52 protein-coding genes, 1 tRNA gene and 5 pseudogenes (2 of these 58 cut by a window edge) are annotated in these 57,671 nt (G+C 38.9%); 33 read left to right on the forward strand and 25 right to left on the reverse strand.

Annotation, left to right across the window (positions count from 1 at the left end):
* Together DX522_RS10615 and qseC are read left to right on the forward strand one after the other, a co-directional pair.
* Positions 1–495, forward strand: the 3' portion of a protein-coding gene (locus DX522_RS10615) for a response regulator (RefSeq protein WP_115180769.1). The gene continues 174 nt to the left of window position 1, outside the view; the window shows 495 of its 669 coding nt (coding positions 175–669); the start codon falls outside the window, past its left edge; its stop codon occupies positions 493–495.
* Positions 485–1,843: a quorum sensing histidine kinase QseC gene (gene qseC, locus DX522_RS10620; protein WP_115180770.1), complete on the forward strand. Its 1,359-nt coding sequence runs from the start codon at positions 485–487 to the stop codon at positions 1,841–1,843. The genes DX522_RS10615 and qseC overlap by 11 nt, the downstream gene beginning before the upstream one ends.
* 26 nt (positions 1,844–1,869) lie before the next feature.
* Here qseC and DX522_RS10625 read toward each other — a convergent pair whose 3' ends face one another.
* Complete coding sequence (locus DX522_RS10625; RefSeq protein ID WP_115180771.1) at positions 1,870–2,430, reverse strand: DUF1439 domain-containing protein; 561 nt, start codon at positions 2,428–2,430, stop codon at positions 1,870–1,872.
* A gap of 162 nt (positions 2,431–2,592) precedes the next feature.
* On the opposite strand from DX522_RS10625, the pseudogene DX522_RS12085 reads away from it, so the two are divergent.
* The 9 genes and pseudogenes from DX522_RS12085 to tyrA form a co-directional block, all read left to right on the forward strand.
* Positions 2,593–2,697 (forward strand): annotated as a pseudogene (locus DX522_RS12085) (protein kinase family protein); the annotation flags it as partial.
* On the forward strand, positions 2,694–2,822 hold the full coding sequence (locus DX522_RS11780) for a hypothetical protein (protein WP_005696016.1): 129 nt from the start codon (positions 2,694–2,696) through the stop codon (positions 2,820–2,822). The pseudogene DX522_RS12085 and the gene DX522_RS11780, both read left to right, overlap by 4 nt.
* A gap of 114 nt (positions 2,823–2,936) precedes the next feature.
* Positions 2,937–3,013, forward strand: a tRNA-Met gene (locus DX522_RS10635).
* Between the two features lie 129 nt (positions 3,014–3,142).
* Positions 3,143–3,597, forward strand: a pseudogene (rimP, locus tag DX522_RS10640) (ribosome maturation factor RimP).
* A 15-nt stretch (positions 3,598–3,612) separates the two neighbouring features.
* Entirely contained in the window at positions 3,613–5,100 is a 1,488-nt protein-coding gene (gene nusA, locus DX522_RS10645) for a transcription termination factor NusA (protein ID WP_115180772.1), read from the forward strand.
* Between the two features lie 11 nt (positions 5,101–5,111).
* Positions 5,112–7,625, forward strand: coding sequence for a translation initiation factor IF-2 (infB, locus tag DX522_RS10650; protein WP_115180773.1), 2,514 nt, complete (start codon positions 5,112–5,114; stop codon positions 7,623–7,625).
* A 62-nt stretch (positions 7,626–7,687) separates the two neighbouring features.
* Entirely contained in the window at positions 7,688–8,074 is a 387-nt protein-coding gene (gene rbfA / locus DX522_RS10655) for a 30S ribosome-binding factor RbfA (RefSeq protein ID WP_005696020.1), read from the forward strand.
* Positions 8,074–8,997, forward strand: a complete 924-nt coding sequence (gene truB, locus DX522_RS10660) for a tRNA pseudouridine(55) synthase TruB (RefSeq protein ID WP_115180774.1) — start codon at positions 8,074–8,076, stop codon at positions 8,995–8,997. The genes rbfA and truB overlap by 1 nt, the downstream gene beginning before the upstream one ends.
* An 85-nt stretch (positions 8,998–9,082) precedes the next feature.
* Positions 9,083–10,207, forward strand: coding sequence for a bifunctional chorismate mutase/prephenate dehydrogenase (tyrA, locus tag DX522_RS10665; protein WP_115180775.1), 1,125 nt, complete (start codon positions 9,083–9,085; stop codon positions 10,205–10,207).
* A 43-nt stretch (positions 10,208–10,250) separates the two neighbouring features.
* Here the strand turns inward: tyrA and queF are convergent, their stop codons facing one another.
* Genes queF through DX522_RS10690 form a run of 5 tightly spaced genes read right to left on the reverse strand, consistent with a single transcriptional unit; the run spans position 10,251 to position 13,978 of the window.
* Entirely contained in the window at positions 10,251–11,090 is an 840-nt protein-coding gene (gene queF / locus DX522_RS10670; protein WP_115180776.1) for an NADPH-dependent 7-cyano-7-deazaguanine reductase QueF, read from the reverse strand.
* Positions 11,091–11,114: 24 nt separating this feature from the next.
* A complete protein-coding gene (locus DX522_RS10675; RefSeq protein ID WP_115180777.1) occupies positions 11,115–11,900 on the reverse strand; it encodes a Zn-ribbon-containing protein in 786 nt (261 codons plus the stop codon).
* Positions 11,901–11,902: 2 nt separating this feature from the next.
* A complete protein-coding gene (locus tag DX522_RS10680; protein WP_115180778.1) occupies positions 11,903–12,277 on the reverse strand; it encodes a SufE family protein in 375 nt (124 codons plus the stop codon).
* Positions 12,271–13,473 carry a cysteine desulfurase gene (locus tag DX522_RS10685; RefSeq protein ID WP_115180779.1) on the reverse strand — a complete coding sequence of 401 codons (1,203 nt, stop codon included), beginning with the start codon at positions 13,471–13,473 and terminating at the stop codon, positions 12,271–12,273. Before DX522_RS10685 ends, DX522_RS10680 begins: the two co-directional genes overlap by 7 nt.
* Positions 13,463–13,978: a thermonuclease family protein gene (locus DX522_RS10690; protein ID WP_115180780.1), complete on the reverse strand. Its 516-nt coding sequence runs from the start codon at positions 13,976–13,978 to the stop codon at positions 13,463–13,465. Before DX522_RS10690 ends, DX522_RS10685 begins: the two co-directional genes overlap by 11 nt.
* 112 nt (positions 13,979–14,090) lie before the next feature.
* Here DX522_RS10690 and DX522_RS10695 point away from each other — a divergent pair, with 112 nt between their 5' ends.
* Genes DX522_RS10695 through DX522_RS10710 form a run of 4 tightly spaced genes read left to right on the forward strand, consistent with a single transcriptional unit; the run spans position 14,091 to position 18,547 of the window.
* On the forward strand, positions 14,091–14,507 hold the full coding sequence (locus DX522_RS10695; protein WP_049374530.1) for a CidA/LrgA family protein: 417 nt from the start codon (positions 14,091–14,093) through the stop codon (positions 14,505–14,507).
* Between the two features lie 6 nt (positions 14,508–14,513).
* Positions 14,514–15,209, forward strand: coding sequence for a CidB/LrgB family autolysis modulator (locus DX522_RS10700; protein WP_115180781.1), 696 nt, complete (start codon positions 14,514–14,516; stop codon positions 15,207–15,209).
* Positions 15,206–16,558, forward strand: a complete 1,353-nt coding sequence (locus tag DX522_RS10705; RefSeq protein WP_115180782.1) for an anti-phage deoxyguanosine triphosphatase — start codon at positions 15,206–15,208, stop codon at positions 16,556–16,558. The genes DX522_RS10700 and DX522_RS10705 overlap by 4 nt, the downstream gene beginning before the upstream one ends.
* 45 nt (positions 16,559–16,603) lie before the next feature.
* Positions 16,604–18,547: an ABC transporter ATP-binding protein gene (locus DX522_RS10710; RefSeq protein ID WP_115180783.1), complete on the forward strand. Its 1,944-nt coding sequence runs from the start codon at positions 16,604–16,606 to the stop codon at positions 18,545–18,547.
* Between the two features lie 44 nt (positions 18,548–18,591).
* Here the strand turns inward: DX522_RS10710 and DX522_RS10715 are convergent, their stop codons facing one another.
* The 10 genes from DX522_RS10715 to DX522_RS10760 all read right to left on the reverse strand — a co-directional run bounded on the left by DX522_RS10715 (position 18,592) and on the right by DX522_RS10760 (position 29,502).
* Positions 18,592–19,962, reverse strand: coding sequence for a sodium-dependent transporter (locus tag DX522_RS10715; RefSeq protein WP_115180784.1), 1,371 nt, complete (start codon positions 19,960–19,962; stop codon positions 18,592–18,594).
* Between the two features lie 26 nt (positions 19,963–19,988).
* Positions 19,989–20,624: an endonuclease III gene (gene nth, locus DX522_RS10720; RefSeq protein ID WP_005696036.1), complete on the reverse strand. Its 636-nt coding sequence runs from the start codon at positions 20,622–20,624 to the stop codon at positions 19,989–19,991.
* A complete protein-coding gene (locus DX522_RS10725) occupies positions 20,621–21,331 on the reverse strand; it encodes an electron transport complex subunit E (RefSeq protein ID WP_115180785.1) in 711 nt (236 codons plus the stop codon). Before DX522_RS10725 ends, nth begins: the two co-directional genes overlap by 4 nt.
* Positions 21,332–21,341: 10 nt before the next feature.
* A complete protein-coding gene (gene rsxG, locus DX522_RS10730) occupies positions 21,342–21,968 on the reverse strand; it encodes an electron transport complex subunit RsxG (RefSeq protein WP_115180786.1) in 627 nt (208 codons plus the stop codon).
* Positions 21,968–23,050: an electron transport complex subunit RsxD gene (gene rsxD / locus DX522_RS10735; protein ID WP_115180787.1), complete on the reverse strand. Its 1,083-nt coding sequence runs from the start codon at positions 23,048–23,050 to the stop codon at positions 21,968–21,970. The genes rsxG and rsxD overlap by 1 nt, the downstream gene beginning before the upstream one ends.
* A 14-nt stretch (positions 23,051–23,064) precedes the next feature.
* On the reverse strand, positions 23,065–25,260 hold the full coding sequence (rsxC, locus tag DX522_RS10740; RefSeq protein WP_115180788.1) for an electron transport complex subunit RsxC: 2,196 nt from the start codon (positions 25,258–25,260) through the stop codon (positions 23,065–23,067).
* The gene (gene rsxB, locus DX522_RS10745; RefSeq protein WP_065243252.1) at positions 25,253–25,846 is read right to left on the reverse strand and encodes an electron transport complex subunit RsxB; all 594 of its coding nucleotides are present in this window, start codon (positions 25,844–25,846) and stop codon (positions 25,253–25,255) included. Before rsxB ends, rsxC begins: the two co-directional genes overlap by 8 nt.
* Before the next feature lie 70 nt (positions 25,847–25,916).
* The gene (gene rsxA, locus DX522_RS10750; protein WP_049363585.1) at positions 25,917–26,495 is read right to left on the reverse strand and encodes an electron transport complex subunit RsxA; all 579 of its coding nucleotides are present in this window, start codon (positions 26,493–26,495) and stop codon (positions 25,917–25,919) included.
* A gap of 101 nt (positions 26,496–26,596) precedes the next feature.
* Positions 26,597–28,750, reverse strand: a complete 2,154-nt coding sequence (yccS, locus tag DX522_RS10755; protein ID WP_115180789.1) for a YccS family putative transporter — start codon at positions 28,748–28,750, stop codon at positions 26,597–26,599.
* Between the two features lie 95 nt (positions 28,751–28,845).
* The gene (locus tag DX522_RS10760; RefSeq protein ID WP_115180790.1) at positions 28,846–29,502 is read right to left on the reverse strand and encodes a curli polymerization inhibitor CsgI-related protein; all 657 of its coding nucleotides are present in this window, start codon (positions 29,500–29,502) and stop codon (positions 28,846–28,848) included.
* Positions 29,503–29,622: 120 nt separating this feature from the next.
* On the opposite strand from DX522_RS10760, the gene DX522_RS10765 reads away from it, so the two are divergent.
* The 5 genes from DX522_RS10765 to cspD all read left to right on the forward strand — a co-directional run bounded on the left by DX522_RS10765 (position 29,623) and on the right by cspD (position 31,533).
* Positions 29,623–29,892 carry an acylphosphatase gene (locus DX522_RS10765; RefSeq protein WP_115180791.1) on the forward strand — a complete coding sequence of 90 codons (270 nt, stop codon included), beginning with the start codon at positions 29,623–29,625 and terminating at the stop codon, positions 29,890–29,892.
* A gap of 70 nt (positions 29,893–29,962) precedes the next feature.
* Positions 29,963–30,283, forward strand: coding sequence for a YqcC family protein (locus DX522_RS10770; RefSeq protein ID WP_115180792.1), 321 nt, complete (start codon positions 29,963–29,965; stop codon positions 30,281–30,283).
* Positions 30,284–31,000 carry a tRNA pseudouridine(65) synthase TruC gene (truC, locus tag DX522_RS10775; RefSeq protein ID WP_115180793.1) on the forward strand — a complete coding sequence of 239 codons (717 nt, stop codon included), beginning with the start codon at positions 30,284–30,286 and terminating at the stop codon, positions 30,998–31,000.
* Between the two features lie 12 nt (positions 31,001–31,012).
* Positions 31,013–31,177 carry a YoaH family protein gene (locus DX522_RS10780; protein ID WP_049363599.1) on the forward strand — a complete coding sequence of 55 codons (165 nt, stop codon included), beginning with the start codon at positions 31,013–31,015 and terminating at the stop codon, positions 31,175–31,177.
* Positions 31,178–31,323: 146 nt separating this feature from the next.
* Complete coding sequence (gene cspD / locus DX522_RS10785) at positions 31,324–31,533, forward strand: cold shock domain-containing protein CspD (protein ID WP_005696050.1); 210 nt, start codon at positions 31,324–31,326, stop codon at positions 31,531–31,533.
* A gap of 80 nt (positions 31,534–31,613) precedes the next feature.
* On the opposite strand, the gene matP is transcribed toward cspD, so the two are convergent.
* Complete coding sequence (matP, locus tag DX522_RS10790; protein WP_049363602.1) at positions 31,614–32,063, reverse strand: macrodomain Ter protein MatP; 450 nt, start codon at positions 32,061–32,063, stop codon at positions 31,614–31,616.
* Between the two features lie 102 nt (positions 32,064–32,165).
* On the opposite strand from matP, the pseudogene DX522_RS10795 reads away from it, so the two are divergent.
* Positions 32,166–33,967, forward strand: a pseudogene (locus tag DX522_RS10795) (AAA family ATPase).
* Positions 33,968–34,135: 168 nt separating this feature from the next.
* Complete coding sequence (gene fabA, locus DX522_RS10800; RefSeq protein WP_115180794.1) at positions 34,136–34,669, forward strand: bifunctional 3-hydroxydecanoyl-ACP dehydratase/trans-2-decenoyl-ACP isomerase; 534 nt, start codon at positions 34,136–34,138, stop codon at positions 34,667–34,669.
* A 58-nt stretch (positions 34,670–34,727) separates the two neighbouring features.
* On the opposite strand, the gene ybaK is transcribed toward fabA, so the two are convergent.
* Positions 34,728–35,207 (reverse strand): Cys-tRNA(Pro) deacylase, encoded by a 480-nt coding sequence (gene ybaK / locus DX522_RS10805; RefSeq protein WP_115180795.1) that lies wholly within the window; start codon positions 35,205–35,207, stop codon positions 34,728–34,730.
* 76 nt (positions 35,208–35,283) lie between these two features.
* On the opposite strand from ybaK, the gene DX522_RS10810 reads away from it, so the two are divergent.
* The 3 genes from DX522_RS10810 (at position 35,284) to DX522_RS10820 (ending at position 37,985) form a co-directional block, all read left to right on the forward strand.
* Positions 35,284–36,237 carry an oxidoreductase gene (locus tag DX522_RS10810; RefSeq protein ID WP_115180796.1) on the forward strand — a complete coding sequence of 318 codons (954 nt, stop codon included), beginning with the start codon at positions 35,284–35,286 and terminating at the stop codon, positions 36,235–36,237.
* 20 nt (positions 36,238–36,257) lie between these two features.
* On the forward strand, positions 36,258–37,565 hold the full coding sequence (locus tag DX522_RS10815; RefSeq protein ID WP_115180797.1) for an NCS2 family permease: 1,308 nt from the start codon (positions 36,258–36,260) through the stop codon (positions 37,563–37,565).
* Between the two features lie 63 nt (positions 37,566–37,628).
* Entirely contained in the window at positions 37,629–37,985 is a 357-nt protein-coding gene (locus DX522_RS10820) for a DsrE/DsrF/TusD sulfur relay family protein (protein WP_115180798.1), read from the forward strand.
* 79 nt (positions 37,986–38,064) lie between these two features.
* Here DX522_RS10820 and DX522_RS10825 read toward each other — a convergent pair whose 3' ends face one another.
* From DX522_RS10825 to DX522_RS10850, 6 genes and pseudogenes are all read right to left on the reverse strand, one after another.
* Positions 38,065–41,160: a type I restriction endonuclease subunit R gene (locus tag DX522_RS10825; RefSeq protein WP_115180799.1), complete on the reverse strand. Its 3,096-nt coding sequence runs from the start codon at positions 41,158–41,160 to the stop codon at positions 38,065–38,067.
* 10 nt (positions 41,161–41,170) lie between these two features.
* Entirely contained in the window at positions 41,171–42,169 is a 999-nt protein-coding gene (locus tag DX522_RS10830; RefSeq protein ID WP_115180800.1) for a virulence RhuM family protein, read from the reverse strand.
* 85 nt (positions 42,170–42,254) lie between these two features.
* Complete coding sequence (locus DX522_RS10835) at positions 42,255–42,785, reverse strand: REP-associated tyrosine transposase (RefSeq protein WP_115180801.1); 531 nt, start codon at positions 42,783–42,785, stop codon at positions 42,255–42,257.
* Between the two features lie 86 nt (positions 42,786–42,871).
* Complete coding sequence (locus tag DX522_RS11980; protein ID WP_315972049.1) at positions 42,872–43,447, reverse strand: restriction endonuclease subunit S; 576 nt, start codon at positions 43,445–43,447, stop codon at positions 42,872–42,874.
* A gap of 37 nt (positions 43,448–43,484) precedes the next feature.
* Positions 43,485–44,046 (reverse strand): annotated as a pseudogene (locus DX522_RS11985) (restriction endonuclease subunit S); the annotation flags it as partial.
* A gap of 6 nt (positions 44,047–44,052) precedes the next feature.
* Positions 44,053–45,600, reverse strand: a complete 1,548-nt coding sequence (locus DX522_RS10850; RefSeq protein ID WP_115180804.1) for a type I restriction-modification system subunit M — start codon at positions 45,598–45,600, stop codon at positions 44,053–44,055.
* 137 nt (positions 45,601–45,737) lie between these two features.
* Between DX522_RS10850 and recB the strand changes: the two are divergent.
* The 5 genes and pseudogenes from recB to DX522_RS10875 all read left to right on the forward strand — a co-directional run bounded on the left by recB (position 45,738) and on the right by DX522_RS10875 (position 53,368).
* Positions 45,738–49,417, forward strand: a pseudogene (recB, locus tag DX522_RS10855) (exodeoxyribonuclease V subunit beta).
* Positions 49,417–51,351 (forward strand): exodeoxyribonuclease V subunit alpha, encoded by a 1,935-nt coding sequence (gene recD, locus DX522_RS10860; RefSeq protein ID WP_115180805.1) that lies wholly within the window; start codon positions 49,417–49,419, stop codon positions 51,349–51,351. Before recB ends, recD begins: the two are co-directional and overlap by 1 nt.
* 3 nt (positions 51,352–51,354) lie before the next feature.
* Positions 51,355–52,002, forward strand: coding sequence for a glutaredoxin 2 (grxB, locus tag DX522_RS10865; RefSeq protein ID WP_115180806.1), 648 nt, complete (start codon positions 51,355–51,357; stop codon positions 52,000–52,002).
* Positions 52,003–52,131: 129 nt separating this feature from the next.
* Positions 52,132–52,902, forward strand: a complete 771-nt coding sequence (locus tag DX522_RS10870) for a threonine/serine exporter ThrE family protein (protein ID WP_115180807.1) — start codon at positions 52,132–52,134, stop codon at positions 52,900–52,902.
* Between the two features lie 4 nt (positions 52,903–52,906).
* Entirely contained in the window at positions 52,907–53,368 is a 462-nt protein-coding gene (locus tag DX522_RS10875) for a threonine/serine exporter family protein (RefSeq protein ID WP_049363622.1), read from the forward strand.
* A 50-nt stretch (positions 53,369–53,418) separates the two neighbouring features.
* On the opposite strand, the gene DX522_RS10880 is transcribed toward DX522_RS10875, so the two are convergent.
* The gene (locus DX522_RS10880) at positions 53,419–53,901 is read right to left on the reverse strand and encodes a Dps family protein (RefSeq protein WP_115180808.1); all 483 of its coding nucleotides are present in this window, start codon (positions 53,899–53,901) and stop codon (positions 53,419–53,421) included.
* 355 nt (positions 53,902–54,256) lie between these two features.
* Here DX522_RS10880 and DX522_RS10885 point away from each other — a divergent pair, with 355 nt between their 5' ends.
* From DX522_RS10885 to DX522_RS10895, 3 genes are all read left to right on the forward strand, one after another.
* On the forward strand, positions 54,257–55,855 hold the full coding sequence (locus DX522_RS10885; RefSeq protein ID WP_115180809.1) for an ABC transporter substrate-binding protein: 1,599 nt from the start codon (positions 54,257–54,259) through the stop codon (positions 55,853–55,855).
* A 297-nt stretch (positions 55,856–56,152) separates the two neighbouring features.
* Positions 56,153–57,106 carry an ABC transporter permease gene (locus tag DX522_RS10890; protein WP_014065363.1) on the forward strand — a complete coding sequence of 318 codons (954 nt, stop codon included), beginning with the start codon at positions 56,153–56,155 and terminating at the stop codon, positions 57,104–57,106.
* Positions 57,106–57,671 carry the 5' portion of a dipeptide/oligopeptide/nickel ABC transporter permease/ATP-binding protein gene (locus tag DX522_RS10895; protein WP_115180810.1) on the forward strand. Its footprint extends 1,411 nt past the window's final position, so only the first 566 of its 1,977 coding nucleotides appear in the window; the start codon lies at positions 57,106–57,108; its stop codon lies beyond the right edge, outside the window. The genes DX522_RS10890 and DX522_RS10895 overlap by 1 nt, the downstream gene beginning before the upstream one ends.

Below are 57,671 nucleotides of genomic sequence, written 5' to 3' on the forward strand. Positions count from 1 at the left end.
GGTTTGGATGTATTAAAACAATGGCGCTCAAATAATCAAGATGTGCCTGTACTGATCTTAACTGCACGTGATACATTGGATGAACGCATTAAAGGCATTCAACAAGGTGCGGATGATTATCTTTGCAAACCCTTTGCCTTGGCTGAGGTGGTGGTGCGATTACAGGCATTGATTCGTCGTCGTTATGGGCAAGTTAAACCACAAATTGAGCATGGCAATGTAAAACTCGATCCTGCTCAACGTAAGGCTTGGTTGAATGAGGATGAAATTACATTAACTGGGCGTGAATATAAATTACTCGAACTTTTTATGCTAAATAAAGAGCGAGTACTTTCTCGTGCAACCATCGAAGAAAAACTGTCAAATTGGGATGAAGAATTAAGTAGTGGTGCATTGGATGTGCATATTTATAATTTGCGTCAAAAACTGGGTAAACAATTTATTCGTACTGTACATGGCGTAGGCTATGCTTTAGGACAAGTTAATGAAAAATAAACGACTGAGTTTTCGTCTCTTAATCGGTTTAAGTTTGACTGCACTTTGTGTGTGGTGCATTGCCACAGCTGTTGCATGGACGGTCGTCAAAAAAGAAGCAAAAGATGTGTTTAATGCGCAACAAGTGCTTTTTGCCGAGCGTTTGGCGACCTCTGATTTGCAAAATGTATTGTTGGACGAAAATGCGAAATTTCCACGTGGTGGATTTAAACCACAGAAACGCCATTACGATGATAATGATGCTTTAGCTTTCGCCATATTTTCTAACAAAGGCGAAAGACTATTAACCGATGGTGATCATGGCGACAAATTTATTTTTCAAAATAAGACGGGTTTTAGCAAAGAACATATTTTAGATGATGACGATGAATGGCTAATTTATTGGCAACCTGTCGGTAAAGATGAACTTGTCATTGCGGTGGGACAAGAATTAGAATACCGCGAAGAGTTGGTCAATAAAATGGTCTTCAGCCAAACTGGGATTTGGTTTGCAGGATTACCAATACTATCATTGGTCGCGTTTATCGTGATTTATCGAGCCTTAAAACCAATTAATCGATTGAGTCGAAACGTACAAGCTCGTCGCCCTGGTGATGTGTCGTTATTAGAAACTGATGATGTGCCAACAGAGATTCTACCGTTAGTCCAAAACTTAAATCAATTTTTTACACGTACCAGTGAGCAGTTGGAACGGGAAAGACGTTTTGTTTCTGATGCAGCACATGAATTACGTAGTCCATTAGCAGCATTACGTATTCAAACGGAAGTCGCACAGTTGGCTGGCGATGATGCACAAACGCGTGAAATGGCCTTAGCGCATTTAACCCAAGGTATCGATCGGGCAACCCAATTAATCGAACAGCTTCTTACGCTTTCTCGATTAGATAATCTTAAAGAATTAAATCATCAGGAACCTATTCATTGGTCAGAAATTATCACTTCACTTATCGGTGAGTTATATTTCAGCGCACAGCAACGTCAAATCGAATTGCAGTTTGAGCATCAGGGAGATCCTGCCGTTAATCAAGGGCAGCCATTATTACTTGCGCAAATGTTGAGAAACTTGTTGGATAATGCCATAAAATATTGTCCTCAAGGCACTCAGGTGCGTGTGATTTTACAGCCTCGTAAAATTCTTATTGAAGATAATGGCGGTGGTGTTGCGCCAGAAGAATTAGTGAAATTAGGGCAGCGTTTTTATCGTCCTGCAGGACAAAATGAAAAGGGAAGTGGGCTTGGATTATCTATTGTGGCAAGAATAGCAGAATTGCATCATTACCGTTTCCGATTAGAAAATATTGAAGCTAACGGACAAATTCAAGGTTTGCGAGCTATCATTGAGTTATAAAAAGTGCGTTGAATACGCCCTTATTGTTAAAACATTCCACCAATTAATTCTAATCGACCTTTCTCAACTTTAATTTCTTTGGCAAATTTCTTAATGAGCATTTGTTTCATGTCACTTTCATCCAAGGTGTAAACCGGCATCCGACTTAATAATGCAGCAACACCATCACTTAATAGCGGCATAACATCTTGGAGTTGCTCCATTGCACTATTAGGTTCGCCAGACCAGCGTAAAATTCGCAGATTTCTTAAATAGAGCGCCCCTTCCTGTGCGTTATATTCTGGAACGGCATCAAAGGTTAAATACAATTTAGCCGGATAGGTTTTACCGGATAAACGAATAATCGTATCAGCCAAACCACTCATTTCAACACGATTGCTTTCAGTTTGCCCGATTTGAGTAACCAAATCTTTCAGCGCATAATCCACTGAAAATAACCCTGGAATACCGAGTTTGTCATTAATCGTGCCTTTTTCACTTAAATACTGGTTAATTTGTTGCTCGCTGATGCTAAAAGGGGAAGCTTGTACAGATAGCGTGCAGAAACCTAATGTCAGTACGGTAAGCACTTTTTTCAAAAAATGCATATTTTTCTCCTTGATTGAAAAAGAATAAAAATTTTGTAGAATGTATCGCTTATCTTTTCACGACACAATAAAAACTTTAATAAAAGGAAATACTCTTGTTACTAATTAAAAGAGTATAGTCCTATTAATTATTAGACAAATGTGTTAGCGTATGTGCAAAAATTTAAGTAGTTTTACTATCTTTTACTTCCGTTCAAACTGATTGCAAGAACGGACCTATTGGCCGTTTATCGGTTATTTGAATATTTAACAAAGGAAAATCTATGAAAAAATTATTTTTAGTGGCTGTATTAAGTGCTTTGGTAAGCGCTTGTTCTGTTGGTGTTGGCGCTGGTGGCGGCAGTAATGGTGTGGGCGTTGGTGTAGGTCTAGGCACTGGCTTTGGATTCTAACTATCACTTTAAATAAAACAAAGTGCGGTCAAAAAATCTTATGTTTTCAAGAAAATTAGCAGAAATCGCTTGATCTTTTGATTTAGATCACTATAATACACCCCATATTTCGGACGCGGGGTGGAGCAGCTTGGTAGCTCGTCGGGCTCATAACCCGAAGGCCGTCGGTTCAAATCCGGCCCCCGCAACCAATAACAAGTTCAGTAAAAAGAACCCCAAATTTGGGGTTTTTTTGTACGAGAAATTTAGAAACTGGGCTTAGGTTCATTGACGAACCTAACCCTTTTTTTATGTCTGAATTTTAAGATTAGGAGCAAAAATTGGCAACATTAGAACAAAAATTGCAAGAGATGCTTCAAGGTGCAGTAGAAGACTTAGGCTGCGAACTTTGGGGATTGAATGCCAACGTGCAGGTCGTTTTATGACCGTGCGTTTATTCATTGATAAAGAAGGTAGCGTAGGCGTTGATGATTGTGCTGATGTAAGTCGTCAAGTGAGCGCGATTTTAGACGTGGAAGATCCAATTGCGGATAAATATAACCTCGAAGTGTCATCACCAGGTCTGGATCGTCCATTATTTACGCTTGAACAATTCCAACGTTATGTGGGCGAGGATATCGCTGTGCATTTACGTATTCCAGTTTTAGATCGTCGTAAATGGCAAGGTAAGTTGGAAAAAATTGAAAATGACATGTTGACACTTATTGTTGATGGTCAGGAACAAGTTCTTATTTTTGGCAACATTCAAAAAGCCAATGTAATCGCAAAATTTTAAAGGAGAAAAAGGAAAATGAGTAAAGAGATTTTGTTAGCTGCTGAAGCAGTATCTAACGAGAAGTTATTACCACGTGAAAAAATTTTTGAAGCTTTAGAGAGTGCGATTGCGCTTTCAACGAAGAAAAAATATGACTATGAAACCGATATTCGTGTGTCTATCAACACCAAAACAGGGGAGTTTGATACATTCCGTCGCTGGTTAGTTGTTGATGAAGTTAAAGTGCCAACAAAAGAAATTACGTTAGAAGCGGCACAATTTGAAGATGCGAATATTCAACTTGGCGATTATGTCGAAGATCAAATTGAGTCTATCGCATTTGACCGTATTGCAATGCAAACTGCTCGCCAAGTGATCAGTACAAAAATTCGTGAAGCTGAGCGTGCAAAAGTAGTTGAGCAATTCCGTTCTGAAGAAGGCAAGATTGTTACGGGTACGGTGAAAAAAGTAAATCGTGAAAGCATTATTTTAGATTTAGGCAATAAAGCTGAAGCCGTAATTATGCGTGAAGATATGCTTCCACGTGAAAACTTCCGCCCTGGCGATCGTGTTCGTGGCGTGCTTTATAAAGTGAATCCAGAAAGCAAAACAGCACAACTATTCGTAACTCGTGCAAAACCTGAAATGTTAATCGAGTTATTCCGTATTGAAGTACCTGAAATCGGTGAAGAAATGCTTGAAATCCGTGGTGCAGCTCGTGATCCTGGTTCTCGCGCGAAAATTGCGGTGAAATCAAATGATAAACGTATCGACCCAGTTGGTGCATGTGTGGGTATGCGTGGTGCACGCGTTCAAGCGATTACCAATGAGTTAGGTGGTGAGCGTGTGGATATCGTACTTTGGGATGATAATCCGGCACAATATGTGATCAATGCAATGGCACCGGCTGATGTGACGTCAATCATTGTGGATGAAGATAACCACTCAATGGATATTGCGGTTAATGCTGACAACTTAGCACAAGCAATTGGTCGTAACGGTCAGAATGTACGTTTAGCGACACAATTAACCGGTTGGACATTAAATGTCATGACTACCGAACAATTAAATGAAAAACATCAAGCAGAAGATACCAAAGTATTAAATTTATTCATGGATAAATTAGGTCTTGATGAAGAGTTTGCTCAAATCTTAGTAGATGAAGGCTTTACTTCTTTAGAAGAAGTGGCTTATGTTCCTGTGAGTGAACTGACTGCAATTGATGGTTTAGAAGATGAAGATCTTATCGAAGAGTTACAAGGTCGTGCAAAAGATGCGATTACCGCAGCTGCTGCAGCAGAAGAAGAAGCCTTGAAAAAAGCGAATATCGAAGATCGTTTATTAAATCTTGAAGGCATGAATCGTCATATTGCGTTTAAATTAGCTGAAAAACAAATTACTACACTTGAAGAACTTGCGGAGCAAGGTGTAGATGATTTAGCTGATATTGAAGAATTAATCGCAGAGCAAGCCGCTGACTTTATTATGGCTGCTCGTAATATTTGCTGGTTTAGCGAAGAGTAAGGAGTTTAATAATGACTGAAGATGTAAAAAATGCGGATGCGAATGCACCGAAAAAACTAAGTATTCAACGCAGAACAAAAACAACCGTAAGCAGCACAACTGCTGGCGGCAAAGCAAAAGCGGTACAAGTTGAAGTTCGTAAAAAACGCACGGTGCCAACAGATGCCGCTCGAAAAGCAGCTGAGGCAGAAAAATTAAAAGCACAGCAAGAAGCAGAAAAGAAAGCAGCAGAAGAAAAAGCACGTTTAGCGGCAGAAAAAGCTGCAGCTGAAAAAGTGAAAGCCGAAAAAGCTAAGGTTGAAGCAGAAAAAGCAACGAAACCAACACAAAGTGCGGTTGAAAATAAACCTAAATCTGTAGATCCAGAAAAAGAAAAACGCAAAGCAGAAGAGGCAGAGCTTCGTCGCAAAGCGGAAGAACTGGCTCGTCAAAAAGCAGAAGAGCAAGCGCGTAAAGCGGCTGAAGATGCTAAACGTTATGCTGAAGCGGATACGTCAAGCAATGAAAGCGCATCAGAAGATTATACCGATTACAATTTAAGCTCTCGTTATGCTTTAGAAGCGGAAGACGAAGAAGAACGTCGTAATGAAAATCGCGGTCGCGGCAAAAATAAAGTCGCTAAAGCGAAAAAAGAACGTGATGACGTGAAGAGCGGCAATAAAAATGAGCGCGAATCCAACCGTAAAAATCAAAAAGACGGTAAATTCGGTAAAGGTAAAAATGGTAAAAAAGGTGCAGCATTACAACAAGCCTTCACAAAACCTGTTCAGGTTGTAAAACAGGATGTTGTTATTGGTGAAACCATTACTGTTGCAGAATTAGCAAATAAAATGGCAACCAAAGCGACTGAAATCATCAAAGCAATGATGAAGATGGGCGAAATGGTAACCATTAACCAAGTGCTTGACCAAGAAACAGCGCAATTAGTGGCTGAAGAATTAGGTCACAAAGTGATTCTTCGCAATGAAAATGAACTTGAAGAAGAAGTATTAGGTGATCGCGATGTCAATGCTGAAAAAGTGACTCGAGCACCAGTTGTAACGATTATGGGTCACGTTGACCATGGTAAAACCTCATTACTTGACTATATTCGTAAAGCGAAAGTCGCAGCAGGTGAGGCGGGTGGTATTACTCAGCACATCGGTGCATACCACGTAGAAATGGATGACGGAAAAATGATCACCTTCTTAGATACGCCGGGACATGCCGCATTTACCTCAATGCGTGCACGTGGTGCGAAAGCAACAGATATCGTAGTTCTTGTGGTGGCGGCAGATGATGGTGTGATGCCTCAAACTATTGAAGCGATTCAACACGCGAAAGCAGCGGGTGCGCCTTTAGTGGTTGCGGTGAACAAAATTGATAAACCAGAAGCTAACCCAGATCGCGTAGAACAAGAATTACTTCAACACGAAGTGATTTCTGAGAAATTCGGTGGTGATGTACAATTCGTGCCTGTTTCTGCGAAGAAAGGTACTGGTGTTGATGACTTATTAGATGCCATCTTGCTTCAATCAGAAGTACTTGAATTAACGGCTGTAAAAGACGGTATGGCAAGTGGTGTGGTGATTGAATCTTACCTTGATAAAGGTCGTGGTCCGGTTGCGACGATTCTTGTTCAATCAGGTACTTTACGTAAAGGCGATATCGTACTTTGTGGTTTTGAATACGGTCGTGTTCGTGCAATGCGTGATGAAAATGGTAAAGAAATCGATGAAGCTGGTCCATCTATTCCTGTTGAGGTGTTAGGTCTTTCTGGCGTACCTGCAGCGGGTGATGAAGCAACCGTAGTGCGTGATGAGAAAAAAGCACGTGAAGTAGCATTACACCGTCAAGGTAAGTTCCGTGAAGTGAAACTTGCTCGTCAGCAAAAAGCGAAACTTGAAAATATGTTTAGCAATATGACAGAAGGTGATGTGGCTGAACTGAATATTATTGTGAAAGCAGACGTACAGGGTTCTGTGGAAGCGATTATTCAATCATTACAAGATCTTTCTACTGATGAAGTGAAAGTTGTTGGTTCTGGTGTTGGTGGTATTTCTGAAACTGATGCAACCTTAGCTGCGGCTTCTAATGCGATTATGGTTGGCTTTAACGTACGTGCGGATGCTTCTGCTCGTCGTATTATCGAAGCAGAAAATATTGACCTTCGTTATTACTCTATCATTTATGAACTATTAAATGATGTGAAAGCTGCGATGAGTGGTATGCTACAACCTGAATTCAAACAAGAAATCATCGGCTTGGCTGAAGTGCGTGATGTGTTCAAACATCCGAAATTCGGCGCCATCGCGGGTTGTATGGTGACTGAAGGTGTAGTAAAACGTAATAATCCAATCCGTGTATTACGTGATAACGTGGTAATCTTTGAAGGGGAATTAGAATCTCTTCGTCGTTTCAAAGATGATGTATCTGAAGTTCGTAACGGTATGGAATGTGGTATCGGCGTGAAAAACTACAACGATGTAAAAGTTGGCGACCAAATCGAGGTGTTTGAAGTCGTTGAAATCAAACGTTCAATCTAATCGATAAAAAGAGCGGTCAAAATTCAACGTATTTTTGACCGCTTTTTAATAAGAGAAATATTATGGCAAGAGAATTTAAACGCAGCGATCGTGTTGCACAAGAATTACAAAAAGAAATCGCCATCATTTTACAACGTGAAGTAAAAGATCCCCGTATTGGCATGGTAACCGTGTCAGATGTGGAAGTATCAAGCGATTTAGCTTATGCAAAAGTGTTTGTCACATTTTTGTTTGATCATGATGAAGTGGCGATTGCGCAAGGCATGAAAGGGTTAGAAAAAGCGGCACCTTATATTCGTTCATTAGTGGGTAAAGCAATGCGTTTACGCATTGTGCCAGAAATTCGCTTCTTCTACGATCAATCCTTAGTTGAAGGGATGCGTATGTCTAATTTAGTGACAAACGTGGTACGTGAAGACGAGAAAAAACACGTTGAGGAAAATGACTAATGTCGAGACCTCGCAAGCGTGGACGTGATATTGATGGTGTATTTTTATTAGATAAGCCACAAGGCATGTCGTCTAATGACATTATGCAAAAAGTTAAACGCGTATTCCAAGCGAATAAAGCAGGGCATACTGGTGCGCTCGATCCATTAGCAACCGGTATGCTGCCCATTTGTTTAGGTGAAGCCACAAAGTTTTCACAATTTTTGTTAGATGCGGATAAACGCTATGTGGTTACAGCAAAACTAGGTGAACGTACGGATACCTCTGATGCTGAGGGGCAAGTGGTAGAAACTCGCTCAGTCAATGTGGAAACATCACAAATTTTGACCGCACTTGAACAATTTCGTGGTGATATTTTGCAAGTGCCGACCATGTTTTCTGCATTAAAGCACAATGGGAAACCGTTGTATGAGTATGCTCGCGCAGGCATTACAGTAGAACGTGAAGCTCGTCCTATCACGATTTTTGAGCTAAACTTTATCGAGTATCAAGCACCTTTTCTAACCTTAGAAGTGCATTGTTCTAAAGGAACCTATATCCGCACATTAGTGGATGATTTAGGTGAAGTGTTAGGTTGTGGCGCTCATGTGACAGTGTTACGTCGAACTGCGGTTGCGGATTATCCAACAGAAAAGATGATGACATGGGATGCTTTGCAGGCGCTTGCAGAGCAAGGAGATCTTGCACAACTTGATCAACATCTTTTACCGACAGATACAGCAGTCAGTAAATTACCCGCATTACAGCTAAATGCCGAGCAAAGTAAAGGTATCGGCTTTGGACAACGAGTCAAATTTGCTAATGAAGCAAAATTACATGGTCAAGTGCGGTTGTTTTCTGACGAGAATATCTTTTTAGGCGTAGCACTTGTCGATGATAACAATGTGATTCGTCCACAACGCTTGATTACGCAATCTCTCTAACTGTTTGCCTTTCTTTTTTAATTCCAGTAATCTTACCTGTGACCTTTTAATTGCAATCATGTAAATAAGATATTACAGGTGAATTATGGATGCACTTAACCATTTACGTCAGGAAATTGATGCGCTCGATCGTGAACTGATTCAACTTTTTGCTAAACGTCTCGAATTAGTAAGCCAAGTAGGCGAAGTAAAGCACGAAAAAGGCTTGCCAATTTATGCGCCAGAACGTGAGTTAGCCATGTTACAAGCACGCCGAGAAGAGGCGGCTAAAGCGGGGATTTCCCCTCAGCTTATTGAAGATGTGCTACGTCGTTTCATGCGTGAATCTTATTCCAATGAAAATCAATTTGGTTTTAAAACTCTGAATCCAGCCATTAACAAAATTGTTATCGTCGGTGGCTACGGAAAAATAGGGCAATTATTTGCACGTTATTTACGTGCCTCTGGTTATCCTATTTCTATTTTAGACCGAGATGATTGGGATGTAGCAGAACACATTTTAACGAATGCGGATGTTGTTATAGTCTCAGTGCCGATTGATCACACGTTAGAAACAATTGAACGTCTAAAGCCACACTTAACCGAAAATATGCTACTGGCGGATCTTACCTCCGTGAAACGTATTCCATTAGCTAAAATGTTAGACGTGCATAAAGGGGCAGTGGTTGGGTTGCATCCAATGTTTGGTCCCGATATTGCTAGCATGGCAAAACAAGTGGTTGTGCGTTGTGATGGGCGTTTTAGTGAGCGTTATGAATGGTTGCTAGAGCAAATTCAAATCTGGGGTGCAAAAATTTATCAAATTGATGCAGCGGAGCATGATCACAATATGACGTACATTCAAGCATTACGTCACTTTTCCACCTTCGCGAATGGTCTGCATCTTTCCAAACAACCAGTCAATTTAAGTAATTTATTGGCATTATCTTCCCCGATTTATCGTTTGGAATTAGCCATGATTGGTCGTCTATTTGCCCAGGATGCGGCACTTTATGCCGATATTATTATGGATAAGCCAGAAAATTTAGACGTGATTGAAAGCTTGAAGCAAGCGTATGAAGAAGCGTTACAATTTTTTGAAAAAGGCGATCGCCAAGGGTTTATTGATGCTTTCCATCAGGTGAGGGAATGGTTTGGGGAGTATTCAGATCAATTCTTGCAGGAAAGTCGTCAGTTATTACAACAAGCGCATGATCTACGACATGTATAAAATAAAAGTGCGGTTGATTTTCACCACACTTTTGTTTTGTGATTTATTGTCTTGCCAAGCGTAAATTTTGTGGAATTGCCTCAAAGTTAGAACGGAATGGATTGATATCCAATCCACCACGGCGTGTATAACGCGCATAGACGGTGAGTTTTTCTGGTTTGGCGTAATGCATCAAGTCACAGAAAATACGCTCGACACATTGCTCGTGAAACTCATTATGTTGACGGAAAGACACAATGTAGCGGAGAAGTTTTTCGCGATCAATTTGTTTACCCACATAATGAATTTGCACGGTTCCCCAATCGGGCTGACTGGTGATAAGACAGTTAGATTTCAATAAATGACTTACTAAGGTTTCTTCCGCCACATTATCGGACGTACAATTTTGCAAGATGTTTGCATTAAATTCGTAGCTGTGGATTTCGATATCCTGTTCGTCAATACAATCGCCCGTTAAAGTATCAATACTTTGTTCTTGATAGTGGGATAATGGATGTAAACGTACCTTGACCTCTCCTTGAGCACAAGCACTTAGATCTTCTCGCATAGTGCGCTCTACGCTAGCAAAATCAGCAAATTTACTTTGGTTAAAGCTGTTTAAATAGAGTTTAAAGCTTTTTGATTCAATTAAATTTTCACTGCGATAATCAATTTCCACATCAGCAATGGCGACTTGCGGCAAACCTTTTGGATTTAACCAAGAAATTTCATAGGCTGTCCAAATATCAGCGCCTTGGGTAAAAGGCTGTTGTTTGGTAATGCCTAAGCCATCACGATTGAGTTTACGAGGCACGGGTTGTAACAAAGTGCAGTCATAATTCGTAGCATATGTTGTTGCTTGACCGAGTTTTAAAGATTGAAGACTTTTATCTTGATAGTTCATTTGTTTTCCTAAATGATGAAAGCGTTATAAAAAATTCCACGACACATTCGAGACTAATCGACATTGGTCGCATTTAAAGTAAATCACATCAAATAGTGGTGTTTCTAATGCCCAATTACCACCACATTGCGGGCAACAGCGTTGCTGTTCCGATTTTAAAGAATGGCCACCGACACGGTATAAATAATAATAGGTCGGTATGCCGCTTTCTTTTTCAATTTCAGCAGCAAGGTAGCGTCCATGTTTGCTGAGCGTACTATTAACTTCAGAGATTTCGCTTAACGATTCTTTTTCTAAAGCCGAACCGTTCATTTGAATCTGATCGCAAGCCTGCCAATTTTCCTGCCATTTAATCAAATCTTGGCTTAAGTGCGGTTGTTTTTTTAGCTGTTTATAAAGTGGAATTGGAGAAAAATCTTCTCCGCTATGCAAGGGGGAGCAAGATTGCAAATGTGTAGTATAGAGAATCTGCCATGCTGGTTGGCTACATTCTGCAGTGCTGTCTGCATTTAAATCATCGGCAATAATTTGAAAACCTTGAAAATGTAGACCGCACTTTTCAGCATTTTCCATCGCCAGATTCACAGTTTGGTTATTATTCTCGGGTAAAAGGCTATCTTGCTCAGGGCAAATGACACGCATCGCAAAACCTTGTTCGCCATCTTCTTCCGTTAAATAAAGCGGGATTTCACGGCCGATAATTTGTCCGTTATAACGCCATTGGTCGATGACTGCATTGAGCAAACGGCTTTGTTGGCCGATATCATTTTCTAAGGTGCCTAATTTAAAAAAGGGTTCGATCAGATACATAGTTACAGATTGTGTAAGATTTCTTGAATTTGCTTTAAACCGTTCAAGCGAGTTTCACTTAAGCGAGAGGCAATACCAAGTTCATCAAAAAATTGACGAATATTAAATTGTTGTAATTGGTTGCTGGTTTGGCCATTGATATTTTGCAACAACAACCATAACAAACCATTCATAATGCGCGCTTCGCTGTAAGCTTGAAATTGAAACGTGCCGTCATTTTGTGGAATGGTCTTAAACCAAAGCCCTGCTTCGCAGCCTTGAATCGATTGCATTTGAGCTAATTCATCTAGAGAGGGTTGAGGAAGATGCTTACTGGCTTGAATAATGAAACGGTAACGATCTTCCCAATTTTTTGCCTGTTTAATGTTTTCTAGCATGCTAATAACTCTAAGGATTTATCTAATGCCGCAAAAAAAGCATCCACATCTTGTGGGCTATTGTAAGGCGCAAAAGAAAGTCTTAATGTAGTACGCTCACCAAGACGGGCTAAGTAAGGTTGGGCACAATGTTCGCCAACACGCAACGCAATTTTTTGTTCGCTCAGGAGCGTAGCAAGATCGGATGCCGCAATACCATCAAAAACAAAACAAACCACTGAACTTGGCTGCGGTGAATTGAATAAGCGACAATTTGGATAGTTTTTTAACCGCACTTTACTTTGCTCGGCAAGCTCAACGGCATGCGCCTCGGCAGCCTGAAAATCCCATTTTTTGAGCCAATCTAGCACTACACCAAAGCTAATCACGCCCGCAATATTTGGTGTACCGGCTTCTAATCGATAAGGTAAATCGGCAAAGGTAATATATTCATGGGATACGCGCTCAATCATTTTTCCACCGTAAAAAAGTGGTTGTAGCAGGGAAAGCGAGCTTAATTTTCCGCTTAATACACCAATGCCGTTTGGTCCATAAATTTTGTGTGCAGAAAAGGCGATAAAATCCGCATCTAATGCCTGTAAATCAATTTGTATATGGCTAATAGCTTGGGCGGCATCTACTAAAACGAGTGCATTGCTATGTTGACGGATTACTCGAATTAAATACTGGATATGTTGTTCCGTTCCCGTTACGTTGGAGACAAAATTGAGTGCCACTAATTTGGTTTTCTCATTTAAGGCTTTAATTAAGGCATTTTCATCAATTAACCAATTATCCAAAATTGGCAGTACTTGAATTTTCGCTCCGCATTTTTTCGCTGTTTCATGCCAAGTGACATAATTTGCATGATGGTCTGCTTGGCTAATTAAAAGCTCATCATCCGCATGAAAAGAGGGGAGTAAACCGTTGGCGACTAAATTAATACCATGTGTCGTTCCAGAAGTCCAAATGACAGCTTTTTCGTCTTCCGCATTAATGAAAGTTTTTACCAAGTGACGAGCGTTTTCATATTGTGCTGTTTGTGCCGCTTCATACTGACTACGATGCACGGAGCCCGCTGATTGATAAAAAGTAGTCGTTGCATCAATGAGCGCTTGAGGTTTTAATGCCGTCGCTGCATTATCCAAATAAACCACAGCATTTGGCGATTTAAAATAAGGGAATTCATTTTGAAATGATTGGTAATCAAAAGCCATGGTTATCTCCGTGTTTAAGTGTTTTTTTCTGTTTACGCCATTCATAAGGGGCAATAGGAGTGGGATCTCGCCATAATCCAATTTTTTGTTGTTGGGCAAAATCTTGTGCCTGGAAGTAGATTGGATTTTTAGCATATTGCGGATAAACCCACGCCATGCCGTTTTTCACCATTTCTAAGTTGATATTTTGTTCTTGTAGATAAACCGTTGCCAAAATACGTTGGTAGCGATTATAACCAGAAACAGACAACGTCACATTTTGTTTGAAAACAAGCTGTGAAAGATATTGTTTGGCTTTCTTTCCAAACGGTTGGCCTTTTTCTGGAGCATCAATTTCTTGTAATCGTACTTTGAATTGTTTTTTAGTGGGGAAGAGACAAGTCAGGGTGTCACCATCACTGACACCAACGATCCAACACGCCATTTTGCGTTCAGTAGCGACTGAAAATTGACACCAAAGTGCGGTCAATATTAAGGTTAAAAATAAAAAGAATTTCTTAATCATTTTAAATTTCTTTGATCTATATCGGAAAAATCAACTAAAAAGAGTGAGTAATTTGAGCAAAAAAAGCGTAAAATAAATTTGAATCATTATTAAAAAAGTTGATAGAGGAAATATGTTACTCCAAAAAGGCGTTCAACTTGTTCGCTCGCTCGTGATTTTATACATTATGTTGCTACTCGGCAATTTGATTTCGCAGTATGTACCCGTTGGAATTCCTGGAAGCATCTGGGGATTATTGATACTTTTTATCGGATTAACCACTCGTATTATTCGCTTGGAATGGATTTATTTTGGTTCTAGCTTGTTGATTCGCTACATGGCGGTACTTTTTGTACCAGTGAGCGTGGGCATTATCAAATATTATGATTTACTTGTTGCTCAATGGAAAATTTTACTCATTCCAAATATTCTCAGTACATTCCTGACACTCTTTATTATCGCATTTCTTGGGAATTATTTATTTTACAAACAATCCTTTGCTCATAAACGTAAAAAAGTATTAGAAAAACGCAATCTTCAAGCTGACTAAGGTTTTATTATGCAGTATGCAATTTATCTTTATACCATTTTAACGATTTTCGGATTTTGGCTTGCGTTGCAAATTAGTAAACGCTGGAAATCTATGATTTTCAATACTTTTGTGCTCACAGTATCAATCCTTGTGCTGATTTTAGTGGTGGGCGATATTCCTTATGATGATTATATGGCGGGCAATGCGCCGATTAATAATTTATTAGGGGTGAGTATTGTTGCTCTGGCGTTACCGTTGTATGAACAACTTCGTCAAATTGCGAAACAGTGGAAAATTATTCTTTCTGTGGTGACATTAGCTTCTCTGTTTTCCATGTTTACCGGTGCTATTTTTGCGATTATTTTAGGGGCGAGTCCTGAAATGGTAGCAACCGTATTACCGAAATCAATTACCACGCCAATTGCGATGGAAGTGTCTTCACATTTAGGCGGTATTCCTGCAGTGACTGCGGTAGGCGTAGTCGTAGCGGGATTGCAAGGTTCAGTTTTTGGTTATCTCATCTTGAAAAAGATTGGTATTAAACAACAAGAAGCTGTAGGTTTATCTGTTGGTGCCGTTTCTCACGCATTAGGCACGGTAAGCTGTATGGAAGCCGATCCGAAAGCCGGTAGTTATAGTTCGATTTCTTTGGTACTTTGCGGTATTATGAGCTCAATTTTAGCGCCCTTAGTATTCCATATTATTCATCTATTTTTATGAGAACCCAATTAGCTGATTTTTGGACTGAACGTTTCCTTCCTGATCCGCCTCGCGAAAAAGATCACCGACCGCCATTTCGTCGTGATCGCGGGCGGATTTTACATTCCGCCGCTTTCCGTTGTTTGCAAGCCAAAACACAGATTCATGCTGTGGGCGAAAATGATTTTTATCGCACTCGTTTAACTCATTCCCTTGAAGTAGCACAAATCGGTAGCAGCCTGGTTTCCCAATTAAAATTTGCGGAAAGTTATGTTGCTATTTCAGACATGCTTCATATCGAAAAAAGTGAATTACAGAAACAGCTCAAACTTTTATTACCAAGCAATGATTTAATTGAAAGTTTGTGCTTTGCGCATGATATTGGTCATCCACCGTTCGGTCATGGTGGGGAAGTGGCACTCAATTATATGATGCGGAATCATGGTGGTTTTGAAGGCAATGCGCAGACATTTCGTATTATTACTAAACTCGAGCCTTATACTGAAACAGCAGGGATGAATTTAACGCGTCGTGCTATTTTAGGTGTGGTGAAATATCCGAATATTTTAGACTTATCTTCCCCGCAATATGCCCAGTTGCCGCATGCTGAAAACGCTGATCCGCGTTATGTTAAAATTAGCGACTGGAAGCCTGGAAAAGGGTTGTTCCGAGATGACGTCACAATGTTTACTTGGCTGCTGCAAAACCTTTCTGAAAATGACCGCACTTTGTTTGGTTCATTTCAAAAAGCGCGGTCAAATCCTGCCGAGTTTTTAAAAACACAATTTAAATCTTTAGATTGCAGCATTATGGAGTTGGCGGATGATATTGCATATGGCGTGCATGATTTAGAAGATGCGATTGTGACTGGTGTAGTAAATCAACATCAATGGCAAGAAGCATTGGATGAACTTAAAACGATTCATTCAGATTGGTTGGCAAAAAATATAGAACAAGTCAGCCAACGATTATTCTCCAACCATCATTTTGAGCGTAAAAATGCCATTGGGGCATTAGTGAATTTCTTTATTACCCATGTGCGTTGGAAAGTCACTGGCAATTTTGATGAACCATTGTTACGTTATAACACGGAACTACCGCAAGATGTAATTGCGGCATTAAATGTATTTAAAAAGTTTGTGTGGAAATACGTGATTCGTCATGTCGAAACGCAACGTATTGAATATAAAGGCCAACGTATTCTCACGGAAATGTTCCAGATTTTTGAGTCTGACCCAGAACGTTTATTGCCAACGAATACCGCTAATCGTTGGAGAAACGCACCGGAGCAGGGTAAAAAACGTATTATTTGTGACTATATCGCGGGCATGTCAGATGCCTATGCCTTAAAGGTTTATCACCAGCTCTAAAGTGCGGTTATTTTTATTGATATTTTGAATTTATAGGACAATTTTGTGGCATTAATTAGTTTAACTAACGCTTATCTTTCTTTTAGTGATCATCCCTTACTTGATCACGCTGAACTTCATATTGAACCCAATGAGCGCGTGTGTTTAGTGGGGCGTAACGGTGCAGGTAAATCGACTTTATTAAAAATTATTGCACAGCAAGTTACCATGGATGACGGCAAGGTGCAGTATGAAAAAGATTTAGTGGTTTCACGTTTAGAGCAAGATCCGCCTCGCCACGCTGAAGGGAATGTATTTGATTATGTAGCGGAAGGCATTGAGCATTTAGCGGATTTGTTAAAGGAATATCACCATATTTCGCAAGAGTTGACACAAAATTACAGTGAGCAAATTCTTAACCAACTGGCGCAAGTGCAAGCAAAATTAGAGCATGCCAACGGCTGGCAGTTTGAAAATAAAATCAATGAAGTATTGCAAAAACTCGAGTTAAATCCTGATACTAAATTAGCCGATTTATCGGGTGGTTGGTTGCGTAAAGCCGCTCTTGCTCGTGCGTTGGTGTGTAACCCCGATGTCTTGTTATTAGATGAACCGACCAACCACTTGGATGTGGATGCAATCGAATGGTTAGAAAATTTCTTATTAGAATTTACCGGAAGTATTGTGTTTATTTCCCACGATCGTTCTTTTATCCGCAAAATGGCGACCCGTATTGTTGATTTAGATCGCGGGAAATTAGTGTCTTATCCAGGTAACTATGATTTATACCTCACCGCTAAAGAGGAAAGCTTACGTGTCGAAGCATTGCAAAATGACCTTTTTGATAAGCGTTTAGCGCAAGAAGAAGTTTGGATTCGTCAAGGGATTAAAGCGCGTCGTACGCGTAATGAAGGCCGTGTGCGCGCTTTAAAAGCCATGCGTGAAGAACGTCGCCAACGTCGCGAAGTGATGGGGATCGCGAAGTTACAATTAGATAACTCAAGTCGTTCAGGCAAAATCGTGTTTGAAATGGAAGATGTAAGCTATGAGATTGAAGGCAAACAGCTGCTCAAAGATTTCAGCACGACTATTTTACGTGGCGATAAAATTGCATTGGTTGGCCCAAATGGTTGCGGAAAAACCACGTTTATTAAACTTTTATTAGGTGAAATCAAGCCAACCAGCGGTCGCATTCATTGCGGCACAAAATTAGATATTGCTTATTTTGATCAATATCGTGCCGATCTCGATCCTGAAAAAACTGTGATGGATAACGTTGCCGATGGCAAGCAGGATATAGATGTCAATGGCATAAAACGTCATGTCTTGGGCTATTTGCAGGATTTCTTATTTCCACCCAAACGCGCTATGACACCCGTAAAAGCACTTTCAGGTGGTGAACGTAACCGTTTGTTATTGGCTAAATTATTACTGAAACCTAATAATCTATTGATTCTCGATGAACCAACCAATGACTTGGATGTAGAAACCTTAGAATTATTGGAAGAAATCCTCACTGATTATCAAGGCACCTTATTGATTGTCAGCCATGATCGTCAGTTTATTGATAATGTCGCGACTGAGTGTTATTTCTTTGAAGGTGACGGCGTATTGAATAAATACGTGGGCGGTTTCTTTGATGCGAAAGGACAACAAGCCAATTACTTTGCGATGAAAGCAGAGCAAGAAGCTCAAAAAGTCAAAAAAGAAGCACCAAAAGCACAGGAAAGTGCGGTCAAAAATGACGTTGTTTCTCAAAAGCCAAAATCCGTTAAACTGTCTTACAAAGAAAAACGTGAGTTAGAACAACTTCCACAGTTATTGGAAGAATTAGAAGAGAAAATTACCGCACTTCAAGCTGAAATTGGTGATCCTCATTTTTTCCAACAATCCCATGATGTAACAGATGCTAAGCTTAAGGAATTATCAGACACCGAAGCTGAACTTGAAACGGCTTTCCTTCGTTGGGAAGAACTTGAAGAGAAAAAAATTCAAGCTGAAGCAAAATAGAGGATAGATAAAAAGAAACCGAGCTAAATAGCTCGGTTTTTTTATTAAATATTACTAATAAAAATCACCAAAATAATCACAGGAACCACAAACTTGACATAGTTAAACCAAATTGTGGTGAAGCGTGAATTTGGTGTTGGAGAGAGCTCTTTTTTTGCATCGTCTTTTAACACGAAACCAACGAAAATGGCACAGCCAAGTGCGGTCAGCATAAAGAGAATATTTCCGCTGACGAAATCGAAGGCATCGAAAATGCTTTTACCGAATATGGTGAAATCTTTCCAAAGGTTATCACCTAGAATAGATGGCACGTTACCTAATAAGAAAATCCCCATTAAGGTAACAAAAATCGCTTTTCCTCGGCGCATTCTGAGTTTTTCTTGTAATGCGGTGATGATGACTTCGTAAATCGTAATTGACGTGGTTAATGCTGCAATAAGCAATAAACCGAAGAACACGATAGCAAAGAATTTACCCGCCCATAAATGTGAGAATACAATTGGTAAACTTTGGAAAACCAAGGTTGGCCCTGCGTTAGGTTCAATGCCGAATGTGAATAATGATGGGAAGATCATAAAACCACATAACACAGCAATGATGGTGTTAGTAAAACCCGTAATAACGGCTGTTTGAATAAGGTTTTCTTCCTTGTTCAAATAGCTGGAGAGGGTAATCAATACACCGAAACCAAGGCTTAAAGCGAAGAATACTTGCCCTAATACGAAGATGAATAATTTAGGTGTGATTTTGCTGAAATCAGGCTTTAAGTAGAAAGTTACACCTTCCATAGCACCAGGTAAGGTAAGATTACGAATTACCATACCAATTAGGAAGATAAAGAGTAATGGCATTAAGTATTTCACTGAACGTTCAATCCCACCAATGATACCTTTCGCTAAAATGATGTAATTCACCACCACGAACAGGAATGTGTAAAGCATGATTTCCCATGGGCTGTTGCTGATATGTAAATCGTAGAAATCTTTAGCCACTTCTTTTGTAATTGGTGCGGAAATATCAAGGGTGTTATTAATTAGGTTGATGATATAAGACATCACCCAACCACCAAGCACCATATAATAGGCCATGATACCAAATGCGCCGAGAAGCCCCATGTAGCCGAGAATCTTCCAATATTTGGAGATGTTTTTACCTTTATCTTGGATTTTATCGCCAAAAGCATCAATGGAATTCACACGCAAACGGCGTCCGATAACGTTTTCCACTAAAATCATCGGGATACCAATCACAATCATCGCAATACAAAAGAGGAGTACATAGGCACCACCGCCATTTTCACCCACTAAATAAGGAAAGCGCCATGTTGCCCCAAAGCCAACTGTCGCACCCGCTACGGTGAGCACATAAGTTAGTCGACTAGACCACGTTTGGCGAGATTGATTGTTTGTTGTCATAATATATTCCGTTTGATTTTATTCGTTTAATATTCTGTTTTTTCTTTGTATTCGCAGAGATCTTCAATAATGCAAGCACCGCAGCGAGGTTTTCGTGCGGTACAAGTATAGCGCCCGTGTAAAATAAGCCAGTGGTGTACATCCACTTTAAATTCTTTAGGCACAACTTTGAGCAGTTTTTCTTCTACTTTTACCACATCTTTACCAGGGGCAAAATTCGTGCGGTTGCATACGCGAAAAATATGGGTATCCACTGCAATAGTCGGGTGGCCGAAAGCGGTATTTAATACCACATTCGCTGTTTTTCTACCAACACCCGCAAGGGCTTCTAAGGCTTCACGACTTTCAGGTACTTCGCCGTTGTGTTTCTCAACTAAATCACGGCAGGTTTTAATAATATTTTCTGCTTTGCTGTTATAAAGCCCGATGGTTTTAATGTATTCTTTTAACCCCTCTAAGCCAAGATCTAAAATGGCTTGTGGAGTATTTGCTACAGGGAATAATTTTGCCGTCGCTTTATTGACACCTTTATCGGTGGCTTGGGCCGATAAGATCACAGCGATGAGTAATTCGAAAGGCGAATTATACTCTAATTCCGTGGTGGGATGCGGGTTTTGCTCCCTAAGTCGAGTGAGAATTTCAATTCGTTTAGCTTGGTTCATTTTTTCATATCAATTCGGTTTTTAATTGCTAATAGAATGCCTAATCCAATAAATGCACCTGGCGGAAGAATAAAGAGTAAAAAGCTACTGTCAGCGTGATAAATATGTAATGTAAGGAATTTCGCACCTTGACCAAATAAGTTTTCAATCCCTTCGAAAAGGGTACCTTGGCCTAAGATTTCACGTAATGCACCTAATACGGTGATACTTAATGCCATGCCTAATCCCATTGAAAAACCATCCCAGGCAGCATGTGCTACACTATTTTTAGAGGCATAGGCTTCTGCACGACCGATGACGATACAGTTAGTTACGATTAAAGGAATAAAAATCCCGAGTGCTTGATAGAGTGTATAGGTATAAGCATTCATTAATAATTGCACCACCGTTACGGTAGTCGCAATAATCATCACATAAATCGGAATACGGATTTCATGAGGAATTTGCTTACGAAAGAGCGAAACAACTGTATTGGTGCAAGTTAAAACCAACATCGTCGCAAGCCCTAAACCTAAGGCATTTGTTGCCGTACTCGAAACAGCTAAGAGCGGACAGAGTCCTAATAATTGCACGAGAGTTGAGTTGTTTTTCCACACGCCCTGAATAAAGATTTCTTTCCAAACAGAAGGCGTTTGAGTTATTTCTTCTGAATTTTTAAGCGCACTTTGCTTATCAAGTGCGGTCGTTTTTTCGGTTAAATCAGTCATAATAAATATCCTATTGCGCGTATTTTTTTGCCATCTCGTTGAGTAATGCTTCATTTTCAAGCATCACGAGAGCAGAGCGTTTTACTTGATTCACAATCGCGCGCGGCGTAATGGTTGCTCCGGAAAATTGATCAAATTTACCGCCATCTTTTTTGACCGCCCAATCTTTTAGGCTTTCCGGTACGATAACTTGGTTTGTAAAACTTAAAATCCAATCAGAAATACGAAGTTCGATTTTATCGCCTAATCCAGGGGTTTCATGATGCTCAATGACACGCACACCTAAAACTTCACCTTTTGGTGTAATTCCCACTAATAAACGGATATTTCCCGAATAGCCATCAGGTGCTGTCGTTTCATAAGCATAGGCTGTTGGCTTATGATCTTTGATCGCAAAATAGACTTTTTGAACACCTTTGAGTTTATCTTGCTCAGGTATTTCAACGCTTTCAAGCAAGTTATTATTGAAATACGCTTGAGGGATGACTTGAAGCAATAATGCTTTTTGTTGTTCAGCCATGGCTTTATCAATTTTATCTTTTGTTAGCATATAAATGCCCGCAGAAACTGCTGTACAAAGCAATGCGATGAAACCTAATAAAAGACCAAAACGGGAGGTGACTTTTAAAATACCCATTATTTTCTCCCTTTTGCAAAGTGCCCAGCTACGCGAGGACGGGTGTAGTAGTCGATAAGTGGCACACAAATATTACTTAATAAAATCGCAAATGCCACGCCGTCAGGGTAGTTTCCAAAGTAACGAATGAGATAAACCAATAGTCCAACCAAAGTACCAAATACAAGCTTACCACGAGGTGTAATAGAAGCTGTGACAGGGTCAGTCGCAATAAAGAACGCGCCAAACATCATGGCGCCGCTAAAGAGTTGGCTAATCATACTTAAATGATGATGGCCTGACATCGCAGTGATTGTTGCTAAGGTCACAAAGGTCACGAGCATTGAAACGGGAATTTGCCAGTGAATCTTTTTCTTTAAGATTAATACAATTCCACCAAGCATAAAGGCAAGATTAACCTGCCACCAACCTTCAGCAAAGTCAGTCCCGTTTTGTAATAAAATCGGTAATTTTACAAAATCATGGAATACGCTTTCATCGCCTTGATGTAAGTTATAGAAGATTTTAGCACTGTCTAATGGTGTCGCTTGTGTAATTCCATCAATAGAATGGACGAGTTGGCTTAAGCTAAAACCGTCAGTGGTTAAGCCTGTGAAAATTAAAGAAAGCGAATCCGAAAATGTTGGGGGTTCATTTAATAATGAAATAGGCGGCATCCAACTTGTCATTTGTAGAGGGAAAGAAATCAATAGCACCACATAACCCACCATAGCCGGATTAAACGGGTTTTGTCCTAAACCACCATAAACATGTTTACCTAGAATAACAGCAGAAAGCGTACCAATTAAAATTACCCAATAAGGTGCATAAGGCGGAGTCGCCATCGCTAAAATTAAGGCAGTAAGCACCACACTAAAATCTGAAATATAGATCAGGTTTGGCTTATTACGCAATTTGGTCACAATAAACTCAAGCAATAATGCGAAAGAAATAGCCAAGGCGGATTGCACCAAAACACCCATTCCAAAATAATAAATTTGTGTGAGCAGAGCAGGCAACATGGCTGCAATCACCCATAACATAATACGGGCGGTTAATTTGCCTGAATGGGTATGAGGCGAACTCACCATTTTCTTAAACATAATCTTTTCCTGCGTTATTTTGTTTCTTTGGCAGCTTCAGCCGCCGCTTTTTTTGCTTTAGCTCTTGCTATGGCTGCTGCGATAGCGGCTTTTTTCGGATCAAGTGCGGTTGGCTTTTCATCTGTTTTTTCTACCGTACTTTCAGTTGCATTTATCACAACAGTTTCACCTTGAACGGCAGCTTTCTTAGCTTTAGCTCTCGCAATAGCTGCAGCTACAGCGGCTTTTTTCGGATCAAGTGCGGTTGAATTTTCATCTGTTTTTTTGACCGCACTTTCAATTTCATTTGTTGTAACTGCTTCATTTTGAGGGGCAGCTTTCTTAGCTTTGGCTCTCGCAATGGCCGCGGCTACTGCAGCTTTTTTCGGATCAAGTGCGGTTGGATTTTCATCTGTTTTTTCTACCGCGCTTTCAGTTGCATTTGTCGCAACTGTTTCACCTTGAGCGGCTGTTTTTTTCGCTTTTGCTCTTGCTAGAGCTGCAGCAACCGCTGCTTTCTTCGCCTCTTTTTCGTTAGTTTGTGACGTTGTTGCATTTGTAACAGTATTTGTATCTGCTTGTGCTTGTTGTTTAGCAAGACGCCGGGCTTTACGTTGCTCCATGAGCTCATGGTTATCCGGTAAGATTTCACCTTTCTCAGATACAATAGTTTTTGTTTCTTTATTTGCTGCTGAACCCGCTTGTTTTGCTTTTAAGCGTTCTAATGCCGCTTTAACCGGGTCTTCACCTTTTTGTTTTGCAAGCTCTTCACGGCGAACTTCTGCCGCACGTTGTGAACGCGCTTTACGTTCTTGCTCTTCGCGTTCCATACGAGCTTGTTTGGCTTCAAAACGGATTTTAGCTTCTTCAGCTTTTTTCGCTTTTTCTTTAATTTCCCAAATTTTAGCTTTTTCTTGTCGGAAATATTGAATAAGCGGAATATGGCTTGGGCAAACATAAGCACACACACCACATTCAATACAATCTTTTAAGCTGTATTCTTCAGATTTTTGATGATCTTCACTGCGAGCATACCAATAAAGTTGCTGTGGCATTAAATTAACAGGGCAAGCATCAGAACAAGCAGAGCAGCGGATACAAGATTGCTCTGGTTCTGGTTCACCATATTCAAAATGATCCGGCGCCAACAAGCAGTTAATCAATTTTGTGACAGGAGCGTTAAGATTGGAAAGTTGCAATCCCATCATTGGTCCGCCTGCGAAAACAGGGAAGCGTTCATCATATTGATAGCCAACTTGTGCCAATAAGTGGTCAACTGGTGTACCTAAGCGAACCCAGTAGTTGCCTTTCTCGGAAATTTTATCACCAGTCAGCGTGACGACACGCTCAATTAACGGTTCATCATTAATGACCGCTCTTTTTATCGCAAAAGCCGTGCCGACATTATGCATTAATACGCCAATATCGTAAGAGCGTCCACCGCTTGGCACTTCCATACCTGTAAGTAAATAAATCAGTTGTTTGGCTGCGCCTGATGGATATTTAGTCGGAATAACGCGCAATTCAATGTCATTTGCACCATGTAGTGATTGTTGAATAGCCTGAATCGCTTCAGGTTTATTGTCTTCAACTGCAATCACCACTTTTTCAGGGCGTAAGATATAACGTAAGATGCGAATCCCTTCGATCATTTCATCGGTGTAATCACGCATTAAGCGGTCATCACAGGTAATATAGGGTTCACATTCTGCGCCGTTAATAATTAAGAGTTTAACTTTCTTTTCTGCCGATTGGATTTTAGCAGCAGTTGGGAATACCGCACCACCTAAGCCGGCAATGCCAGCTTGGTAAATACGATCAATAAGTTGCTCTACCGGTTGTGTAAAAAATTCTTCAAGTGGAAATTGCTCACGCCATTTATCTAAACCATCTGCTTGAATATGAATCATATCTTCGGTTAAACCAGAAGGATGAGGCGCAACATGTTTTCCGATAAATTTTACAGTACCAGAAGTCGGCGCATGAACAGGCAAGGTTCTTAAGCCATCGCCTTGCGTTAAAGGTTGGCCTTTTAGGACATAATCGCCTTCTTTAACTAATACATCTCCTGCGGTGCCGGCATGTTGTTTAACCAGCACATAAAAATCATGAGCAAGTTCTGATTGCTGAATAGGGGATTGGTTTGACTGAGATTTCATTTCCGGAGGATGAATCCCACCTTTAAAATCCCAAATTTTGCCGGAGTTAAATCTTGTTAATATATCAGCCATGTGATTCCGACTCCCCAACCACTAATTTTTTCTCTATTTCTGTGGTATTTACAACCGGAATGACTAATTTAGGATCAAACTTCCAGTTCCAATTATCAATATCTTTTTTCACTTTAATCATGGATATGCAATCTGTTGGGCAAGGTGCAACACAAAGTTCACAGCCAGTACAGAGATCAGGAATAATAGTATGCATGGCTTTGTTTGTGCCGATAATGGCATCAACAGGGCAAGCTTGAATACATTTGGTACAGCCAATACACATATTTTCATCAATAAAGGCAACCATTTCTTCTGGTTCAGCGACATCATCCATTGCAGGTACATCAACGCCCATGATTTCGGCAATTTTTACTACCGTAGGACGACCGCCTGGCACACATTTTGTGATAACGTCACCATTGGCAATTGCTTCTGCATAAGGTTTGCAGCCAGGATAGCCGCATTGCCCACATTGGCTTTGCGGTAAGATAGCATCAATTTTTTCGACGATAGGATCGGCTTCAACTTTTAATTTAATCGAAGCAAAGCCTAAAATCGCACCAAAAATTAAAGCGAGAACGGTTACTGAAATTAAGATAAACATTATTTTTTAGCGTTATTCCAAAATAATCCGAGAAAAATCACTGTTACAGTAATAAACATCAAGAGATAAATCATTTTACTAATCCGGCGAAGCCCATAAAGGCGAGAGACATCAAACCGGCCGTAATTAATGCGATAGACGAGCCACGAAACGTAATAGGTACATCTGCGGCAACAAGGCGTTCACGCAATGCTGCAAATAAAACTAAAACCAGCGCAAAACCTAAAGAGGCGCCAAAACCATAAATGACAGATTCGGTTAAATTGTGTGCCAAATTGACATTTAATAATGCCACACCGAGAACTGCACAGTTTGTGGTAATCAGTGGCAAGAAAATCCCTAATAAGCGATAAAGTGATGGACTCGTTTTATTGATCACCATTTCAGTAAATTGAACCACAACGGCAATCACTAAAATGAAGACTAACGTGCGCAAAAATGTGGCATTCAGCGGCATTAAAATATAATTATCGACTAAATAAGAACACAATGATGCCACGGTTAATACGAATGTCGTAGCAAGCCCCATACCAATTGCTGTTTCAATCTTTTTGGACACACCCATAAATGGACAAAGTCCTAAGAATTTGACCAAAACGAAGTTATTGATTAATGCAGTACTGATAACGAGTAGAATATAATGTGTCATTGCGTCTAAATTTATTTTATATAAGTGGCGTATTATCCCTGTTTATCGTCTGGAGAACAATAAAAAATTCGGGGTAGTGCGGTCAGTTTTTCCTTTGTTTTTTATTTGTTCATTGGTTCTACCTGGCTATGTTGGAAATAGCGATATAGCAGAGGTAGCAATTGAGAAATCAAATTAAGTTGCTGGTATGGCAATGCAAAGACCGCATTGTTTTTGGCTTGGGTTTCATCCCACTGAATTTTTTTAAGGCTTTGTTCAATACTATTTTTGAGCTTTTCAAAAATTTCAGGACGAAGTTTTTCGATATTTTCCAGTGTATATAAAACCTTTTTCGCAACAGGATAAAAGTTTGACAAAAACTCGGTAGTTTGTTGTAATTGCCCCATTTTATTGCGATATGCCCCTAAAGCAGAAATATAGCTTAATAGGGAATAATTCATTTTTAACAAGTCAAAACCTTCCTGCAAATAGGCCTGATATTTCTTCGGCTCATTATTCATATTGGAAAGCGTTGTGCTTAATGCTGCCGCATATTGATGAGCGTTACGGCGTGCAATACGGTATTTTAAATTATCGCTTTTACCAAATTGCAGTTGGCTAATAATGTGTAAGAAATATTGCGCATCACTTTGAATGGCTTGACGGCTCACTTTATCGAGTTGGAGATATTTCCAATCCGGCCATAGATAAGAAACCGCAAACCATGCAATGGCTGAACCTAAGACTGTATCAATGAGGCGAGGGAAGAGCGCCGATTGTGTGTCAAATCCCATCACATCGAAACTGATCAATACCTGTAAGGTAATAAAGAACGTTGAGAAACTGTAATTATTACTGCGGAAGAAGAAAAACAGCGTACTGGTCACCACCATTAAGCCAAGTTTCATCTCTAATGTTGGGTTGAGATATGGCAATAAGGAGCCAATAATTACCCCTAAAATCGTCCCAATAATACGCTGACGTAACCGCACTTTGGTTGCGGAATAGTTTGGTTGACAAACAAAGACCGCTGTAAGCAAAATCCAGTAACCCAAATTAAATTGGAAAAATTCAACAATAGCACAACACAAGAATACCACGATAGACAAACGTACAGCATGGCGGAAAAGTGGTGACTCAAAAGTGAAATTACTTCCAATAACAGACAGAATATTTTTTAATCCCGTAATTTGTTCGGTATGAATTTGTGCAGTTTGCTCATTTTCAGTGGTTTCTTGCTCAAGCTGACGTAACTGCCAGTTAATGCTTTGTAGGTTATCGATAAGTGTTTGAAGGGCAAGTAAAACATTGTTTTGATTGGTATGTTCTTTGCTATAAAGCTCAAGGGATTGAATCGTGCCCATCAAGGCTTTTTCTACACGAATATTATAGTGATAAGGCGTATTTTGACGCAGACAAGCCGTAATATCATGGCAGGCTTGCGCTTGTAATTCGAGCAAGCGCTGAATGCGAAAAATTAAATCTGTATTTTTGAGTTGTTCCGCAATTTGTTGATAATCAAAATGTGTGGAATTCGCACGTTCATGAATGTCTTGCGCCGCAAAATAATAGCGAATCATACGTTGTGTTCGAGCATGTCGATGTTGCCCTCGAATGCGATAGAAAAGTGCTGTTCTTGCTTGATTAAAGGCATCCACCACATTGGTATTTTTCATCGCGAAATTGAGGTGTTTTTTCTCGATTTCATCAATTTCATCAGGATCAAAAAATTCTGATTTGGCATCTAAATAATTACCTAATGCACAAAAAGCTTTCGCGACACTTTCTTGTACAGGACGGTTAGGGAAAAAAAGGTAAACGATGATGGTCACAATACTGTAGAGCAAAGTGCCTAATAAAATCATTACCGGATTAATAAACCAACTTGCAGAATTATCCGGTGTATAAGTGAGAGTGGTATAAATGGCTACCACCAGCGTACCAAATGCAATAGTGCGATAACGTTCACCTACAGCGCCAACCATCGTAAATAAAAAGGTGATGATGGTCATCAACAATACATATTGGATAGGTTGACCAATATTAAGCTGAACGATGAAAGTTGAAATAGAAAAGGCAATTAATGTGTAAAAGATATTTTTTAATCGTCCAGTCAGACGATTATCTAGATCCACTAAACCGCCTGCAATAATACCCAAAATTAGAGGCATGGATTGCGTGGAAATATCAAAAAACCAGACGCCAAACGCTGCAATATTCACTGCAATAAAAATAGGTATTGAAGCGATTACTTTTGCATTAAGCCATTGGTTCATGTTGATATCCTTGCTTATTGTGTGACTAAAAATTGGATGATAAAAAAGTGAGCGGGAAGGCTCACTTCTTTATCAAAGTGCGGCTAAAAAAACGATTATTTTTGTTTTTTCGCCCAGTTTAAGAAACGAGTTTGGGTTTCTTTATCGGCTTGTTGGAACCAGTATTGTAATTGTTGTTCAGCAACATTTTCACCTTGTACAACCACTTTGCCTTTCGCTGCTTTTCCTGACGCAGCAGGCATCATACCAACTGCAGGTGCTGCTAGAGCAGAAACCGCCGCAGGCGCATTTGATGCATTATACTCAGCAAGATCATTAACAATATTTGCTGATGGGAATAAACCTTCTTGTTTTAAGGTATCCACTTTAGCATCAATCACATTACCTGATTTTGTTTTAACAGTAATTTGTGGTTGAGCATTAAATTTTTCACCATCTTCTTGAGAGCGAATTTTTTCTGCAGATACGACAACATCATCAGCTGTACCTTTGAAGGTCACAATAACTGGATTTGACTCAAACAGTGCTTGGCTAGAACCTGTACCTAAGATCTCACCTAAACGTACTACGACTTGTTGTGTTTGTTCTGCTTCCGCATTGAATGATTTTTTTTCTTTTAGAAGGGATTTGCTGGCTTTTTGGCCGTTAATAGCAAGAAACTCAAGATTTGATGAGACGGTGACCATGCCAGCTAAGCTACTTGTACTGATAGCAAGCACGACAACACCTAAAGCAAACTTACATAATTTCATAATTACTCCTTTTATTTTTGAATGAAATTAGATGGTTGTAATGCTATGATAAATTTTAAAAAATGGGAATAGGAAAGTGCGGTTAATTTTTAAAAAGTTTTTGTAATAAAGGAGCAAATCATGGCAAAACGATTTGTCGTCTATGGTCGAGTTCAAGGTGTCGGGTTTCGCTATTTTACTTGGAAAGAAGCGGAGAGAATAGGTATTAAAGGCACCGTAAGAAATTGTGTGGATGGGAGCGTGGAAATCGTTGCCGAAGGCAATGACGACCAACTACAGGATTTTTATAATTGGTTAAAATTCGGTCCAAGAACCGCTAGTGTTGAACAAGTCTTAGAGGATAATATTGAAAATAAACGCTATCCTGACTTTTCTATTATTCACCGTTAAAACTGACCGCACTTTACAGCGTTACTTGATGTTCGTAGAATACGCCGCTTATTTATAAATAGGAAAAATTATGCGTAATCAAACAAAACTTCATCTTCAACAATTACAGCTTGCTATGCAAAAGCTTGATTTATGGCAAGTCACGCCTCCTGCACAAGAAGCTTTTTTAAGCCAAGAGCCTTTTGCTATTGATACCATGTCGCCAGAAGAGTGGTTGCAATGGATTTTCATCCCAAGAATGTTCGCCTTACTTGAAAGCGGGGCTGATTTGCCATCACAAATTGCAGTGTCGCCTTATTTAGAGGAGGCATTTAAAGAAACGGAAGAAGATTTTTTAGTGGAATTATTAACACCATTACGTGAATTAGAAGCCTTATTACAAAATCAATAAATGTTAGAAATTTTATATCAAGATGAATATCTTGTAGCCGTCAATAAGCCAGCAGGCATGTTGGTGCATCGTAGTTGGCTTGATACTCATGAAACGCAATTTGTGATGCAAACCTTGCGAGATCAAATCGGGCAGCATGTTTTTCCTATTCATCGATTAGATCGCCCTACATCAGGTGTATTACTATTTGCCTTAAATAGTGAAATAGCAAATTTAATGTGTCAGCAATTTGAACAGAAAACGGTGCAAAAATCTTATTTAGCGATTGTGCGAGGGTATTTGCAAGGCGAAGGACGGATTGATTATCCCCTTAAAATCCAATTAGATAAGATCGCGGATAAATTTGCGCAAGAAGATAAAGCGCCTCAAGAGGCGGTGACGGATTATGAAGGCTTAAAAATTGTGGAAATGTCTTATGCGGTAGGGCGTTATCAAACCGCGAGATATTCATTGGTGAGGTTAGTTCCTCAAACGGGCAGAAAACACCAGTTACGACGTCACATGAAGCATATCTTTCATCCTATTTTAGGTGATACACAATATGGTGATTTGCATCAAAATCGTGCTTTAACAGAATATTCTGGCTGTCAGCGTTTATTTTTACACTCAGATACACTTATTTTTGAACATCCTATTCATTTTACCAAAATAGAAATTAAGGCTGGTTTAGATGAACAATGGAAGCGTGTGATGGAATTATTTAATTGGTCAATTTAACGAGAAGAAATAATGTTAGATATTAATTTAACCCATGAACAACAACAAAAAGCAGTAGAACAAATTCAGGAATTAATGGCGCAAGGAATTAGTAGCGGTGAAGCCATTCAAATTGTGGCAAAAGCATTACGTGAAATTCATCAAAAAGATGATAAAGAGACTTCCGATAATAAATAAGTAAAAATTTTGTGATCAATGTATCATTTTTAAAGTTTCGTTGTTGCATAAAAAAATAAAATGTTTGAATATATTTCCAATTGAGGTGATAAGGCATGAGTCTTATTGTTTTTAAGTATTAAGGGCGAAGCCTATAGAGGTCTACTATGGAAATTGGTGTAGTAAAATGGTTTAACAACGCAAAAGGATTTGGGTTTATTTCTGCAGAAGGCGTGGATACAGACATTTTTGCACATTATTCAGCGATTGAAATGGATGGTTACCGTTCATTGAAAGCTGGGCAGCGTGTACAGTTTGAAGTGATTCACGGCGACAAAGGATCTCACGCCACAAAAATTATTCCGATTGCGGAATAGGCGAAACGCTAAAACGTTTCAAAATCTTCTCTATTTAGCATAATCAAAAGCCAAGGTTTCGACCTTGGCTTTTTTTCATCTTATTTATTGAGCAAATTTTTCAAACCAGCTTTCATTGCCGTCATTTGGCTTTCATATAATGCTTTGCTTTCACGTTCATCAATCATATAAGTGATAGTTTCAGAAAGTGTCATTTTCATTTTTCGCGAATATTTAGATAAACGAAGCCAAACACCATATTCTAAATCAATAGATTTTTTCTTCGTTGATTGTTTTTCTGCATTAAAAAAGCGTTTACGTCTTGCTCGGATAGCCTGATCAAGCTTAATGGGTAAATCAAGAGAGAGGTGATTTTTAATCCACTCTTCGATTTTTTCAGGATAATTCTGATATGCTATTAATTCTTGAACTTTACTTTCTTCTAAGCTTTTTTCTTCATAACGGGTAATTTTTTCTCCTTCGCGATGTTTGCGAATGAGATAAATCCATTTCCAGTTTGCTTCTTGGTTTTCTAATTTTTGGTATTTCATCGTTTTATTATACTTTTTAGTGACGTGGTAACCTCATAAATATACGCTCTTTAAACAAAATTTTCCAGTAGATTTTTATAACGGATTTTCACTCAGTGTGAAGTGTGCGATAATACCGCCAATTTAATTAAAGCGAGATATGTCGTGACTTCAATATCTTTGGAACAAGCCTTAAATTGGCAAGCCTTACAACCAGAATTATCGATTACTGAACTTTCAGCTGAAAAGGCTGATTTTTGGTCATTACAAAAACATGCCACAAAAGCAATTTCTTTATTTTTAAAACATCCGCGTCGCTCCCTATTGGTTTTAAAAGCCGATGATCAAGCAGAATATGCAGATTTATTAGCAGAATTTATTCGCCAAGAACAACCAAAAGAGCGGTCAATTTTTGGGGTAAATTATGTGGTTGAGCAGGGGATTCTTTTTCTTTCCCTCGTATTTATACTGAGCCAGCCCAATCTCTCGCTGATAATTTTGCTGCACAAGGTGATGTGCTGAAGGCATTACATGCCGATCAATTTAGCCTTTTTGGTAGTGTGCGTGTTCATCCAAGTTCGCAAGATATTTTACTTACACCTGGTTTAGTGCATCAAGTCAATGGGGGTGTTTTGATTTTAAGCGCAGCAACGATGCTAAGCCAATTTGATTTATGGCAACGCTTAAAACATATTTTACAAACGCAAACTTTTGATTGGTATTCAGCCCATCCATTTAAAACCTTGCCCTGTGATATTCCAAGTTATCCACTTAATTTAAAAGTGGTGATTTTAGGCAATCACACTGAAATTGCGACCTTAGGTGAGTTAGAAGAAGATCTTTACAGCTTGGCTGATTACGCAGAAATTGAAAGCTATTATTCTGTTGCACAACCTAAAGCACAAGAAAATTGGGCTAATTATGTGTTGGCATTAGCCTCAAAATATGAGCTCGATTTAGATTTAACCGCATTAAATAAACTCTATCAGTTATTGGTGCGTGAGAGTGAAGATCGCTTTTTAATTAACATTTCACCGTTAAAAATAACAGAAATGTTGCTTAATGCCGCGACGTTGTCACAAAAACAAACCTTAAGTGCGGTTGATTTTGAACAAGCTTTTAAACAAAAGAACGAACAGCACGGTTTTTTACGTGAACGTACTTATGCAGATATTCTCAATGAACAAATTTATGTGGAAACCAACGGTGAAATTGTTGGGCAAATAAATGGCTTGTCTGTGATTGAATATCCAGGCACCCCCGTTTGTTTCGGCGAACCTTCTCGTATCAGTTGTTTAGTGCAGTTTGGTGATGGTGAAGTCGTGGATGTGGAGCGTAAAAACGAATTAGCGGGCAACCTTCACGGAAAAGGCATGATGATTTCTGAAGCGTGCTTGGCTAGTATCTTAGAGTTGCCATCACAGTTACCATTTTCTGCTTCTTTAGTATTTGAACAGTCCTATGGAGAAATTGATGGTGACAGTGCGTCTCTAGCTATTTTCTCTGTATTAGTCAGCGCGTTATCCGATTTGCCATTGCCACAAAATATTGCGATTACCGGTACCATTGACCAATTTGGTTTGGTGCACGCAGTAGGTGGTGTGAATGATAAAATTGAAGGCTTTTTCACTATTTGCCAACGTCGTGGTTTGACGGGTAAACAAGGGGTGATTATTCCTGCCACAACAATTCAGCAATTAAGTTTATCTGATGAAGTGGTTGAGGCGGTGAAAAATGAGCAGTTCTTTATCTATCAAGTCGAAGATATTTATCAAACAGCTAAAATCCTATTTGACCGCGATTTATTAGAAGAGAAAGAAGAATATGCGAAGGGCAAAGAGCCTATTGCGCGTCTAATTCAAAATCGAATTGCTTTCCGTTCGGAAACGCCGAAAAAAAGCTGGTTAGATTTCTTTAAATCTTAATTTCTTAAAAGCGAACCTTATGTTCGCTTTTCTTTTATCTTAATTTCACTGACTGATCCGACAAGTTGAGCTAACAAGTGTTCGCAGTTTACATTTCTTATAAATCCCCATAGAATCCTTGCTTATTGGTTGTAACCAAGCAAAACTATATATACAAGGAAATAAAAAATGGAAAACACCTGTACACCAAACATTAAAAGCAGCTATACCTATGAAGATTTATTAGCTTCTGGTCGTGGTGAATTATTTGGTAAAGAAGGCCCGCAACTTCCAGCACCAACGATGTTGATGATGGATCGTATTGTAAAAATGACCGAAGACGGCGGTGTGTTTGGTAAAGGGTATATTGAAGCGGAATTAGATATTCATCCAGATTTACCGTTTTTCGGTTGCCACTTTATTGGTGACCCAGTTATGCCAGGCTGCTTAGGTTTAGATGCGATGTGGCAATTAGTCGGTTTCTTCCTTGGCTGGGTAGGCGGTAAAGGTAAAGGCCGTGCATTAGGCGTAGGTGAAGTGAAATTTACCGGACAAATCTTACCAACCGCGAAAAAAGTGGTTTACCGCATCAATATGAAACGCGTAATTAATCGCAAATTAGTGATGGGAATGGCTGATGGTGAAGTAGAAGTTGATGGTCGCGTTATCTACACCGCAACTGATTTAAAAGTTGGCTTATTCCAAGATACATCAAGTTTCTAATTTAAATAAACACAACATCATAAAAAAGATAGCCCGATTTATTCGGGCTTTTCTTTTTCTATTCTTCGTCAATAATATCGACAAATTCGGCATTCAGTAATTTAGCCAAATCTTGTGGGGCCAATTCGACGCTTAATCCGCGTTTACCACCGGAAACAAAAATCGTATCAAACTCAAGTGCGGTCGAATTTATCACTGTTTTTACACGTTTCTTTTGACCTAATGGACTAATGCCACCGACTAAATATCCCGTGCTTTTTTGTGCCGCATCTTTATCGGCCATTTCCACTTTTTTTACACCAATGGATTTTGCCGCTTTCTTTAAACTCAACATATTTGCTGTGGAAAGCACAAAACACGCTAATTTTTTCTGATCACCATTTTCAGTGACTAAAAGTGTTTTAAAGGATTGGTGCGGATCAAGCCCAAGTTTTTCAGCGGCTTCATCGCCAAAATGCGTATTGTTAGGGTCATGATCATAAGTATGGAGAGTAAAAGGAATTTTATTTTTCTTTAGTAAATCAATTGCTGGTGTCATCTGATTTCCTTATGTATTTATCAGTATTTTTTCTGTAGAATGAATCGGTTCAGAATATTTTACAGCGGAGAGAAAAATGGACGCAAGCCTAAATATTGCTATTGCAGCAGAATTTGATCTATGTGAAAAAATTGCCGAAGCCCTTGAACGAAGTGAGCTAGATGTAGGCAAGGTTTCAATTGTTGAAATTTATCCTTTTGAAGAAGAGCAAGCGGTACGTTTTCGCAATAAAGCGGTTGCTCAATTAGCCACTGATGAAATTGAGTGGAATAGCGTTAATTATCTTTTCTTCGCAGGCCAAATTGACCAAGCCTCCTTATTAGCTCAAGCCGCAGAAAGCGGCTGTGTGGTGATTGATTTAAAAGGGATTTGCTCTGCATTATCTGATGTCCCTGTTGTTGTCCCAACAATCAATGAAGAAAATCTGACTGAGTTAAGACAACGTAACATTGTGAGTTTGCCCGATCCGCAAGTGAGCCAATTAGCTTTATCTCTATTACCAATCGTTCAACAAATAAATTTAACTCAAGTTTTTGCAACGTCACTTTTACCGGCTTCTTATACGGATGGTGAAACCGTGAATAAACTTGCTGGACAAACTGCTCGTTTACTGAATGGTATGCCATTAGAAGAAGGTGAAACTCGTTTTGCCTTTGATGTGTTTCCACAACAAGCGGCTAATTTAAATCTACAATTACAAAAAATCTTCCCACAGTTAGACAATGTAATTTTCCACCAAATTCAAGTGCCTGTCTTCTACGGAATGGCACAAAAAGTGACCGCACTTTCAGATTATGAATTTGATTACCAGCCACAACAAAGCGAATTGGTTGAATTACACGATAGCCTTATTACACCTGTGATTAACGGTGAAAACGAAAATGGTGAAGAAAGCGTGAAATTACATATCAGCCAACAAAGTGCGGTTGAAAATGGTATCGAATTTTGGACGGTAGCTGATGAGCAACGTTTCAATATTGCCTTGTTAGGTGTGAAATTACTTGAGTCGATTTATCACCAAGGTTATTAATTTAAGTTAAGGGGAAGACAATGCAACAATCTTTACTTGAACGCCTTTTTTCCATTAAAGAAAAGGGCAGTACGACCAAAACCGAAATTATTGCCGGTATTACCACCTTCTTTACCATGGTGTACATCGTGTTTGTGAACCCATCCGTATTAGGTGATGCAGGAATGGATAAGCAAGTTGTTTTCGTGACCACTTGTTTAATTGCTGCACTTGGCACTATTGCGATGGGATTATTCAGTAATTTACCTATCGCCCTTGCACCTGCTATGGGGCTTAATGCGTTTTTCGCCTATGTAGTCGTTGGCAAGCTTGGTTATTCTTGGGAAGTGGGCATGGGCACCATTTTCTGGGGATCGATTGGTTTATTTGTTCTCACCTTATTTCAAATCCGTTATTGGTTAATGGCTTCGATTCCGCTTTCACTACGCGTGGGAATTGGTGCAGGCATCGGTTTTTTTATTGCCTTAATTGGCTTTAAAAATATGGGATTGGTTGTAGCGAATCCTGCAACCTTAGTGGCATTAGGCAATTTACATGATCCGAAAATTTTACTTGGTGTATTAGGCTTTTTCATTATTGTAGTTTTAGCTGCACGTAATATTTTCTCTGGTGTCTTAATTTCTATTGCAGTAGTCACTGGTTTAGCCCTTTTTATTGATGATCAAGTGACTTTCCACGGCATTGTTTCTATGCCTCCAAGCTTAGGTGCGGTTGTGGGGAAAGTGGATATTGTGGGTGCTTTAGATACGGCTTTGCTCGGCATTATTTTCTCCTTCCTTTTAGTTAACTTATTTGACTCATCAGGCACCTTATTGGGCGTGACCGATAAAGCAGGTTTTAGCGATGAAAAAGGTCGTTTCCCGAAAATGAAACAAGCTCTTTATGTAGATAGTGTGAGTGCGGTAGTAGGTTCTTATATCGGAACCTCAGCTATCAGTACTTATATTGAAAGTGGCGCTGGGGTTTCAGTTGGTGGTAGAACAGGTTTAACGGCGGTGACAGTCGGTGTTTTATTCTTACTTACCATTTTCTTCTCGCCACTGGCTAGTGTCGTGCCAGCTTATGCAACCGCAGGGGCGTTAGTCTATGTAGGGATTTTAATGGCATCCAGTCTTATCCGTGTACACTGGGAGGATTTAACCGAAGCTACACCTGCTTTTATCACTGCAGCGATGATGCCATTTACTTATTCAATTACTGAAGGTATTGCATTTGGCTTTATTAGTTATTGCGTTATGAAAGTTGGAACAGGTAGAATTAAAGAAGTAAATGCGCCTGTTTGGGTTGTATCTTTATTATTTATCGCTAAATTCATTTGGGTTGGCTAAATAAAGGGGAAGCAATATTTCTTCTCCTATTTTAATCACAGTTTTTACAACAAGGAGTACGTTATGCAAAATATTCTTTTTATCGTCAATGATTCCCCATATAGCGGAGAAAAAACGTTCAATGCTGTTCGTTTCGCCATCAATATGAAAGAAGAGCACAGCAAGGATGTGAATATTAAATTATTCTGCTTTTCTGATGCGATTTTATGCGGTATTGCTGGGCAAAACCCAAACGAAGGTTTCAATATCCAACAACTTATCGACATTTTAGCGGCACAAGGTGCTGAAATTAAATTATGCACCAGCTGCGTAAAAGCACGTGGTTTATTAGACGCTAAATTAATTGACGGCGTGACCCTTGGTACTTTAGATGATGTATCCGAGTGGACATTATGGGCGGATAAAGTTTTAACGTTCTAATTTCTGATAAAATTGACAAAATAAAAAGGTGCAATCAATAGATTGCACCTTTTTAATTCTATATAGTTGGTTTAAGTTTTTAAACCTCGCCACCAATCCCAACAAACTTCTCAACAAAGGCAACAATCTTTTGGAAAATGCTTTGTTTTTTAGTGAGATATTGCGGATTAAGCGGACTCATTTTCGGTAGGGCATCATTTAAATCCGTACCTTGTTCACTAGCATATCCGCGTTTTAAGGATACGTTAATATAACGCTTCGCGGCATCAATATTCAGGCCTTCACTGCTAATTAATTCGTCAGCCTCTTTCTGTTGCTCTTTTTGGGCAAATTGGAAGAAGGACTCAATAATACCGGCTTTATCAACTATGCTATCTAAGTCCGTTTGATTGATAAAATCTACGATCAAACTTTCTTTGGCTCGATTACCTAGACTGGCTCGGATTGTGGTTCGAATTTCATCAATCAGCTCAGCTTTATTTTTCATTTTCTTGTTGTGTTCAAAAATCAATTCTAAGATGTAATCTAGATTGATTTCTTGGGATTTTAATAAATCCACTTCAAATACTACATCGTCCCAATCAATGGTCGATTTTGCTTTTTCCTCGCCATCTTTTTGACGACGAAGCCAATCCCGAATATCGTTGTAAGTCGAACGGTAATTCTGAATGTGGCGTTCACTTGGCATATCAATAGGTTGCATTTCAGCAAAAGCTTCGTCCGTTAAATAATATTTTTCTTTAAAGGCTTCAACGGCTTTTGCATCGCTGGTATCGAGTGATTGAAATGCTTGTAAAGCAGCGAACTCATCATAGTTTTGCAGAATGTTTTCAACCCGCAAATATTCACCAAATAATTTTACAAAGTCTTTCTTGTCTTTTTCTGTTTGAATTTCATCTGGATCAGAGAAGCGTTCTTGCAATTCAGCAATAACCTCTAAATACCCGCGACGGGCGACACCTGCATCAGTAAAGCCTTCCATATATTCTTGGTAACTTTTTTCTAATACAATATTGCGTGTATTGGATTTACCGAAAAGCGTAATAGCATCAATGGTATCTTGTTCCAAATCACGGAAAGTGACGATATTGCCAAAACTTTTGGTGCTGTTGTAAATACGATTTGTACGAGAATAAGCTTGAATTAAACCATGATAACGTAAGTTTTTATCTACAAATAACGTGTTTAAGGTTGGGGCATCAAAACCAGTTAAAAACATTCCAACGACAATCAGTAAATCCACTTCTTTGTTTTTGACGCGTTTGGCGAGATCACGATAGTAGTTTTGGAACGATTTCGCATCCACATCGTAATTGGTGGCAAAATAGCCGTTGTAATCATCAATAGCAGATTTTAAAAATTCCTTAGCAGAAGAGTTCATTGCCTCTACTTCAAAACTTTCATCAACAATATCACCAATCGCATCTTGCTCTTCATTCGCGGCAAACGAAAAGATTGTTGCAATTTTAAGTGGATTTTTGACCGCACTTTGTAACTGTTTAAACGTTTGATAATAAGCTTTGGCCGCATCCACACTACTTACCGCAAACATGGCATTAAATCCATTATTACCCGCATTAAAGCGATGTGTCTTTTGTTTGAAATTATCTAGGACATATTGGGCAATTTGCTCAATACGTTTAGGTTGTAAAAAGGCTTGTTTTTTCTCGAGTTTTGTTAGCTCTTCAAGATTCTTTTCAGTTTCAATGCTCTTGAATTGTGGCCGTACATCATTGTAATCCACTTTAAATTTCAACACTTTTTCATCACGAATCGCATCGGTGATAATGTAAGAGTGGAGTTCAATGCCAAAAACACTGGCTGTAGTTTCAGCACCTAATGCGTTAGTTGGAAAAATAGGCGTGCCGGTAAAACCAAATTGATAGTATTTTTTAAATTCTCTCGTTAGATTTTTTTGCGCTTCACCAAATTGAGAACGATGGCATTCATCAAAGATAAAAACGACCTGTTTATCGTAAATCGGTAATTTATCTTCCGATTTCATTAGGTTATTGAGTTTTTGAATGGTGGTGACAATGATCTTATTGTCGTCTTTGTCGATATTGCGTTTTAGACCAACCGTACTTTCCGAACCATTCACGCTATCCGGTGAAAAGCGTTGGTATTCCTTCATGGTTTGATAGTCCAAATCTTTTCTATCTACCACGAAAAATACTTTTTCAATAAAGTCTAATTCTGTTGCAAGGCGTGCGGCTTTAAAGCTGGTGAGCGTTTTGCCTGAGCCTGTCGTGTGCCAAATGTAGCCGCCACTTTCTTGATTACTCCAATTTTTCGCCTGATATGAACTTTTAATTTTCCATAAAATCCGCTCGGTGGCGGCAATTTGATACGGGCGCATAATCAATAGGGTGTCGGAAACATCAAACACGCAGTAATTCACCAATACATTGAGCAGGGTATGTTTTTGTAGGAATGTCGCCGTAAAATCCTTTAAATCTTTAATCAGAGTATTTTTTGCCGTTGCCCAATTCATTGTGAAGTCGTAGCTGTTCTTATCGCGTTTGGTGGTATTGGCAAAATAGCGGGTATCCGTGCCATTAGAAATGACAAAAATCTGAATATATTTAAAGAGAGAATTTTCTTTATTGAAACTTTCTTTGCTATAGCGGTGAATTTGATTAAAGGCTTCACGAATGGCCACGCCGCGTTTTTTCAGTTCGATATGCACAAGCGGTAAACCATTCACCAAAATCGTCACATCATAACGATTGTCATAGCTGCCGGTTTGTTCAAATTGATTGATAACTTGCACGGCATTATTGGCAAGATTTTTCTTATCTAGCAAATAGATGTTCTGAATGTGTCCATCATCAAACACAAAATCATAAATATAGTCATCATGAACTTTCCGGGTTTTCTCAATCAGACTATCACTGGGTTTATCCAAATATTCCTCTAAAAAACGTCGCCATTCCGCATCGGAGAAAACTACATTATTCAATCGTTGTAATTGTGTCCGTAAGTTTTTAACCAACGCATCATGACCATTGATTTCTTGTAAATACTCATAGCCTTGCGCCCGTAAATCATTAATAAACTCACGCTCAAGACTCCCTTCCGTTTGGTAACCAGCATTAGGCTCTTCCACAAATTTATTATATTGATCTAAAACGATAAAATTATTGGATTCAGCGATAGTTTTGTATTGGGTCATAAGTAGTTCCTTAATGCTTTTGCTTTTTCAGATCTTTTTGCCATTTTTCTAAAATTTCTAAATCTTCATTATCAGCTTGTATGCGTTTTTGTTGTTTTCTGACCTGATCAAATAAGGCATATTGTTCTTTAGTAAAGGTTTCCATTTGTTTCACGGTTCGGGTTCCATTGCCGATAAGCAACGGAAAACCGTTAAATTCAATTAAATTATCGACATTATTACGCCAGAAATTCAATGTCAGATCTTGACGGTTTTTAACACGTAATTCGGCACTTTCTAAAAAGATCATCACTAGACGATTCAAGGAATCTAATTCATCATGCGTTAAATAGTTTTTAGCGACAATAATATCGCCTTTACGTACAACAGCACCTTTCCAAGAGGTGAGGCCCATATTAGGCAATTCAGCATTTGCACGCGTACAAATGAGTTCTGCTGCAGTTTGTTGTGTAATAGCATAGAGCAACTTATTTTGTGTCTCGGTAAAAAACATTTGAGTGACTTTATCTGTTTTATCGTAGTCACTGGATAATTTAAATAGCTCTCGTACTTTTTGATAAAACCGCAATTCACTGGCTCTAATTTCACGAATTTGTTCTAGTAATTCATCAAAATGATCAAATCGACCTTGCGGATTTTTCAACCGCTCTTTATCTAATAGAAAACCTTTATCTAAATAAGTACGTAATTGCGTATTCGCCCAACGGCGAAACTGTACACCACGAGGGCTACGCACACGAAAGCCGATGGCGAGAATCATATCAAGAGAATAATGTTTTACTTGATATTGCTTGCCATCTTGGGCAGTTATTAAGTAATCTTTAATAACTGAAAACTCATCTAACTCTTTGTCTTGTAATATGTTTTTTATATGAGTGGTTATATTTGGTACAGAGGTGTCGAAAAGTTCCGCAAGCTGATTTTGAGTCAACCAAGCCTCATTTTCGACAACCAATAAAGCAACGTGAGATTTGCCGTCGTCGGTGTTGTAGATGATTAAGTCGTTCATTATTTCTTCTCAAATTTGTAGGGTGGGCTTCAGCCCACCAATTAACCATAATAAACTGTAGGCTAAAGCCCACCCTACAGTATTGTTATATATCACCTTTAATTTTCAAATCTGGGTTGCCTCCCCAATCTTCAGGATAAATCTCTGCTTTCACATCACGATGGAAGGAAGAATACGGCCAATTTTTTACTACCTCAACATAGCCGTGTTTCACAGGATTGTAATAAATATAATCTAAATGATTCGTTAAATCTTTATCATCACGAATTAAATGCTCCCAAAATCGGCGTTGCCAAATACCTGATTCTCGATATTTTTGTCTATTTTTATTAAATTGTCGGCATTCTTTTGGAAGTTGTCGTGTAAATTGTGTTTTTAAATATGCGATGCGTATTGCGTAATTATCATCATTTTCAGGTAATTGCATCAGTAAATGAATATGATCGGGCAAGATACAAATTGCTACTGTTTCGAATGGATAATGTTCACAAGTTTGTTTATATGCAGATCTAAATTCATTGATATAGTCAGTTAGATAAGATTTTGTTCTATCTTGTAAAACAATTGTGAAAAAATATAATCCACCTTTAGTAAAATCGCGACGATAATTAGACATATATTATTCTAAATTGTAGTTCGTAGGGTGGGCTTTAGCCCACCGTTTGTTGTGATTAATTGGTGGGCTGAAGCCCACCCTACGGGTTACGAAAAATTTAATAACAATTCTCTATAATATTCATACCGCTTTTGGCTTTCTTCAATCGCTAAAGGCAAGCCTTCGGTGATGGAATTAGTTAAGGTTTCAAATTTATCGAGGATTGAGACGATGCGGTGTTGTTCTTCGAGTGTAGGAAGAGGAATTTCATAATTCAAAAAAATATCAGCCTTAACTCTAATTACTTTTGTACCTTGAGCATATTTTTCTTTAAATTTATAAAATCTTTCTGTTTGCAAAATATATGTTAAGAATTTTGTATTTACTCTTTTATTAGGTCTAAATGCAAACATATCGCCTGAAAAAGCAATTTCACTACCAAGCCATCCAAGAGGTTTCATTACATCTTTTAAATTTTCACTAGTCCCAGCAATTAATACATCACCATATTTAGCTTTTTTTAATTTTTTAGCCAATTCAGGCGAAACAAAAGATTTGGTTTTCGTGGCAAATGTACCATAGTAGGTATAAATTTGGCCATAATGAATGGCTGGAACGCCCGTTTCGGTAAAATCTTTCTTCTGTAATCCATTGCCACGAATTAACTCGCCCAAATCAATCAATTTTATCCATTGGACTACCCCCCCGATAGCTCTAAACTATCAAAAGATAATAATTTTTCTCGATAGTATTCATATTGTTTCTGGCGTAGTATAAGCTCGCTGGTAAGCTCGCTGGTAAGCGCTGTCAATGCATCCAAAATTTTTACGATTTCGGTTTGGACGGGGAGTGGGGGGATGGGGATTTCAAATTTCTCAAGCATTGGTTTTCTTATTGAAATAGCTGTTGCACCAACACTTTTAGAAAGAATATATTTCTTAAAGCTATTATGCATTATGTAATATAAGAATTTTGTATTTACTTCATCTGAGGTAATGTGGATTCTGTATGCTCGTTGATGTAAAGCATATTTCCCTTCTACATAATGAAAAATATCTCCAATGCCTCCTTCGCCAGGGATGATAATTGCAGTTTCATCAAATTGAAAAGAATTAGATCTAAGAATATTTTTTGAACGAACATAAAATGGATACTGGCCATTTTCTTCTTCATCTTGTCGATTTGAATTTCCTGTTCCAATTTCTGCTAAATCCATCAAAGATTTCCACTCAACCTCAGCCCCATCCAATAATTTCTCTAAAAAAGTGCGGTTGTTTTTCATGGTGTTTTACCCCTCAATCTCCGCCACAATTTTGTCAATCTCCACACGCAAGCGGTCGATATTGGCAACAGTTTCACGAATTTGCGCATTGAGCTCATCTATATCAATGACTTCTCGGGTGTCTTTTTGCTCCACATAAGAACTCACCGCAAGGTTGTAGTCATTTTTAACGATGTCGTCAAAGGACACGGATTTGGCTAAATGCGGTACATCTTCTTTATCGGCAAACAGTTTGAGAATTTGCTCAATATGTTCCTCTTCCAAAATATTATTATTGGTGGCGGATTTAAATAAACCGCTGGCATCAATAAATTGGGTTTGGGTATTGGGTTTGTGTTTGGAAAGCACCAAAATATTCACCGCAATACTGGTGCCAAAAAAGAGATTGGGCGCTAAGGCGATCACCGTTTCCACATAGTTATTATCCACCAAATATTGACGAATTTTTTGCTCCGCACCGCCGCGGTAAAAAATGCCGGGGAAGGAGACAATCGCCGCGCGGCCTTTTGCTGAAAGATAACTTAACGCATGTAAAATAAAGGCAAAGTCCGCTTTAGATTTTGGTGCAAGCACACCGGCAGGGGCAAAGCGTTCATCGTTAATTAGCGTTGGATCGTCTGAGCCAATCCATTTCACGGAGTAAGGCGGGTTAGAAACGATAGCATCGAAAGCTTTATCCTCACCAAATTGCGGATTCATTAAGGTGTTGCCAAGAGCGATATTAAACTTGTCGTAGTTGATGTTATGCAAAAACATATTCATTCGGGCGAGGTTGTAAGTGGTGTGATTAATTTCCTGCCCGAAGAACCCTTCTTCGATGATGTGTTCATCAAATGGTTTTTTCGCTTGCAACAATAAAGAACCTGAACCGGCCGCAGGGTCGTAAATTTTATTGACCTTATCTTGTCCATATAAAGCCAGTCGAGCAATCAGCTTGGAAACGCATTGTGGCGTAAAGAACTCGCCACCCGATTTACCGGCATTAGCAGCATAATTGGAAATTAAAAATTCGTAAGCATCACCGAATAAATCAATATGATTATCTTCAAAGTCACCAAAATCTAACTCGGCAACGCCTTTTAATACGGCAGCGAGACGACTGTTTTTATCGGCAACGGTATTGCCCAAGCGGTTGCTGGTGGTATCAAAATCAGCAAATAAGCCTTTGATATCCTGTTCGGAAGGGTAGCCAGTAGCAGAATTTTCGATATCAGTAAAAATGCTTTTCAGATCTGTATTTAAATTCGGATTAGTATTGGCTGTCGCCACGACATTTTTAAATAATTGGCTTGGGTAAATAAAATAGCCTTTTGCTTTGATGGTGTCTTCTTTGATTGCCGCAATAATAGGATCATCGTCATTAAATGCAGAATAATCAACGCTATCATCGCCACCTTTAATATAGTTGGCAAAATTTTCACTGATAAAACGATAGAAAAGCGTACCTAAAACATATTGTTTAAAATCCCAACCATCGACGGAACCGCGTACATCATTAGCGATTTGCCAAATACGGCGTTGAAGTTCTGCGCGTTGTTGAATTGCTGCTGCCATAAAATCCTCAGAATATTTTGTGTCATTATTAATGATATAAATGCTCCAAATTATACAAGAAATAAATAATAACTAAATGAATTTCTATGGAAATTCCTCTACAATAAGAACACACAATGTTTCTAAAAAAATAAAAAATGAGTCAAAAATCAACCGCACTTAATGCCATTTCGTTACCCTTAAATCAAGTCAATTTAATTGAAGCCTCTGCAGGTACAGGGAAAACCTATACCATTGGTTCTGTCTATCTTCGTTTACTTTTACAGGCTGGTGAGAATTGTTTTTCTCGTCCGTTGAATGTGGAAGAAATTTTGGTCGTAACTTTTACTGAAATGGCGACGGAAGATTTAAAACGCAAAATTAGGGAACGTTTAACGGCGGCAATTTCGGTTTTTTCTGAATATTATGAAAAGCAAAACAAGGAGATTTTTACTGGGGAACATCAATTTTTAGCGGAATTGTTGCCTTATTTAGAGGATATTCCGACCGCACTTCGCCGCTTAAAGCTAGCGGAGCAAAATTTAGATTTAGCCTCCATTTATACCATTCACGGTTTTTGTCGACGAATGCTGATGCAACATGCTTTCAATTCAGGAGTACATTTCAATTTAAAACTTCTCAAAGATCAGTCTGATTTACTCAAACAATTTGCAAATGAATTTTGGCGGGAGCATTTTTATTCCCAACCTTTCGAGATTGCTAATTTTATCTCGAAAGAGTTAGGTTCGCCTGATGATGTGTTAAGCATTTTAGAATCTGATTTAAACAAAGATGTATCGGTAGCGACAGACAACCAACAAAGCTTGTCGTTGTCAATTGATGAATTTTTACAGAAAAGTGTGGGAGAGCGATTAAAAGCTGTTGAAGCTCTAAAAGTTTTTTGGTTAAAAAATGTAGATGAAATTTCCTCCATTATCATGGAGGAAATAACAAAAGATTATCCAAAGATCAGCTCAAATCTCTCGATCGTAAAATCTACCAAAAAGAACGTCTTAAAACATGGATTAAACAGATTAATGAATGGGCAAATAATCCACTAGATTATGAAATAAATAAAACATTAAGGGACTATTTTTTACAATCTTCGATTGAGCAAAAATACGAAAAGCCGACAAAAAACACGAAAAATAAAAAAGCGGCTATACCGTTCTATGCACCGATTTTTGCAGAACTTGAAGAACTGGTTGAACAACATCAACCAAGTGATTTATTTAAAAAAATCATTCTCTATCACTATCGTCAAGGTATCCAAAAGAAACTTCTTGAATACAAAGCGAATCATCCTGAAAAATCCTTTGATGATTTATTACGCTTATTGAAAGAAGCATTACATGGTGAGGAAGGAGAACAGTTAGCGGAATTAATTCGTTTTCAATATCCTTTTGCCATGATTGACGAATTCCAAGATACGGATGCGTTGCAGTATCAAATTTTCTCGAAAATTTATCACAATGAAACCGCGTCTGGTAATGTTGGCTTTATGATGATCGGGGACCCAAAACAGGCGATTTATCGTTTCCGTGGTGCTGATATTTTCACTTATCTAAAAGCAGCAGACGAAGCGAGCGAGCGTTTTAATTTAGGCACAAACTACCGTTCATCCCAACCTTTAGTGGAAGGGGTAAATCGATTATTTGATTTTAAAAATTCACCTTTTATTTATGAAAACATCGAATTTTTAAACGTCGGCGCAGCCAAGAAAAATCTTGTGTTTCAGTTGAATAATCAACCTGAACCCGCCTTCCGTTTTTACATTAACGATAAAGACAAGTCCACCCAGCAAGATTATGCGAAAGCTTGCGCGACATCGATTCAGCAATGGTTAAAAAGTGCGGCTGAAAATCCAGTTGTTTTTCCGAATGAAAGCAAAGCAGAAAATCAAACATTGCGAGCAGAAAATATTGCCGTTTTGGTGCGTGGTTATACCGAAGCGGATCTCGTGAAGAAAGAATTGCAAGCACTCGGTATTGCTTCGGTTTACCTTTCGGATAGAGGAAATGTCTTTGAGAGTAACACCGCAAAAGAACTGGCCTTGATTTTGCAAGCTTGTTTGAGTGTGACGGAACGCCCAATTTTGAATGCCATTGCGACCGCACTTTTCGGCTTAAATGCAGCTGAAATTCACCAAATTCACCAGGATGAAATTCAGTGGCAACGTTGGGCTGAAAAATTCGCAGAGTATCAACAAATTTGGCAACGCCAAGGCGTCTTGCCGATGTTGCACCATTTACTTTTAGCTGAAAATATCACAGAAAAGCTCTTATCTCGGCCTGATGGCGAACGAAAACTGACGGATTTATTACATTTAGCTGAAATTTTACAGCAAGCAGCCGCATTAAATGAAAGTGAAGCGGCATTATTGCGTTGGTTTGAAAAGCAAATTCAAGATAATGGTCGTCAAGAAGCACAAATTCGTTTAGAAAGCGAACGGCAATTAGTGAAGATTGTGACTATCCATAAATCCAAAGGATTGGAATATGATTTGGTTTGGTTGCCATTTTTAGGTAATGAAGCAAAAGACCCAACAAAAGCAGGTAAGCAGAAGAAACTGTTTAATTTATATTACGACAGTGATGAAGAGAAAACCTTGTGGGATATGCAAGATCAACACTTGAATGAATTAACAGAAGAAGTGTTTGCGGAAGAATTGCGTTTGCTTTATGTAGCATTGACTCGAGCAAAATACCAAATGGCCTTTGTGTTACCGAAAGCCTTTGATAAAAAATGGAATGCTTTATTGTATGTTTTAACGCAAGGTGAAATTGGTCGAAAACTTGATTTGCCAGCTAATTGGGATACCCAACCGTTATTGGAAAAATTTAAGCAGCTTTTACCAAATGATGTAGCGATTGAATTAACCGATGTGTTACAAGCCAGTGAACCACTTACTTTAAATGTTTCTCAAGAAAATTTAAGCGCAGAAATTTTCCAAGGTGAAATTGAACAAGATTGGCGAGTGACGAGCTTTAGTGGCATAGAACAAACACATCAACGCAAAGCTTATTTGAATGAAAGTGCGGTGAAAAAATCGCTCATTTTTGATGATGCGAAAGATTATGATGCGTTGATTTCAACAGAAAATATCACTGAAAATCTGACCGCACTTGCTCATGATAACGATGAAATGGTTCTAGATTTCCCTCGGGGAACACAAATCGGTACTTTATTGCATCGTTATTTTGAAAAGGTGCCTTTTGCTCAACTGGCAGAGAAAGAAAATATTGAAAAATTATGTCAGGATTTGAATCTTGCGGAAGAGCAGTTTGCAGCAGTTCAACAATGGTTTGCACAAATACTCAGCACACCAATTTTGCCAAATAATGATCTTACCCTTGCTCAAATTAACGAAAAACAATGTTTAAAAGAGTTGGCGTTTTATCTCAATATTTCAAGCCATTTTGATGTGGCTGGTTTTAACCGAGCGTTAGCAACTTTACATCATTTGCCATCAGAACCGTTACAGTTTGATGATATTCAAGGCATGGTGCGAGGCACAATGGACTTAGTTTTCTGTCATCAAGGTAAATATTATTTGCTTGATTACAAATCGAATTTCTTAGGTGAGACATTAAAGGATTACGATCAAGCTGCACTGAAAAAAGCCATGTTAGAGCATCATTATGATTGGCAATATTTGTTGTATGTGGTGGCATTACACCGTTATTTAAAAACACGTTTGCCTGACTACGATTACAAGCGAGATTTCGGTGGTGTGGTCTATGCATTTTTACGAGGAATGAATGGTTCGCCACAATCAGGCATCTTTTTTGATAAACCAGATTGGCAATTAATCCAACAATTAGAGGAATTATTTTAATGTTAAGCCTATTAAAATCCTTGCAAGAACAAGGTGTGATTACTCAAGGCGATTATTATTTTGCTCAATTAATTGCTGATAAACAAAAAGATAAAGGCTATGCCGAGCCCGTACAAAATTTAGCAATTTTATTAGCCGCACTTTGCAACTGGAGCTATACACAAGGCAATACTTGTTGTGTGTTAGATCGTTTCTTAGAACGTAATTTATTCGGCTTGGCTTATCGTCATACTGAAACGGATTTTTTAGCGCTTATCGATGAAAAGATCGGTTCGCTTCCTGTATCAAAATGGCAATCAGCCTTAGCGGGGCATATTGCTTTTACACAAGATCCTAAAAATCATATTGCGCCTCTTGCGTTTCAATTTGGGGCGATTTATTTCTATCGAGCTTGGCAAGATGAATTCCGCGTTGCGCAATATATTAAAAATGCATTGAAAAATGACCGCACTTTATCGGTGGAACCGCAACAAATTCGAACCTTATTAGATCGTTATTTCCCTCAACAACAAGCGCAAGTTGATTGGCAAAAAGTAGCAGTCGCAACGGCAGTGAAAAGCCCATTTTCTGTGATTACAGGTGGCCCTGGAACAGGGAAAACCACAACGGTTACTCGCTTGTTATGTGTATTACAGGAATTATTTGGCGGCAAGCTTCACATTAAATTGGTTGCACCAACAGGAAAAGCGGCGGCTCGTTTAACGGAATCTATCGAAAACGCTTTAGCTCAAATGCCGATTTCAGATGAGTTACGTGCATCCATTCCTAAAACCGCAGAAACTTTACATCGCTTACTAGGCGTTCGACCTTTTACCGATAGTGTGAAATATCATGCACATAATCCACTGCAAATTGATGTATTAGTGGTGGATGAAACCTCGATGATTGATTTACCTATGATGGCGAAACTGGTGCAAGCGTTGAAATCCGAAACACGTTTAATTTTATTGGGTGATCAAGCTCAATTAGCTTCAGTAGAAGCGGGGGCTGTATTAGGGGAAATTGCACAATTTTTAACGCTAGATTATAGCCCTGCTCAAGCCGATTATATTCATGCAACAACAGGCTATACTGTGCCAACTGAAGGCGAACATAGTCCGTTGCGTGATGCCATTTGCCATTTAACCTTTAGTCGTCGTTTCCGAGATGATTCGGGCATTAAACAACTTGCTGAGCAAATTCAACAAGGAAAAGGTGAGGGCAGTGTGGCGACTTTTGCGGAATATCCACAAGAGTTGCATTTCCATCATTTTGATGAAGAGCAAGACGTTAAAGAATCGGTTCGACAAGTGGTGAAAAGTGCGGTTGAAAATTACCGTGTTTATTTAACCCAACTTCAAACTTATTTTGCACAGAAGAAAGATCTCAATGCAAAATTTACAGATGAAAAAGGCAACGAGAAAACTTATGCGGAAGCGATTTTAGATCGCTTTAATTCGGTGAGATTTTTGACCGCACTTCGAGCTTCGGCATTAGGTGTGGAAGAATTAAATCGTGAAATCGCTTTAGCATTACGAGCTGAGAAATTACTTTGGTTCCGTCAAGAAGACGATTGGTATATTGGTAAGCCAATTATGATTACCGAAAATGATCATAATGTGAAACTGTATAACGGTGATATTGGCTTATGTTTAGCCAAAGGCAAAGTGTGGTTTGGCAATCGAGAAGTTTCTACCAGTCGTATTCCCGCCCACGAGCCTGCGTTTATGATGACGATTCATAAATCCCAAGGTTCAGAATTTGATCATACGGTTATGGTGTTACCAACAGAACCTAATCCAGTGCTTTCACGAGAGCTGGTATTTACCGGTGTTACCCGTGCAAAAAATCAGCTTTCTGTATTTGCTAATGAAAAAATCTGGCAAAGTGCGGTCAGAAATACCGTGAAACGACAAAGTGGTTTAGGCAAGTTATTACAGGAAAAAGAGGAGTAAAAAATGAAATTATATGTTTACGATCATTGCCCGTTTTGTGTGCGAGCTCGCATGATTTTCGGTTTGAAAAATCTGCCGGTAGAACTTGTAGTGCTTGCAAATGATGATGAAGAAACGCCAATCGGTTTAGTAGGGAAAAAGGTTGTACCAATTCTTGTCAAAGAAGATGGTACAGCGATGCCAGAAAGTTTGGATATCGTGCATTATGTGGCTCAGCATTTTGGTGAAAAAATCTTATCTGAACACGTTCGTCCTGAAATTGATGCGTGGTTAAAAGAAGTCGGCAGTTATTATGGTCATCTTACGACTGCACGCTTCACGCAAATTGGCTTAGCAGAATTTGAAACCCAAAGTGCAGTTGATTATTTCACTAAAAAGAAAACGGAATTTATTGGGGATTTTGCTGAAAATATTGCGAAGACGGAAACCTATCTTGCTCGTTTAAAAGGCGATTTAGAGAAATTAGCTGTATTAATTCAATCTGAAAATACCTTAAACGGCCAATTTTCTCTTGAAGATATTATCGTTTTCCCTGTATTACGAAATCTTACTTGTGTGAAAGGTATCGAATTTCCACCAGCAGTTTTAGCTTATATCACGAATATGGCTAAGTTAAGCAATGTGCCACTATATTTTGATAAAGCCATTTAATCACTGCTGATTCATAGGCATTGGAAATACTAAAGTTTTGACTTGGATCATAGGTGCGGTCATTTTTTCAGTATTTTTTATTCATCGATCTATAATCTCTAACGTTTACTTTAATAAGAGCGTAGAGATATGGATCAGGAATACCAACGAGCGGTTACCCGCATTTGTGTGGAAACCGCTTTGTTATTGTTACAGCATGGAGCAGAAAGTGCTGTTGTCGTACAAATGGCACAGCGATTAGGTGTAGCTTTAGGCATTGAAAGCGTGGAGTGTGCTTTAACGGCAAATGCCGTCTTATTGACCACACTTTCTAAACAACATTGCATTACCACAGTGCGTAAGAATGTCGATAAAGGCATTAATATGCAAATCGTTACGGATGTTCAGCACATTGTGGTTGCCGTAGAGCATCATTTGTATAATTTGTCTATGGCACAAAAGAAATTGGATAAGTTAAAACCACTAAAATATAACCGTTATTTGGTGGTGTTTATGATTGGTTTATCTTGTGCCTCTTTTGCTCACCTTTCTGGCGGAGATATGACAATTTGTGCGATCACCTTTATTGCTTCTGCCATTGCCATGTTTGTTCGACAAGAAATTTCTAAACGTCATTACAATCCACTCATCGTTTTTACCATTACCGCTTTTGTCGCCTCACTGATTTCCAGTGTCAGTTTGAAATATAGTTTAGGAAATGATCCTCATATCGCATTAGCTTCTAGCGTTTTATTACTCGTTCCAGGATTCCCATTAATTAATTCACTTGCGGATATTTTAAAAGGGTATGTCAATATGGGAATAGGACGCTGGACCATCGCTACGGTTCTCACTTTTGGTGCTTGTTTAGGTATTGTCTTTGCGTTAAATCTTTTAAATATTGTTTCTTGGGTGGGGTAATAAGATGTTTTTACTGAATTTACTCGATGATATGCTTTTTGCTGCCATCCCCGCTGTAGGATTTGCTTTAGTATTTAATGTTCCGCCTAAAGCCTTAAAGTATTGTGCGATTTTAGGTGCACTTGGACATGTCACACGAACTTTATTACTACACTTTGGTGTCCCAATTGTTTTTGCCACTTTTTTCGCCACTTGTGTGATTGGTTTTATTGGGGTGCATTTATCTCATCGTTATTTAGCCCATCCGAAAGTCTTTACTGTTGCGGCAATTATTCCAATGATTCCAGGTGTTCACGCTTATAAAGCGATGATTGCTATCGTACAAATTCACCATTATGGCTTTTCCGATAAATTATTTGAGCAAATGATCAGCTCTTTTATCAATACCAGCTTTATTTTGGGCGCTCTTGTTTTGGGCTTAGCCTTACCAGGACTATTGTTCTATCGACAAAAACCGGTCGTGTAGAAAATAAAAAAGCCGACATTAGTCGGCTTTCGTATTTAATCAATATTTAATTAGGAATGACAAGTTTGACAAGCAGCTTGGAACATCCAAACAAGTTTTTCTTGTTCTTTGATGTAGTCGCTCATTTGAGAAGCGGTACCTTCATCATCAGACTCACCCGCTAATTCAAGGATTTCACGTTGTTGTTCAAGTAATACTTTTAATCCTTCTAATGTGCCTTTTAAGCAAGATTGTGCATCACTTACCCCTAACTCTTCTTTAATACGTGAGTGTTGGAAGTATTGTGAATAACCGTTATGCGGTGTGTAACCTAAAGTTAGGATACGTTCTGCCACTTCATCGACTTTTTCCACTAAATCGGTGTAGATTTCTTCAAATTTGGCGTGTAATTCAAAGAAGTTTACCCCTTTAATGTTCCAGTGGTAACCACGCACATTGGTATAGAATACTTGATAGGTTGCTAATAATTCGTTTAATTTTGCAGCTAATTTTTCAGATGCTTTTTTATCTAAGCCGATTGATGTTTTTGACATAGTATTTTCCTCTTTATTGTTGATTAAAATATTGTCCCCTTGCTTGGGAAGTGCGGTTATTATAAGCATCGTTTTTTCTGATAGCTATTTCATATTATCTAGTGATTTAATAGCTAAAATCTATCTATAATAAATTATACATAGCTAAAAGCTTTTGTTGTAAGTTGCAAAAAAAACTCTGTGAAGTAGATCACACATTCAATATTTCCCCTTTGACAGAATGAAGCGAAGATGATTATGATTGATGTAAATCATTTTATTCTAAGATTTGATTGCTTTACTTCATTTTCGAATGAAATGTTTGGCTAGGTTTAAAAACCAAAAATATGATTTTATTACTCATCAGGAGTTTAGTATGACAAAGCATTTTTCCTTTGAAACTAATGAATCTCGTCGTCATTTTATGAAACTTATGGCTGGCGTGGGGGCAGGTCTTGCATTTAGTGGCACATTAGGCACATTTGCACCAAAAGCCTTTGCTGCTGATATTAAAGGTAAAACTATTGAAGCAGGGATTGCTTATCCGCTTTCTACCGGTTTTGACCCAATGACATCAAGTGGTGCTTCACCTTATGCAGCAAACTTGCACATTTTTGAAGGTTTGGTGGATTTGCATCCTGCAACTCGTGAACCTTATCTTGCTTTAGCAGGAAAAGAGCCAGAACAAGTTGATGAAACAACATGGCGTATTACTTTACGTGAAGACGCAACCTTCCATGATGGCGCACCAGTCACTACTGAAGACGTTGTGTATTCTTTCAATCGTATTATGGATCCAGCCAATAAATCTTTATTCGTTATGTTTATTGATTTCATTGAAAGTGTGAAAGCTTTAGACGATAAAGTGGTGGAATTTAAATTGAAATATCCATTTGCTTTATTTGCTAACCGTTTAACTTGCGTGAAAATTGTACCGAAACACGTGATCGACAAAGTAGGGCAATCTGCATTTGATGCGCACCCAGTTGGTTCTGGTCCATTCAAATTTGTTTCAGCTGTGAAAGATGACAAAATCGTCTTTGAAGCGTATGAACCTTACAATGGTAAATATCCAGCGCAAGTTGAAAAAATGTCTTGGTTATTACTTTCTGATGCCGCAGCTCGCGTGACTGCACAAGAGTCTAAACGTACTCAAGCAATGGAAAGCGTGCCTTATTTAGACATTAGTCGCTTGAAAAACAAAAAACAACAAGTGCAATCCGTTCAATCTTTCGGCTTGTTATTCTTAATGTTTAACTGTGAGAAAGCTCCGTTTAACAATCCAAAAGTACGCCAAGCGTTACACTATGGTTTAAACACTGATAAACTTGTTGATATTGTATTTGATGGTAATGCAGAAGCTGCAACATCCTACTTACAAACCACTCACCCAGATTATATTAAGGCATCAACTCAATATCCTTATGATCCAGAAAAAGCAGCGGCATTATTAAAAGAAGCAGGTGTAACTGAGCTTAAATTTGAATTGCTCGCAACCGACCATGACTGGGTGAAAGAATCTGCACCGTTAATTTTAGAGTCTTGGAACAAGATTCCAGGTGTGAAAGTAACTTTGCAACACTTACAATCTGGTGCGTTATACAGTAACAACGTGGATCCAGGTGTGTATGAAGTGGCAATCGCACCGGGTGACCCATCCGTGTTCGGTGACGACTTAGACTTGCTTTTAAGCTGGTGGTATCGTGGTGATGTATGGCCAAAACGTCGTTTCCGCTGGAGTAACACCCCTGAATTTGCGAAAGTGACTGAATTACTCAATGCAGCAGTGAGAGCAAAAGATCACGCTGAAGCGAAAAAATCATGGGAAGAAGCGATTAACATTATTGCGGCTGAAGTACCACTTTATCCGATTGTTCATCGTAAACTTCCTTCTGCATGGGATGATAGTAGCCTTGAAGGCTATCAACCATTGGCAACAACCGGTTTATCTTTCCTCGGTGTGGGCCGTAAATAAAAGCACTTTTTAATTTAATGTTTTGGCTGTTGAGAAATCAACAGCCTTTTTTCTTTTTTTTCACACCAAAGTGCGGTCATTTTTCTCTCTATTTTTCAATCATTTTTTCTCTCAATTTCATTTCCAAAAAATCTTTGTGAAGCCGATCACAGATTTGAATTTTGCTCTATGTACTTGGATTGACAGGGCTTAGACTGAACATTATGATTACTGTAATTCATTTTGTTTTTTGAATTTGATTGTTTTGCTTCATTTTTGAAGCGAACGAATTTCTCAAGCTAGAATAGGAGAAGTCAGATGGAAATGATACTTCGGTTATTGTTACGCCGATTGATGGCTTTGCCAGTCATGATTCTAGGTGTAACAGCACTCGTTTTTGTGGTGCTTCAATTTACACCAGGTGATCCTGCTACGGTGGCATTGGGCGAAAGCGCTAGTGAAGCGGCAAAACAACTTTACCGCGAATCACATGGCTTAAATGATCCACTCTTTGTTCAATATTTTCGTTTCTTAGGTAATTTACTTGTATTGGATTTTGGTGTGACTATGCCACCAGAATTACCAATCAGTAGTATGTTAGCGAAATCTTTCCCAATCACTTTACAACTTACCTTAATTGGTGTGGTGTTTGCGGCAGTAGTCTCTTTTTCATTAGGTGTACTTGCTGCGCTTTATCGTGATAGCTGGGTAGACCAAGTGATTCGTTTAATCTCTGTTGCAGCGGTTGCGACACCATCATTCTGGTTAGGTATCTTACTTATTCAATGGTTCTCTTTGGAATTAGATTGGTTACCTTCAGGTGGTTTTGTGCCATTTAGCGAAAGCCCAATGGGGTATATCAATTCCATGATTTTGCCATCTCTTGCACTTGCGGTACCTGTATGTGCGTCATTAATTCGTGTTGTGCGTACAACCATGGTAGAAGAAATGGATAAAGATTATGTGAGAACGGCGATTGGTAACGGTGTGCCTTATGCAACCGTTATTCGTCATAATGTATTACGCAATGCCTTAATTACACCCGTGACTGTATTAGGCTTACGTGTAGGTTACTTACTTGGTGGTGCGGTAGTTATCGAACAAATCTTTGACTTACCGGGCATGGGTAAATTGATTTTTAACGGTATCGTCAATCACGACTTACACTTAGTACAAGGTGTGGTTTTGACTATCGCCTTCACCTTCGTTTTAGTGAATATTATCGTTGATATTCTCTATGTGTTGATTAACCCTAAAATTCGGAGTCTATAATGTTTCGTCAAGGTTTAGCAGATCGATTAGCTGCAAGCGGTGCGAGATTCCGAGCACTTTCCACCGCATCAAAAATTTCATTATTATTCTTAGTTTTCGTTGCCTTAGTGGCGGTGTTTGCCCCTTGGGTAGCAACACATGATCCATTAGAAGTGATCGCACGTATGCGTGCTCCAAGTGCAGAATATTGGTTTGGGACCGATCGACTTGGTCGTGATATTTTCTCTCGTATTGTTTACGGTGCCCAAACGTCCTTATTTATCGGTTTAGGTGCGGTAGCTTGTGCCATTATTTTCGGTAGTGTTTTAGGTGCAACTGCAGCCACATCCGAAAAATGGGGCAATGAAATTATTATGCGCTTAATGGATATTTTAATGGCCTTCCCTGGTATTGCATTAGCGGCAGTGTTATTAGCAACCTTTGGTAACTCAGTGCCGGTTATTATTATCACCATTGCTGTGGTTTATACACCGCAACTTGCTCGTGTGGTTCGTGCGAATGTGGTATCACAATGGGATGAAGACTATGTGCGTGCTGAACGCGTTATTGGTGGTAGCCGTACTTA

It is taken from the genome of Haemophilus parainfluenzae, assembly GCF_900450995.1.
Classification (GTDB): Bacteria; Pseudomonadota; Gammaproteobacteria; order Enterobacterales; family Pasteurellaceae; genus Haemophilus_D; species Haemophilus_D parainfluenzae_O.

Coding starts and splice junctions, on each gene's coding strand:
- qseC (WP_115180770.1), top strand. CDS start 485: ATGAAAAATAAACGACTGAGTTTTCGTCTCTTAATCGGTTTAAGTTTG.
- DX522_RS10625 (WP_115180771.1), bottom strand. CDS start 2,430: ATGCATTTTTTGAAAAAAGTGCTTACCGTACTGACATTAGGTTTCTGC.
- DX522_RS11780 (WP_005696016.1), top strand. CDS start 2,694: ATGAAAAAATTATTTTTAGTGGCTGTATTAAGTGCTTTGGTAAGCGCT.
- nusA (WP_115180772.1), top strand. CDS start 3,613: ATGAGTAAAGAGATTTTGTTAGCTGCTGAAGCAGTATCTAACGAGAAG.
- infB (WP_115180773.1), top strand. CDS start 5,112: ATGACTGAAGATGTAAAAAATGCGGATGCGAATGCACCGAAAAAACTA.
- rbfA (WP_005696020.1), top strand. CDS start 7,688: ATGGCAAGAGAATTTAAACGCAGCGATCGTGTTGCACAAGAATTACAA.
- truB (WP_115180774.1), top strand. CDS start 8,074: ATGTCGAGACCTCGCAAGCGTGGACGTGATATTGATGGTGTATTTTTA.
- tyrA (WP_115180775.1), top strand. CDS start 9,083: ATGGATGCACTTAACCATTTACGTCAGGAAATTGATGCGCTCGATCGT.
- queF (WP_115180776.1), bottom strand. CDS start 11,090: ATGAACTATCAAGATAAAAGTCTTCAATCTTTAAAACTCGGTCAAGCA.
- DX522_RS10675 (WP_115180777.1), bottom strand. CDS start 11,900: ATGTATCTGATCGAACCCTTTTTTAAATTAGGCACCTTAGAAAATGAT.
- DX522_RS10680 (WP_115180778.1), bottom strand. CDS start 12,277: ATGCTAGAAAACATTAAACAGGCAAAAAATTGGGAAGATCGTTACCGT.
- DX522_RS10685 (WP_115180779.1), bottom strand. CDS start 13,473: ATGGCTTTTGATTACCAATCATTTCAAAATGAATTCCCTTATTTTAAA.
- DX522_RS10690 (WP_115180780.1), bottom strand. CDS start 13,978: ATGATTAAGAAATTCTTTTTATTTTTAACCTTAATATTGACCGCACTT.
- DX522_RS10695 (WP_049374530.1), top strand. CDS start 14,091: ATGTTACTCCAAAAAGGCGTTCAACTTGTTCGCTCGCTCGTGATTTTA.
- DX522_RS10705 (WP_115180782.1), top strand. CDS start 15,206: ATGAGAACCCAATTAGCTGATTTTTGGACTGAACGTTTCCTTCCTGAT.
- DX522_RS10715 (WP_115180784.1), bottom strand. CDS start 19,962: ATGACAACAAACAATCAATCTCGCCAAACGTGGTCTAGTCGACTAACT.
- nth (WP_005696036.1), bottom strand. CDS start 20,624: ATGAACCAAGCTAAACGAATTGAAATTCTCACTCGACTTAGGGAGCAA.
- DX522_RS10725 (WP_115180785.1), bottom strand. CDS start 21,331: ATGACTGATTTAACCGAAAAAACGACCGCACTTGATAAGCAAAGTGCG.
- rsxG (WP_115180786.1), bottom strand. CDS start 21,968: ATGGGTATTTTAAAAGTCACCTCCCGTTTTGGTCTTTTATTAGGTTTC.
- rsxD (WP_115180787.1), bottom strand. CDS start 23,050: ATGTTTAAGAAAATGGTGAGTTCGCCTCATACCCATTCAGGCAAATTA.
- rsxC (WP_115180788.1), bottom strand. CDS start 25,260: ATGGCTGATATATTAACAAGATTTAACTCCGGCAAAATTTGGGATTTT.
- rsxB (WP_065243252.1), bottom strand. CDS start 25,846: ATGTTTATCTTAATTTCAGTAACCGTTCTCGCTTTAATTTTTGGTGCG.
- rsxA (WP_049363585.1), bottom strand. CDS start 26,495: ATGACACATTATATTCTACTCGTTATCAGTACTGCATTAATCAATAAC.
- yccS (WP_115180789.1), bottom strand. CDS start 28,750: ATGAACCAATGGCTTAATGCAAAAGTAATCGCTTCAATACCTATTTTT.
- DX522_RS10760 (WP_115180790.1), bottom strand. CDS start 29,502: ATGAAATTATGTAAGTTTGCTTTAGGTGTTGTCGTGCTTGCTATCAGT.
- DX522_RS10765 (WP_115180791.1), top strand. CDS start 29,623: ATGGCAAAACGATTTGTCGTCTATGGTCGAGTTCAAGGTGTCGGGTTT.
- DX522_RS10770 (WP_115180792.1), top strand. CDS start 29,963: ATGCGTAATCAAACAAAACTTCATCTTCAACAATTACAGCTTGCTATG.
- truC (WP_115180793.1), top strand. CDS start 30,284: ATGTTAGAAATTTTATATCAAGATGAATATCTTGTAGCCGTCAATAAG.
- DX522_RS10780 (WP_049363599.1), top strand. CDS start 31,013: ATGTTAGATATTAATTTAACCCATGAACAACAACAAAAAGCAGTAGAA.
- cspD (WP_005696050.1), top strand. CDS start 31,324: ATGGAAATTGGTGTAGTAAAATGGTTTAACAACGCAAAAGGATTTGGG.
- matP (WP_049363602.1), bottom strand. CDS start 32,063: ATGAAATACCAAAAATTAGAAAACCAAGAAGCAAACTGGAAATGGATT.
- fabA (WP_115180794.1), top strand. CDS start 34,136: ATGGAAAACACCTGTACACCAAACATTAAAAGCAGCTATACCTATGAA.
- ybaK (WP_115180795.1), bottom strand. CDS start 35,207: ATGACACCAGCAATTGATTTACTAAAGAAAAATAAAATTCCTTTTACT.
- DX522_RS10810 (WP_115180796.1), top strand. CDS start 35,284: ATGGACGCAAGCCTAAATATTGCTATTGCAGCAGAATTTGATCTATGT.
- DX522_RS10815 (WP_115180797.1), top strand. CDS start 36,258: ATGCAACAATCTTTACTTGAACGCCTTTTTTCCATTAAAGAAAAGGGC.
- DX522_RS10820 (WP_115180798.1), top strand. CDS start 37,629: ATGCAAAATATTCTTTTTATCGTCAATGATTCCCCATATAGCGGAGAA.
- DX522_RS10825 (WP_115180799.1), bottom strand. CDS start 41,160: ATGACCCAATACAAAACTATCGCTGAATCCAATAATTTTATCGTTTTA.
- DX522_RS10830 (WP_115180800.1), bottom strand. CDS start 42,169: ATGAACGACTTAATCATCTACAACACCGACGACGGCAAATCTCACGTT.
- DX522_RS10835 (WP_115180801.1), bottom strand. CDS start 42,785: ATGTCTAATTATCGTCGCGATTTTACTAAAGGTGGATTATATTTTTTC.
- DX522_RS10850 (WP_115180804.1), bottom strand. CDS start 45,600: ATGGCAGCAGCAATTCAACAACGCGCAGAACTTCAACGCCGTATTTGG.
- recD (WP_115180805.1), top strand. CDS start 49,417: ATGTTAAGCCTATTAAAATCCTTGCAAGAACAAGGTGTGATTACTCAA.
- grxB (WP_115180806.1), top strand. CDS start 51,355: ATGAAATTATATGTTTACGATCATTGCCCGTTTTGTGTGCGAGCTCGC.
- DX522_RS10870 (WP_115180807.1), top strand. CDS start 52,132: ATGGATCAGGAATACCAACGAGCGGTTACCCGCATTTGTGTGGAAACC.
- DX522_RS10875 (WP_049363622.1), top strand. CDS start 52,907: ATGTTTTTACTGAATTTACTCGATGATATGCTTTTTGCTGCCATCCCC.
- DX522_RS10880 (WP_115180808.1), bottom strand. CDS start 53,901: ATGTCAAAAACATCAATCGGCTTAGATAAAAAAGCATCTGAAAAATTA.
- DX522_RS10885 (WP_115180809.1), top strand. CDS start 54,257: ATGACAAAGCATTTTTCCTTTGAAACTAATGAATCTCGTCGTCATTTT.
- DX522_RS10890 (WP_014065363.1), top strand. CDS start 56,153: ATGGAAATGATACTTCGGTTATTGTTACGCCGATTGATGGCTTTGCCA.